Source organism: Burkholderia sp. BKH01 (genome assembly GCF_025685725.1).
Lineage (GTDB): Bacteria > Pseudomonadota > Gammaproteobacteria > Burkholderiales > Burkholderiaceae > Burkholderia > Burkholderia pyrrocinia_C.
In genome coordinates this window covers 54,872-111,733 of the sequence record NZ_JAOTQT010000005.1, presented here as the reverse complement: position 1 = coordinate 111,733, position 56,862 = coordinate 54,872, and the positions used below count along the sequence as shown (strand labels likewise).

The window sequence follows — 56,862 nt, the reverse complement described above, 5'->3', positions numbered from 1 at the left end:
AAGATGTAGTGGTAGCGCGCGCCGAGGACGACCAGTTTGTTGCCGTCCTCGGTAATCATGAATCCGGACACGTGTTCGCTGTATGCGTCGTCCTTGTACAGCTTCGGCGTGAAACAGCCCGACAGCGCGAGGCTGCTCGCGGCCATGCCGGCGGCCAGCAGGCGCCGGCGCGTGATCGATATGCTCATTCTTGTTGTCCCGTCTGGTGCGGTTCGGTTCAGTGGCTTTCGCCCTCGGAAGCTGGATTCTGGCGTATCCGCCGCGTGTTGTCGAACGGGAAATCTGCCATGGCAGCGTTGTCGATCGCACCGCATCCGGCGGCGCGCCGGGACGCCCGTGCCTGCCGAAAACGTTTGCGTCAGGCTTTCACCCGACTCCGCCATATCTTATTATTCGGCCAGAGCGGCGCGTGCCGGCCGCCATCGGTCATGCCGATGGCATGACGCGCCGGCAACGATTGCCGCTTTCCGACCGGCGCGTCGCACGACGCACGGTCGACATAATGGGAAACGCGAGGCCGCGTGTTTCCCGAAAAATGACACGAGGGCGCGATGGTACGACTGGTCTTGCTGCTGCTGGGCATCGAATACCTGCGAACCCGTTGGCGCGGGCTGACCGTGCTGGGCTGGCTGTGGGTCGTCGCGGGCGTCGTCATCTTCGTCGACGCGCTCGACGGCGCGCTGCATTTCCCGATCGAGCTGTTCGCGTGGCTGTTCCTGATCGAGGGGCTCGCGACGCTCGCGGTGGCCGGCAGCGGCGTCGGCGGGCAGCGCATCCTGCGCTACGTGAAGGGGATCGTGGTCGTGGTGGCCGCGGGGCTCGTATTCGCTGGCCATCACCATGGCCATTTCCTGCTGTCGATGATCTTCGGCACGCTGTTCCTCGTCGACGGGCTGCTGCAGTGCACGTCCGCATGGATGGTGCGCTACCGCCGCTGGAACGTCGCGTTCGCGTGGGGTATCGTCGAGATCCTGCTGGCGATCTTCTTCTTCCAGCCGTACCCGACGCATTACGTGGGCACCGTGCCGTACTGCCTCGGCCTGCTGCTGATATTCGGCGGGATGCACATGCTGAGCCTCGCCGCACGCGTGCGGCGGCTCACGCGCAATCCCGCGTTCGCGACGTCGCCCGCGCCGGCGCTCGCGCCCGACCTCGACGATGCGCGCAGCCAGCCGAGTTTCGCGCAGTCCGAATGGGACGGCCCGCCGGCCGACGGCGAGCGCGCGCTCACCGTGCACGTATGGACGCCTACCGGTACGTCGAAGGCCGAAGCGCAGCGCTATCCGGTGATCGACCGCTATATCGCGGCGGTGGACGTCAACGGCGTGATCTCGACCGGGCACGCGGCGCTGGAGTCGCCCGAGGGCATCTATATCAGCCTGTATCCGGGCGTCGAAATCGATCGTTCTCCGGACGAATTCACGCGCATCCTGCGCGCCACGCGCGAAAACGACGTGCCGGGCCTGTTCCAGCCCGACTATGCGACCGAGTCGAAGGCGTGGTGCCCGTCGACCGTGCGTGTGCGCATCCGCAACTACGATCCGGCGAAGCTCGACGCGTTCTGGTCGGCATACCGGCAGAACGTGACGTACAACCTCACGCACCGCAACTGCTCGAGCACCGTGTCGAACGCACTCGAAGCCGCGCTCGACGGCGCGGTGTGGCGGCTGAAGGGCACGCGGGCCGGGTGGGGCGCGTTCGTCCGATTGCTGCTCACGCCCGAGCTGTGGGTCGCCGCACAGATCCGCAAGCGCGCGGTGACGATGGCGTGGACGCCCGGCCTCACGCTCGACTATGCGCGCGCGCTCAGCATGCTTGCCGACCCGCGGCCGTTCGCGTGGTGGAAGGTCGCGCGCTCGGCGGTGAAGGCGATCGTGGCGTCGCGCCGCGCGTGGCGCGAGCAGGACAGCGCGGCGCTGTCGTCCGGCGGATCGGAGGCTGCGTCGATGAAGTGATCGCGTGGCGCCGGACGAGGGCCCGGCGCCGCAGGGCTGCCACCGTGCGGCCCGGCGATGTTGCCCGTCATAAGAACCCACGGATAAACAACAATGAACGAGACGAGCGTTTTCCGCGTCCTGATTCCCGCCGCGCTGGCGCTGGCAAGCGCCGGCCTCGCGCAAGCGAGCGCGGACGAAGTGCCGCGCATGAGCAACGACGTGTACCGAATTTCGGTGTCGTTCTGCTCGAAAGTCGCGGCCACCGAGAAGATCGCGTGCCAGGGCGACATGATCGCCTCAGGCAGCCGGATCGTCGCAGCGATGGGCGGGCTGCCGCCGGCGTCCGCCACGTCGATCGACGAAGGCGCCCGCAGCAAGCTGCCGGAGGAGGAGCGCAACGGGCTCGCGCCGGTCGAGCCGGGTGCGATCGACAAGGACGATGACGTGGCCGGCCTCGCCGGCATGGTGCGCCTGTGCGACGTGTACGAATCAGAGCCGGCGTCGCGCGCGCGGCATCACGCGGCGCTGAAGCTGCAGGCGCCGGATGCCGCGCCGCGCGTCGAGGCGTTGCTGGCGGATGCGTCGACGGCGGCGCGCCGGCGCGTCAGCATCGGCGTGTGGCAGATCCTCGTGCTCGAAGGCCCCGAATCGGTTGCGCGCGCATGCACGCAGCTGGGTGCAGGATCGTGAACGACGGCGTGCCGCCGGAGTGGCGGCACGCGTCGGCCGTGTGCGGGATCGGGCAGGGCACGGCACGAGCGGCTGCGCCCGCGCCTGCTTTTCGCGACGGTTCCGCGCGACATGACGGTGCGTGCCCGCGCCACCGCACATAATTCGTCCACCTTCACATTCGTGCCACGTTGCGGCCGCAACAATCGCGGGCAGACATTCGACAATCTTGCGGCGCATCCCGCGACCGCAAGCCTTTTCCGAGGAAACGCCATGCTCAAGACGCTCGCCCGCGCCGTTGCCGCACTCGCCGTCGCTTCCGCCTCGCTGCCCGCCACCGCGCAGACCAGCTACGACTACCTGTTGCTTGCAGCCTCGTGGGAGCCCGGCTTCTGCGCGTCGCACGACACGCCCGAATGCACGAACCTCGCCGGCTCGTATGCGGCGACGAGCCTGTCGCTGCATGGCCTGTGGCCGAACCGGTACGACGGCAACCAGCCGTTCTACTGCGGCGTGCCGCAGAACGACGTCGACCTCGACAACGCGCACCAGTGGTGCAGCATGGATGCCTACCCGATCAGCAGCGCGACCCGCAACACGTTGTCGACGTACATGCCGGGTGTTGCGTCGTGCCTCGACAAGCACGAGTGGTTCAAGCACGGCACCTGCTCGAACTCGGCGTCGCCCGATGCGTACTGGAACCAGGCGTCCGGCATGATCAGCCGGCTCGGTAACACGTCGTTCAACGCATTCCTGCAGGCGAACGCGGGCAGTACGGTCACGCGTAACCAGTTGCTGTCCGCGTTCGAAGGCGCGTTCGGCAGCAATACGCGCAGCGCGGTGTCGCTGAAATGCACGAAGACGAATGGCGTCAGCTATTTCACCGAAGCGTGGATCGCTGTGAAGACGAATGCGACCACGCAGTTTCCGAGCGCTGCGTCGCTCGTGACGGATGGCAATACGCAGGGCACGTGTCCGACGTCGGGGGTGTATATCGCGAAGTAAGGGGAAGGTAGTCGACGTGCGTGATATCGCGCACGTCGTCGCCGGTTGCGGCTTCGGCGGGATGCCGGACCACAGCAGCCGCGCCGGTTCCGTCGCGTCGAACGGGTGCTCGTGGTCGTCGGGCGTGTCGGGCTGCGCATGCTACGGCGCACGCTCCGTGCGGCATCCGCGATGCGATGCTGGTCGGTGGTCAGTACAGCCAGCAGCGCGCTCCACGCGACGAACAGCCGGGTCCGCTATCCGAGCAGCCGCAATGCATCCGCGAGCGACAACACCGTCGTGCGCGACTCGAAGGCGGTGGAGAACAAATGCTCGTGGACGATCGGGTCCGGGTCGTAGCAGCAGTCCTTGACCGTATACAGGCGGAAGTCCGCGTCACTCGCGTAGGCGATCGACGACAGCATCACGCCGGTCGACGCGATGCCGACCATGATCAGCGAATCGACGCCTTGCGCGACCAGCCGTGCCTGCAGATCGGTGCCGAAGAACACGCTCGCGCGATGCGCGACGATCAGCGGTTCGTCGGGCTGCCGCGCCAGCTCCGGGCACGTGCCGTCGTCGACGAACAGGCCAAGCTGCTTGATGCCTTGGCCGTTCTTGTTGCGCGGGCTGACTTCCGGATAACCGGGGCTGAACCGGAGATTGGCGAACCAGACGCCGATGCCGCCGGCCCGCGCCGCGTCGCAGAGCCGGCGCGTATTGGCGAGCAATTCGGGCGCGACCGACGGAAAGAGCCCGAGGATGTCGGTCTGGTAATGCATGACGAGCAGCGCGGTTTGCGACGGATTGATGGCGGGAACCGGTGCGGAAGCGCTGCCGCCGGGGTTCGCGTGGGCTGCCATTGCGACATTCGATACGTTGTCCGGATTCATGCGTGATGTTCTCCTCCAGTAACCGCTGCGGGGTTTCAGAAAATCGATCGTTCCGTATACGTCGTCAACCACTTCAGCGCCAGCGTGATTGGATTCCGGAATATAAACCCGTATGTGGTTTCTTTGGTACCGAGCGGGCGGGTGAGCGCTATGCTGCATTGGGTGTCGGGGATCGGCCAGGAAGAGACGCTCGTCTATCCCGGCGCGCGGCATTTGAAAGTCGGCGACACCACTGATAGCGGCCTGTCGTTGGAGGATGGGCATCTGACAGGTCATCTGGCTAAGGGGGGGCCAGACCCGCGAATTTTACGTCGTTCTCCAAGCCCCCCACCGAACCAGGCCGTCATCGAACAGACGCGGCGCGATCACTGAGCCAAGCGGTATGATTGGCGGCGTGATTACGACCATAGCTGCCCGGAGACTGGAATTGCTCAAAAACTACCTGAACAAGGACGGTGAGGACCTTTTCGCCTCATTCAAGTCGGATGCAGATCGGGAGTGGACCTGGCAGGTGATTGAGTGCATACGCGAACGTTACCCCGATGCCGATCAGTGGACGACAGGTGGGCCAAACTATAAGTACACCGACTTGCGATTCGGGCGACGCAAGCTCGGCCACTCAGCGTGGCGCGTCAGTTTTCGAATTCGGCTGAGGGCGGGGCGACCGGCTTGTGAGCTTGCCAAATGGCTCTGCAAGGGTTTGGCAGACCGCCCAAGGATGTCGCCCTTGACGCACCCTGACCCGACCGCCATGAATCTTTGGCTCGACGAATCGGCGCCGCGCGTCGCCCCCTACGCGAGCGACCTGATAGGGGAAGGCTACCGGCCGTCTGACTACGGCGCTTCAGCGTCTCCTGACGTCGACCCGGACGAGTCAGATCCAATCGAGCGGACGCCGCGCGGCATACATTCCGATGCCCGCCTGATGAACACCATTCTGTACGGCCCCCCGGGAACCGGCAAGACGTATGCCACCATTGACGAGACATTGCGCATCCTGGATCCTGAGTTGCTGGCGCAGTATCCGGAGCCTGTCGGCAAGGCTGCGGCCGACAGTCTGAATCGGCGTTCTGCGTTTAAGACAAGGTTCGACGAACTGGCTCAGGCCGGGCGCGTGCGCTTCGTCACCTTCCACCAAAGCTTCAGCTACGAGGACTTCGTGGAGGGAATACGTGCGGTTAGCCACAGCAATGGACAAATCAGCTATCAAGTCGTTGACGGGGTGTTCAAGGCGCTTTGCGATCGCGCACGGGGGGCCGCTGCAACCAACACGTCCGTCGAGACTGAGCCTCCCATTAAACTGTCCGGACGCCGCATATGGAAGATGTCTTTAGGCGCGGCTGAAGGCGATGACGCATACGTCTACGATGACTGCATCAGGCAAGGGATGGCGCTGCTGGGCTATGGTTACGCGCTCGACTACACTGGCTGCGCTTCACGAGCGGACGTCTCTGCGCGGATGCGCGAACACGGGTATCAACCCGACATTAACGACTACGCCGCAACAGCGGTCAACACCTTCATAAACGTAATAAAGACCGGCGACCTGCTCGTCGTGACGGATGGGAATCTGAAGTTCCGGGCACTCGGCGAGATCACAGGACCCTACCAACATATCGAACGCGAGGAAGGCGATGATTACAGGCAGTGCCGCGCTGTACGTTGGCTACGGTCCTTTGAGCCGTCCCTGGCCTTCGGCGAATTGATGAACAATCGCTTCAGCCAGATGACGCTCTATGAACTGCGCGACGGCTCAATCGACATGACGAAGCTCGACGCCTTGCTGGCACCGGCGCCGCCACCGACTGGAGCCGACGCGACGCCTTATGTATTGATCATTGACGAGATCAATCGGGGAAATGTTTCGCGCATCTTTGGCGAACTGATTACGCTCATCGAGCCCAGCAAGCGAGCCGGCAATCCAGAAGCGTTGACGGTTACTTTGCCGTATTCGCAGAAGCCATTCACCGTGCCGGACAATGTCCATCTGCTCGGCACGATGAACACAGCTGACCGTTCCCTAATGGGCCTGGATATCGCTTTGCGCCGACGCTTCACTTTCAGGGAAATGGCCCCCCGGCCAGATTTTTTGGATGACGTAGACGTTGCTGGCGTCAACATCGGCCGGATGCTTGCGGTGATGAATGAGCGCATTGAGCTATTACTTGATCGCGACCACATGCTGGGCCACGCGTACTTCATGCCGCTTGCAGCCGAAGGTGGCAACACACTGGAGACGCTGGCTCGAATCTTCAGGCATCAGGTATTTCCACTGCTCCAGGAATATTTCTTCGAGGACTGGGAGCGAATCATCTGGGTGTTGAACGATCATCGCAAGGCAGACGAATTGCGCTTCATCCGACAGCGCGGCGCGCCACTTGCTCAACTTTTTGGTGCGGAGCAGGTCGGCATGCTGCGCGAAAAACGTTGGGAAGTGAACACAAAAGCCTTCGACAACGTTGAAAGCTATACGGGCATCCTATCGACCGAAGCATGAGCGCACGCACGCTGATTGTCCGTGAATTCGCTCGTTTAACAACGGGCGCTGTGTCCACGTCGCTAGATCAGGCGCAAGTTACGAATGCCGACTTCGAATGGCTATGCGAGATTTCGGAGCGTATGCGCGGGCAAACGGGCGCACAAGTCCTGCATGTCGAAAGCCGGCGGTGGCTACGTCTGGACAATTATGTCGGCGTACTCGAATCGCCTGGCGGCCTGCGTCTCGAGGTCCTGCCCAAGTATGTAAGCCGCGCCGACACCGGGACTGTCGAGAAAGCCCGATCATTACTGCGCCGCATGCTTGAAGTGGCAATGGAAATTAAGCCGCGCGAAGGCGACGAGGCTGCCCTTCAATGCTTTGATCACCCCATCAACGAGTGGGTGATGCGACGGTTTCTACATGCTCTCGAACATGTGATCAAACGAGGCGTGAGACACGACTATCTTCGTATCGAAGAAGAACAGCGCTATTTGCGCGGCCAACTGAATATCGCAAAGCAAATGCGCGCGTCGCCTGCTCGCGCCGATCTGCTGAACACCCGGCATGACGTGTTTTCGCCAGACCGTGCCGAAAACCGGCTACTCAAGTCCGGGTTGCTACGCGTGAGTAAAAGCACCCGGGATGCCGACAACTGGCGACTCGCCAATGAACTGCTGCACATCCTTCACGAGATCCCTGCCAGTCGAAACGCGTCGGCGGATTTCCGGGCGTGGCGCACGGACCGCCTGATGGCGCATTATGTCCAGGCTAGGCCCTGGTGCCAGATCGTGTTGGGCGACCAGGTCCCGTTGGCGATAGCCGGTGAGACGCAAGGGATCAGTCTGCTGTTCCCCATGGAGAAGCTTTTCGAACGTTACGTAGGCCACGCGTTGCGTATGCGCTTGCCTGTGCGCTACCGACTGACGGAACAAGGTTCGCGGCACTGGCTCTGCAACCATGACAGCACTGGCATCTTCAAACTCGAACCGGATTTCTTGATCGAGGGCCCAGATGCCGCCAGGATCCTCGACGCCAAGTGGAAACTGATTGACGGAGCGGACCGTGCCAACAACTATGGGCTCAAACAGGCCGATTTCTATCAACTCTATGCCTACGGCCAAAAGTATCTCGGTGGCGTTGGCGAATTGACCTTAATCTATCCGCGCACGCGGCAGTTCGAGGCAGCGCTTAACCCGTTCTATTTCACACCCGAGTTGCGCTTGCAAGTATTGCCGTTTGACCTAGACACTGCAACACTACATGGTCTGGATTCGCTGGCGCCGGGCTCTGAATTTCCCCAAGTTCTTTAGCATAGTGAGCCTCACCGCCCGTGGAGTCTGCTTACCGGCGATTCGATACACTCGACGTCAGACGATCACCTTCTGGCGTTCCAATGCCCCCGAGTCGTCCGCCGTATGGAAAACGTCACTTGAGGGCGGAACACGCTAGTAGCAGCAGCGAGGTAGGCTTGGATGGGCGCTATGCGCTAGAGAACAGCCGTTCCTGGTGTGCTAACGTGAAGGACCGCTCCGGGTCGGTTGCCGCCGATCGCGATCAACGACAACCACCGAATCGATGCGGAGCCAGTATGGAGCACCGGGGTTAATAGCACGTGATTGCGGCGCTATCCGCGTTTGCGCAGCGGCTCGAGTAAGCCTCTTAGGCCGTTATGGTCCATTTCGTGCATCAGCGCGAGCTGCCGGCCGAGCTCGCCTCGGGGGAACCCTTCGCGGGCCAACCAATTGAGGTAATGCCCGGGTAGATCGGCGATGAGTCGGCCTTTGTATTTTCCGAAGGGCATGGTGACGGTGACAAGGCATTCAAGGTCTGGAACTCGCATGCGGTATTGTGCACGGCTTTCCGCTCTCGTACGCTTGCCACGGCCCGCCACGGCGCTCTCACCGTGTGCCGACCGATCCAAGACGACTGAAGCCGGCCGAGCCTAACGGTAGGAATGCCCCATCGTTGATTTCTAGTGGCGAGAGGCGATCGGCTTCTGGGCTCACGTGTGGCGGCCTGCGGCCAAAATCCAACGCTCGGCCGGATTGTCATAACGACCGGCCACGCCGGAATAGCAGCCAAAGCGATAAATAACCGTAAGCCGGCATTGATCGACGCTCGCCAGCGCCGAGGCGGGGAGAGCGCTGCGGATTGCCCGCCTTGAGCGCGGCATCGGCCGGTGACCTTCGTTGGCTGTCGACTTCCCGGTCTACGAATGAATGGTTTCGCCGCGATTCAGCATGTCGATGAACTCTTCGATCTTGCGCACCCGTGTCGCGGGCTTTTTGGCGTTCTGTATCCGAAACAGGATGGCGTAGCGGTTTCGGCCGTTCAGCGTCGAAAAGAACGCACTGGCCTTGGGATTGGCATCCAGTGCGGCCTGCAGGTCGTCCGGCACGACCGAGTTGCTGGCGGACGTATAGGCAGCCTCCCAGCGGCCATCCTGTTTGGCTTTCTCGATTTCCCGCATGCCCGAAGGCAGCATTCTGCCTGCGGCGATCAGCGCTTCGGCCCGGTCTTTGTTGAGCCTGGACCAGATGCTTTTTGCGGAGCGTCGAGTGAAGCGTTGCAACCAGTATGCTTCGCTTTCAGTTTGCTTTTGACCGTCGATCCAGCCGTGACAAAGGGCACTTTCCAGCGCCTGTTCGTAAGTCAAGGTGGGTTGCCCGGCGCCTTTTTTGGCAAGACGCAGCCATATCCCGGTCGAGGTATCGCCGTTTTGCGTCAACCAGCCTTCCCATTCGTTCTGGTCACGGAATGTCAGACGAGGCTCAGTCATGGTGCGATCCGGATGGTTGCGTTCAGGCAGCGACGCTTTTTCGTTCACTGAAACTTCGCAGGCTACCGATTTTCTCGGATTTGGAAATACCCGATTTATCGGTAATTCAGCGCGTATTCCGTCGGCGGGAAGATGGAGGTCTTGCCTGGCGGGGCATCCAGTTGACCGGTTCTTCCCCGCCTCAAAAAATCGACCGCCCCGTATAAGTCGTCAACCACTCCAACGCCAACGTGCTGGCACTCTGGGAATATAAACTCACATGTAGTTCCTTCGGCATCTACCGGACGGGCGCGCGCTGCGCCGCCTTTGACGTCCGGGGTCGGCCATATGCTGACATGAGACGTGCAGACTCCCTAGTGGTAATGACCCAGCGACAGCGGATGACGGGCCTCCAACTGGAGGGCCACTGTGAGCGCGTACCGCTCCGAGGTGGTCTGTTGCTAGGAAGCCGTTCTCCCACATCATCTGTTCAATATCTGTTGAAATTTTGTCGAAATATTTTTGTCAATCGGTCAGGAGCAGCAGAGGGAGCATCACTTGCTTGATCAAGTAGCCACGTCTCGATTGGCGATGCTGCTGCCTCGATGTCTGCCAGACGGAAGTAGCTCCACGGCTACTATCGGTAAAAATTGGGGAATTGGATGACTATTCGGTATTTGACACGATAAAATAGCTATCTGATCAACCCACATGTCTTAGATCCCTGCAGGTGACTATAGGAATATGACCATGCTCAAGAAAGAGATTGAAGCTTCACAGCGGAAGGTTCGCACCGATGCATATCAAATGTCGGTTGGCGAAATTGTCAGCATGTACAAAGAGGGGGATCTGATTATTGATCCGGAGTTTCAGCGTCTCTTTCGATGGGAGTTGGGGCAGAAATCAAAATTAATCGAGTCACTGCTTTTGGGAATTCCGCTGCCGCCGATTTTTGTTTTCGAAAAAGAAGATGCAAAATGGGAACTGATCGATGGATTGCAGCGGACGTCGACCATTCTTGAGTTTATGGGTCTTCTCAAGGACCCGGACGACGGCGGGCTACCGCCGTCATACCTTGAGGCGACAAAATATTTGCCGTCACTCAAGAACGTTGTTTGGGAGAAAAGTGATCGTATTCCTGATTTGGATATCAACGATCAGAGTGAGTTGGATAAATCAATGCAGCTCGCGATTCGCCGTGCACGAATCGGCGTCGAAATTCTCAAGCGTCCAAGCGACAACCATACAAAGTATGATCTTTTTCAAAGATTGAATTCTGCTGGAACGCCAGCAAATGCGCAGGAGTTGAGGAATTGCGTCATTATTATGGTGAATGCTGACTATTTTGCTCGCGTCAAAAAATTGGCGGAACGAGACTCTTTCCTCGAAGTCATAAATGCGACGGAAGAGCAAATGGAGCGACAGAGACATCTCGAGTATATCTCGCGATTTTTGACACATACTTTCGTTCAATACGACGGAGGTCTCGATGTTGAAGAATTTATTGACGAGGGTATGCAATTTTTGGCGGAGGAAAATACTCCAATTCAGCAGTCTAAAGTCTTCGCATGGACCTTTGATTTATTGCACGGAATCGCCGGCGGAGATGCATTGCGACGGATCGAGAATGGTAGGCCTACGGGTCGCATTGGGTTGGCTGCATTCGAGTGCATAGCAATTGGAGTGGGTCAAAATTATAAGGCGATCCGGGCATTGCCGAACGCGGCCGAATTTGTTAAAGAAAGAATTAAGCAATTTTGGGGGGCGCCTGAAATAGATCGCTTCTTCGCGCCTGGGCTGCGTGGAACAGTGAGAATTCAACGCACGATTCCTTTCGGAGAGGGGTGGTTTCAGCCATGAGTAAGGTATACACCGAAGAGGAGTTTTCCAATTTGCTCGATGGTAATTTGGTGGGGCGTATACGGGAATTATCTGATCTGAAATCAGCTGTATTCGGTTCGAATTATGCGACACGTGACGTTCTTCTCAAGGCGGTTGTCGCGTTATCATATGCGAACTGGGAGGGATTTGTTAAATTCAGTGCTCAGCGCTATTTTGATTTCATTGTTGCAAGGCGGTTACCTTTCAGTCGATTGAATCCGCAGTTCTACAAAAATTCATTTTTGGCGCGCTTGAATGGTCTGTCGACAAACAAAGTTAGTTTGACTGAGAGGTGTGCGCTGGTAGATGATATTTTGGGGTCGCGAGATAAGGGTTTTAGATTTGTAAACAAGGATCTCATAAATACAGGTTCAAATCTTAAATTCTCTGTTCTTCAGGATATTTGTGCTGTGTGTGGATTGAGTTGGGAGAAATTTTCTGAAGAGGAGGATTTTATAGATAGAATATTATTGAAGAGGAGAAATGCCATAGCTCATGGCGACGAGGCTGAGGTCGCAATTGGTGAGGTTGAGGACATTATCCAGCGAACTGTGGGCTTGATGCGTCATTTTAAAAATGAGTTGGAGAATGCGATCTATTCGAAATTCTATCTGGCTGCTTAATGTCATTAAAATCTGACGCGGACGCGTAGTGTTCAAGTGGCTCGTCATTTGATGGGGGTAGTCAACTGCCGTCAAAATGAGATTTATTTGTATCAACGTTCGCTTGTGCGAGGTGAATGCGCTTCGGCAGACTTATGGGAACCCTGTCGATGCGAAAAGATCGCTCCCAATGTCCGATTGCTGGGCGAAAGCAGTCACATAATCGATTTATGCCGAATGGCCATGACGGGACGATCTCCAACAAAGGATAAGTTTTCCGTCTAGTGTGCCAAATGGATTTGTCTCCATTGCAATGAATGGGTTGCGCTTAACTTCGACACTTCAAAAGATCGACCGCCCCGTATACGTAGTCAACCATTCCAAAGCCCTGGTCCCCGCCAGCGAATTCCCATTAGCATCGAGCCCCGGCGCCCACACGCACACGGCCATCTCCCCAGGCAGCACCGCGACGATCCCGCCGCCGACGCCGCTTTTCGCGGGCAGCCCGACGCGATACACGAAATCGCCGGCCGCGTCGTAGGTGCCGCAGGTCAGCATCAGCGCCGACAGCCGCTTCGCGGAACTCGAATCGACGATTCGCTCGCCGGTCACCGGCGCGACGCCGCCGTTCGCGAGGAACAGCGCGGCGCGCGCGAGCTCGACGCAGTTCATCGTGATCGCGCACTGGCGGCAATACGCATCGACCACCGTATCAGGAGGCATCTGCATGTTGCCGAAGCTCGCCATGAAATGCGCCATCGCGCGGTTGCGCTCCGCGTGCTGCAACTCCGACAGCGCGACGCGCGAATCGTAGTCGATATCCGTCGCGCCGATCAGCCGCCGCACGAATTCGACGAGCGCCGTCTCGGCCCTCACGAAACGGCGGCACAGCACGTCGGTGACAACCAGCGCGCCGGCGTTGATGAACGGATTGCGCGGCTTGCCGCGCTCGCTTTCGAGCTGCACCAGCGAATTGAACGCGGTGCCGGACGGCTCGCGGCCGACCCGCTCCCACAGCGCATCGCCCAGCAACTGGAACGCGAGCGTGCACGCGAACAGCTTCGAGATGCTCTGGATCGAGAAGCGCTCGTACGCGTCGCCGACCGTGTAAACGTTTCCGTCGAGCGTCACGACGGCCATCCCGAACTTGTCGGCGGGGATTTTCGCGAGTTCGGGAATGTAGTCGGCAACCCGTCCCTGGCCAATCCAGGGGGTGAGTTCGGTGTGGATGCGTTCGAGGATCGTCTGGTAATTCATCACGTCAGGCAGGGTGGATGCGTGGCCCGGATTCCGGCGAGCCCGTATGGAACCGTCCCGGCGCCGATTCGTCAAGCGCGCTCGGCATCGCGCCCTTATTTTTGAGACAGGCAAACGGGCGATCGGCGGGCGCAGTATCATGCGGTACGTTTCGGCCGATGGCCGGCGTCCGGCACCGGCCGGCGCCGCCGCGGCTACCCCGATGACCCGACCGTTGCCCATGTCTTTTCGCATCCTGCTCGTCGAAGACGACACCCGCCTGTCCACGCTGATCGCCGGCTACCTGCGCAAGAACGACTATGAAGTCGACACTGTGCTGCATGGTGACGCCGCGGTGCCGGCGATCCTGTCCATTCGCCCCGATCTCGTGATTCTCGACGTGAACCTGCCGGGCAAGGACGGCTTCGAAATCTGCCGCGAGGCGCGCAAGCAGTACGACGGCGTGATCATCATGGTGACGGCGCGCGACGAGCCGTTCGACGAGCTGCTCGGCCTGGAATTCGGCGCGGACGACTACGTGCACAAGCCGGTCGAACCGCGCATCCTGCTGGCGCGGATCAAGGCGCAGCTTCGCCGTGCGCCCGTGCGCACGCCCGAGAGCGCCGCGTCGCAGCCGGAGCGCTACGCATTCGGCAAGTTCTCGATCGACCGCACGGACCGCACCGTGGTGCTGCCGGACGGCAGCACGCCCGATCTGACGTCGGCGGAATTCGACCTGCTGTGGGCGCTCGTGTGCCATGCGGGCGAAGTCGTCAGCCGTGACGACCTGATGCTGCAGTTGCGCGGCGTCGAATTCGACGGCCTCGACCGCACGATCGACGGGCGCATTTCGAAGCTGCGTCGCAAGCTGCGCGACGACGCGAGCAACCCGCAGCGGATCAAGACGATCCGCAGCAAGGGTTACCAATTCAGCAAGCACGCGTGGGAATGACGCCGCCGTCAGGCGACGCCGTCACGTTCCGCGCGGGCATTCCGCCCGCCGGCCGGGAGCCGCGATGATCCGACGAACCCTTTCGCACCCCGATGCACCGCCGTTGTCGACGCTGCGCTATGTCAGATGGCGCTGGCTGCATTTCCGGCGTGCGTGGACCGATACGCGCGCCGACCGTATTCCGAGCTGGTCGCGCCTCTACGTGCGCACCTACCTGCATCTGCTCGGCCTCGTTCTGCTGACTGCGCTCGTGCCGGCGCTCGCACTGTGCGTCGAATTGTCGCCGCAGGTCGTGTGGCATGCGTTCGACTCGCTGCCGGGCGACATCTGGATCGTGCTCGCGTTCGTGTTCGCCGCGCCTGCGCTGGCCGCATACCGGTGGATGCGGCCGGTCTGGTCGGATCTCGTGATGGTGCGCGAGCGCGCGATCGACTTCACCGGCGGACGCTTCAACACGCGCGCACGCGAGTCGCACAGCGTGATCATCGGCCCGCTCGCGCGCACGCTGAACGCGCTCGCGATGCGCATGGAGCGGCTGATCGCCGCGCAGCGCGATCTCACGAACGGCATCTCGCACGAGCTGCGCACGCCGCTCGCGCGCGTGCGCTTCGCGCTGGAGATGCTGCGCGAGCCTGCTTCCGCGGCCGAATACCAGGGCGCGCTCGAGAGCATCGCGCAGGACGTGACCGAGCTCGAGGAACTGATCGACATGAGCCTCACGTTCGCGCGGCTCGAATACAGCTCGTTGCAGTCGAATCTCGAGATGACCGCGCCCGTCGCGTGGTTCGAGCACCAGGTCAACGACGCGCAGCTGCTGTATCCGGAACGCGCGATCGAGTCGCGCATCGCGATCGCATCGGACCTGCGCGTGAAGATGGACCGGCGGCTGATGTCGTACGCGATGCGCAACCTGCTGCGCAACGCGAGCAAGTATGCGCAGGCGCGGATCGTCGTCGGCATCGCGATCGAGCACGGCAACATCGCGATCTTCGTCGAGGACGACGGACCCGGCGTGCCGGAGCAGGAGCGCGAACGGATCTTCGATGCGTTCGTGCGCCTCGACCGCCGCACCGGCGGCTATGGGCTCGGCCTGTCGATCACGCGGCAGGTGCTCCACGCGCACAACGGCCGGATCGCGGTCGTCGATCCGGTGGAGCTTGGCGGTGCGCGCTTCGAGATCAGCTGGCCGATCGGCACGGCGCGCACCGCGGCCGGCCCCGCGCACTGACGCCGCGCGCGCCGGGGTGGCCCGCGCGGCGCCGGCGCGTCAGTACGTGCGGCCGAGCTGCAGGTAGAAGTTGCGGCGGCCGCCGGGCGCGAGCGCAACGCCGATGTAGACGGGCCCGAACGCGGTCGACAGGCTCGTGAAGAACGTATAGCTCTGCTTGAGCGCGCCGCCGCCGATCTGCTGGCCGCTCGACCAGACGTTGCCGACTTCCGCGCTGGCGCCGACCGACAGCGCCTTGACCGGCGACGCGTTGAACGTCATCAACTGATTCATGTAGGTGATCTGGCCGTACGCGAGCTCGTTGCCGTTCAATTGGTCGGCCGCATAGGCGGACAAATGCTGGAAGCCGCCGAGCGTGAAATTGAACGCGTTGATCAGGTTGGTGCCGCCGATGCTCTTGCCGCCTTCGATCGTCGCGCTGACGCTGTGCCGGCCGAACTGCTGCGCAATCATCGCCTTGCCGTAGATCTCGGTGTAAGGCGCGTCATTGATCCCGTCGTCGAACTCCTGTGCCGATCCTCCGTTGCGCGATACCAGCGAGCGTTCGACGCGCAGCTCGGTGAAATAGCCCTTGCGCGGGAACATCGGATCGTCGAGCTGGTCGATGACGAGCCGCGCCCGCGCGGTCAGCGCCCGCGACGTGAAGCTCGGCCACAGCAGCTCCCGGCCGCTGCCGTCGTCGAACGGCAGGTTGTAGGTCGGCGAGCCGTGCCCGGTCACGTAACCGAGACCTATCCGGAAGTCGCCGAGCCGCGCGATCGGCAGGCCGAGATCGATCCCGGCGCGCGCGGTCTGCATCAGGTACTGCGTGATCTTCACGTCGCCGGTGTCGTCGTACAGGTTCGCGTAGCGGCGCTGGTATTCGGCATAGGGCGAGATGTAGACGCCGTAAGCCATCGGCAGCGGCTGGCGCAATTCGACGCGCGCCGACTGCAGGTCGCTGCCGATCGTCGTATCCGCGCGGAACTCGAGGCCCGATTCGGTGAGCCAGGGCCGCCGGTAGCCGAGATGCAGGCGGAAGCCGCCCTCGTCGGTCGAACTGCTCGACATGCCCAGGCCGAACAGCAGGAAATTCGGCCCCCAGTATTTCTCGCGCGCATTGATCTCGAGCACGTTGTCGTCGCCGTGGCTCACGACCTGCTGGGTGACGCTCTCGAAGTTGCCGCCCGTCGTCAGCCCGAGCAGATCCTGGCTGACGGCCTGCGGATCGTAGAGGTCGCCGGGCTTCACGTGCAGCGCGTCGCTGACGACGCGCTTCGGCACGCCGCCGCTCGTCTTGATCTCGATGCGCGTGATCCGGACCGGCGGCGGCAGCGGCTGCGCGTGCGCGGAGCGGTAGGCGGCGTATTCGTCGGGGGTGAGCGCGTAGCGCTTCAGGCGCGGCAGCGCGGCGGTTGCCGCCGCTTCGCCGGCGGAGATGGCCTGGCGCGCGTTCTGGAAATCGGTGAAGCCGAGCGAACCGAGCTCGGGCGTGAGCAGCACGTCGTTCGCGGTGATCTGCCGGCGCTGGGCCGACACGTTCTGGCGAATCAGGATGCCGACCATCTGCTGCATCACGTCGGCGGGCGACGCGAGCGCGTCGAGCGGGCGCAGTTGCGAGCCGATGTCGACGGCGATCACGACGTTCGCGCCCATCTGCCGCGCGGTGTCGACCGGCAGGTTGCTGACGAGGCCGCCGTCCACCAGCGCGCGGCCGTTGATCTCGGCCGGCGCGAACAGGCCGGGCATCGCCATGCTCGCGCGGATCGCGAGCGGCAGCGAGCCGTGGTCGAGCACGATCATCTGGCCCGTCTGCAGGTCGGTCGCGACCGCGCGATACGGAATCGGCAGCCGGTCGAACGGCTGGTTGGTCGGCACGGAGGCGGTCCAGTCGGCAAGCAGCGCCTGCAGTCGGTTGCCCTGCACGAGGCCGACCGGCACCTTCACGCCGCTCTTGCCGAAGCCGAGCGTCAGGCCGTTGATGTACAGGCGTTCGTCTTCCCGGCTGGTTTGCGGCAGGTCCGCGCGGTCCGTCACGTCGAACGCGATATCCGCGAGGTTGACCTCCGACAGGCGCTTCTGCATGTCGGCGGCGGCCATCCCGCTCGCGTACAGGCCGCCGACCACCGCGCCCATGCTGGTGCCCGCGACGCAGTCGACCGGGATGCGGTTTTCCTCGAGCACCTTCAGCACGCCGAGGTGCGCGTAGCCGCGCGCGCCGCCGCCGGACAGCACGAGGCCGATCGACGGGCGGCCGGCCGGGCCGCCGTCGGCCGTGCAGTCGTGCGTGGCGGCGGGGGCAGCGGCCACTGGCGTGCCGGCCGCAGCGGGGGCGGGCGCGATGGCGGTGGCCGGCAGCGGCTGCGCGGCGATCGTGCAGCACCAGAAGGCGACGAGCGTCGTGCAGAGCGGGCGTACCCGCGCCCAGCGGAAGGAAACGGTCGCTGTCATGGAGGAAATACCTGGCGTGAGCGTGCGTCTGAGGCCTGCCGGGAGCAGGCAAGACCGAGAGATTACCGTGTTTTACAGGCGCGACGCGAGAGACCGTTTCGGAGTCCGACACCCTCGAAGCGCTGTTTTCGGCAATTTCGTCGCGTAATAATCATCAGGATTGGCTAAAGTATCGGCACGATTTGCCGCTAACTTCATGATGGGGCGGCAGGCGCGCCGCGGGGATGCGGCGGGGCCGTCCCGGCCCGATCGTTCACAAAAGGCTTGATATGTCGACACCGCTGTTCGGAAAGTTGTTTGCGCAACCCGTTGCGATCGACCCTGGAACGGCGAGTACGCAGATCTATACGCACGCGCGCGGCGTGGTGCTGAACCAGCCGTCGGTCGTTTGCTTCCGCAAGGCCGGCGCGAACGACGCGCGGCCGACGCTCGAGGCGGTCGGCGAGCGCGCGAAGGCGCTGCTTGGCCGCGAACCGGGGCATCTCGAAGCCGTGCGGCCGATGCGGCACGGCGTGATCGCGGACGCGCACGCGGCCGAACAGATGATCCGCAGCTTCATCGACATGTCGTGTACGCGTTCGCGCTTCAGCCGCCGCGTCGAGGTCACGCTGTGCGTGCCGTCCGATGCGACGGCCGTCGAGCGCCGCGCGATCCGCGAGGCCGCGTTCGCAGCTGGCGTGTCGGAGGTCGAACTGATCGAGGAATCGCTGGCAGCCGGGCTCGGCGCGGGCCTGCCGGTGACCGAACCGGTCGGCTCGATGGTCATCGACATCGGCGGCGGGACGACCGAAGTCGCGGTGATCGCGCTCGGCGGCATCGTCTATCGTGAGGCGATCCGCGTCGGCGGCAGCCAGTTCGACGCGGCGATCGTGAACCATGTCCGCAACCTGTACGGCGTGCTGCTCGGCGAGCAGACGGCCGAGCACGTGAAGAAGACCATCGGCTCGGCCACCAGCGCGGTGCCGCGCACGACGACGCGCGCGGTCGGGCGCAGCATCGGCGATGGCCTGCCGCGCTCGGTCGAGCTGTCCAACCACGACGTCGCGGACGCGCTGGCCGCGCCGCTCAAGCAGGTGATCGGCGCGGTGAAGTCGGTGCTGGAAAACGCGCCGGCCGAACTCGTGACCGACATCGCGAATCGCGGCGTGGTGCTGACGGGCGGCGGTGCGCTGCTCGCGGATCTCGAACGCCTGCTGTACGACGAGACGGGGGTGATCGCACGGATCGCCAACGAGCCGGCCACCTGCGCGGTGCGCGGCGCCGGCGAGGCGATGGGGCGGCTGGCGATGTGTCCGGCCGATTGACGCGGTTCGGGCCGGGCCGGCCGGGCATCACCGCGCGGCGCAGTCATTCTCATTCCTTCGATCTCCGTATGACCGGCCTGCCTTTCCGGGCACGCTTCGTCGATCATCCCGCCGACAGGCCGGTAACGGTCCCGCATCGATCCGCCGCGTGGACATGCGCGAGCGCGCCGTGCTAGCGTTACGCGCCCATGCCGGGCCGGGCCAGCCGATACGCCCGACGACCTGAGAGACCGAAAACCTTGAACCACCAATCCAAACGGGGCTTTGCGGCCCGGGCTGGCCGCCTGCTGGCCGTCGTCGCGTGCATCTGGGTTGCCGCGGCCGTCGCGCTCGTCGTGTACGGGATGCGGATCCCTAGCGAACCGGCCGACGTCGCCGTGATCTTCGGCAACGCGCTCGACGATACGGGCGCGCCGAAGCCCGTGCTCGCGGCCCGGCTCGACGTCGGCGTGCGCTGCTACCGCACGGGGCAGTGCCCGGCGTTTCTGGTCAGCGGCGCGATCGACGGCCCCGGGCTGAACGAGGCGACGGCCATGCGCGACTATCTCGTGGCGCGCGGCGTGCCGGCCGACCGGATCGCCGTCGACGACCAGGGCGACAACACGCTCGCGACCGCGCAGCACACGCTTGCGTACCTGCAGGCGCACCGCCTGTCGCGCGTGCTGATCGTCAGCCAGTACTACCACCTTGCAAGGGCGCGCCTTGCGTTCGAGCGCGTCGGCATCGCGCGGGCGAACATCTCCGCCGCGTATCCGCGCCGCTTCCAGTTGCGCGATGTCTATTCGAGTTGGCGCGAGGTGCCTGCCTACGCGGTGTATACGGTGCGTCTGTGGGCGAATCCCGACGCGCGGCCGGTCTCGTTCCGGCCGATGCTTTACCTGATGAGCCTGTTCTCGTAAGACGGCGCACGGGGCAAACGCGTCCGGCGCCTGATTTTCCCCTTCCTTCGGGCTTCCTGCCGTTTCACGCCGGATGCGGCGTTCTTTCCATTGTCTTCTCTCCGGCCGCGCGTATGTCATCGGTGCCGGACAAGCGATAACGATTTGCCTTTCAGGTTTGATGCAGGGCGGAAATCGTAACGATTTTACGATCGCCTGAAAGTCCGGTTTCTGTCCGGTTATTAAACGGATGCTGATTATCTGTATCGGTAATTCGCCGGCATGGAAATGCTGCGCTGCAAAATTCGTGCGCATTGAATCGAAGCCGTGTATCAGTGCTTTTACTGGTGCCGAGATTTCGGTGTTTTTTGCGAAAAATCAAAATAAAAAAGCGAAAAACATGCGAGCGCTGCTGCAGACATGCGGTGGCGGGTAAAAAATACATCCATCCTGGGCCCCGATCCGATGGGTAAACATCGACTGGAAAACGGCGAGAGTTTGATATAGCCTTGTCTGACAAAAAGCAGGGAAGTAATCAAATCAACCAAAAATTCGCTGCAGAGAAACAGGGGCCGCCATCATGTCATTCGACTAGTTTCACGTCCGCAACCCGGGGCTGATTAAAAAACTTATCCATCAATATACCGACGTCGCGTCGCGACCGCCGGTGTGCACACTTTTGTCCGCGATTTTCTGCTGCGTGCCGTCCGGTGCAGATGCAATACCAAAACCAATAATGAGGGAAAGCATGAATCTTGCGCGTTCGAAAAAATCCGGCGAGTCGTTTCCGAGACTTCTGTTGCCGACGGGCGTTTTCCTGGCGCTGTCCGGCGCCGGCATCGTTCCCGCCCATGCGACCTGCAGCACGGCGGGCACCACGGTAACCTGTTCCGGCGTTGCGAACCCGCTGGCTCCCAGTTACGGGAACAGCGCGAACAACCTGAACGTGACGGTCAACCCCGGCGCGAGCGTTGGCGTGCTGCTCGGCGTCGGCGGCACGGCGATGTCGCTGACCGGCAACAACAACACACTGACCAACAACGGCACGATCGATCCTTCCGCGCTCGGCTCGGGGCTCGGCGTGCTGTCGAGCGGGGCGGTGGTCGGCAATGCGTCGGCGAGCAACACGACCGTCGTCAATAACGGCACGATGAACGGTTCGACCGGCGTGGCGATCAGCGGCGTGACGGGCATGGCGCTGTCAGTGCAGAACGGCACGGGCGGTACGTCGAACATCACGAACACCGGCACCATCGGCTCTAGCCCGCTGGTCGGTGCGACCCTCGTCGGCGCGGACGCGCCCGTGGTCGCTGCATACGGCGGCGGTCAGGTCAATATGTCAAACAGCGGAACGATCACCGGCCGCGTATCGTTTGGCTCGAACGGCACGCCCGGTCAGGGCAATACGTTTACGAACTCGGGCACGATCAACGGCGGCGTATCGATGGGCGCGAACAGCACCAACACGTTCAATGCCGTGACGGGCTCGTCGGTCAACACGGCGGGCGGCACCGGCGGCGCGTTCAACATCACGGTCGGCCCGGTCACGCTCGGCGTCGCGGCGACGGGCGTCGTCGACGGCGGCGCGGGCGGCAACAACACGCTCAATCTGCAGCAGGGCGCCACCGCGAACGGCACGATCGCGGTCAACAACTACATCAATTTCAATCACCTCGACGTCAACAGCGGCAACTGGACGATCAACGGTGCGTCCACCGCGCAGGACGCGACGCTGAACGGCGGCGTCGCGATCATCGGCAACAACGCGTCGCTCGGCACCGGCACCATCACGGGCAATGGCGGCGCGCTGCAGGCGGGCGCGGCCGGGCTCGACGTCGCCAACAACGTGACGCTCGGCGGCGGCGGGCTGACGGTGCAGGGCGCGACCGGGCTCACGCTGTCGGGGACGGTAGCGGGCGCTGGCGCGCTGACGAAGAACGACGGCGGCACGCTGACGTTGTCCGGTGCGAGCACGTACTCGGGCGGCACGAACCTGAACGGCGGCGGTCTGGTCGTCGGCAACAATACGTCGCTCGGCACGGGCGCGCTGAACGTCAACACGAACGCGTCGCTCGACACGAGCGCAAACGTGACGCTCAACAACGTGGTCAATCTTGCCACCGGCACGACGCTGACGATCGGCGGCAGCAACGATCTCGCGCTGGCCGGCACGATCGGCGGAGCCGGCGGCCTCGTGAAGAACGGCGCGGCGACCACCACGCTGACCGGCGCGAATACGTATACCGGCGAAACGACGATCAACAGCGGGACGCTCGCGCTGGGCGCGGGCGGCAGTCTGGCGGCGACGGGCACGGTCAACCTGACCGGCGCGGGCGCGACGTTCGACGTGAGCAACGCATCGGGCGCGCAGACCATCGGCTCGCTGGCCGGCGTGGCCGGTACGAACGTGACCCTCGGCGGCAATTCGCTGACGCTCGACGGCAGCGGCAATGCGACCTATGCCGGCACGATCGGCGGCACGGGCGGCGTGACGCTGTCAGGCACCGGCACGCAAACGCTGACGGGCACGAACACGTATACGGGCGGCACGAACCTGAATGGCGGCAACCTCGCCGTCGGCAGCAATGCAGCGCTCGGCCTCGGCGCGGTGAACGTGAACGGTTCGTCGACGCTCGATGCGACCACCAACGTGTCGCTCGCGAACGGCGTCAATATCGCGACGGGCACGACGCTGACGCTCGTCGGCAACACCGGAATCGGCCTGGGCGGCGTGATCGCCGGTGGCGGCGGTCTCGTGAAGAACGGCGCGGCGGCGGTCACGCTGTCCGGCGCGAACACCTATACGGGCGGCACGACGCTGAACGCCGGCGGCCTGGTGCTCGGCAACGGCTCGGCGCTCGGCACCGGCGCGCTGACCGTCGGCGGCGCGGCGACGCTCGATACGACCACGAGCCTGACGGTCGGCAACGCAATCGATCTCGGAACGGCCACCACGCTGACGCTGGGCGGCAGCAACGCGCTCGGGTTGAGCGGTGCGATTTCCGGTGCGGGCAGCCTCGTGAAGGACGGCGCGGCGACCACCACGCTGACGGGCGCGAACACCTATACAGGCGGCACGACGATCAACGCGGGCACGCTGGCGCTCGGCGCGGGCGGCAGTCTCGCGGCAACGGGCACGGTGAATCTCGCCAATGCCGGTGCGGCGCTCGACATCGGCGCGGGCGGCGCGCAGGCGATCGGTGCGCTGTCGGGCGTGGCGGGCACGAACGTGAGCCTCGGCGGCAACGTGCTGACGCTCGGCGGCACGGCCAGCGGCACCTTCAGCGGCGCGATCTCCGGCACCGGCGGCCTGACGCTGGCCGGCACCGGCACGCAGACGCTGAACGGCGCGAGCACCTATACGGGCGGCACGAACCTGAACAGCGGCAGCGTCGTGCTCGGCAATGCCGCGGCGCTCGGCACCGGCGCGCTGAATGTCGGCGGCGCGGCGACGCTCGATACGACCACGAGCCTGACGGTCGGTAACGCGGTCAATCTCGCCGGCACCGGCTCGACACTGGCACTTGGCGGCAGCAACGCCCTCGCACTGAGCGGCGGGATTTCCGGCGCCGGCAGCCTCGTGAAGAACGGCGCGGCGACCACCACGCTGACCGGCGCGAACACGTACTCGGGCACCACGACGATCAACAGCGGCACGCTCGCGCTCGGCGCGGGCGGCAGCTTCGCGTCGACGGGCGCAATGAACCTCGCGGGCGCGGGCACGGTGCTCGACCTGAGCAGTGCAACGGGCGCGCAGTCGCTCGGCGCGCTGTCCGGTGTCGCGGGAACGAACGTCAACCTTGGGAGCAACGCACTGACGCTGGGCGGGACCGCCAGCGGCACCTTCAGCGGCCTGATCGGCGGCGCGGGCAGCCTGACGCTGGCCGGCACCGGCACGCAGACGCTGAACGGTGCGAATACCTATACCGGCGGCACGAACCTGAACAGCGGCAGCGTCGTGCTCGGCAACGCAGCGGCACTCGGCACCGGCGCGCTGAACGTCGGCGGTGCGGCGACGCTCGATACGAACGCGAGCCTGACGGTCGGTAACGCGGTCAATCTCGGCACGGGCGCGGCGCTCGCGCTGGGCGGCAGCAACGCGCTCGGGCTGAGCGGCGTGATTTCCGGCGCGGGCGCACTCGTGAAGAACGGCGCGACGACCACCACGCTGACCGCTGCGAACACCTACACCGGCGGCACGACGATCAATGCGGGCACGCTGGCACTCGGCGCGGGCGGCAGCCTCGCGTCGACGGGTGCGGTGAACCTCGCCGGCACGGGTGCGACGTTCGATGTGAGCGGTGCGACAGGCGCGCAGACGATCGGCACGCTGTCGGGCGCGGCCGGCACGAACGTGAGCCTCGGCGCGAATGCGCTGACGCTGAACGGCGCCGGCACCGCATTCGGCGGCACGATCGCCGGCACGGGCGGCGTCACGGTGGCGAGCGGCACGCAGGTGCTGACCGGCAGCAACACGTACACGGGCGGCACCACGATCGCGGCCGGCGGCACGCTGCAACTCGGCAACGGCGGCACGTCGGGCAGCATCGCCGGCAACGTCGTCGACAACGGCGCGCTGGTGTTCAATCAGTCCGGCAGCGTGTCGGTTGCAAGCGTGCTGTCCGGCACCGGTTCGCTGACGCAGGTCGGCAGCGGGCAACTGACGCTGACGGGCACGAACACGCTGAGCGGCCCGACCACGGTCAGCGCGGGCACGCTCGCCGTCAACGGTTCGCTCGGCCAGTCGGCCGTGACCGTGCAGAACGGCGCGACGCTGACGGGCACCGGCACGATCGGCGGCCTCGTGGTGCAGGGCGGTGCGACGGCGGCTGCATCGCAGCCCGGCGCAGCGCTGAACGTGGCCGGCAACGTCACGTTCCAGCCGGGTTCGACGTTCCAGGTCGCGGCCACGCCGCAGCAAAGCGGCAGCATCGCCGCGACGGGCACGGCGGCGCTGAACGGCGGCACCGTGCAGGTGCTCGCGAACCAGACCGGCTATCAGCCGGGCACCACCTACACGATCCTCACCGCCTCGTCGGGCGTGCAGGGCGCATTCAGCCAGGTGAAGGCGAACTACGCATTCCTGATGCCGACGCTCAGCTACGATCCGGATCACGTGTATCTGCAACTGGTCGGGAACGGCACCGCGCTGCCCGACGTCGCGACGACGCCGAACCAGCGCGCGGTCGCGACCGCGCTCGAAGGGCTCGGCGCCGGCAACCCGCTGTACGACGCGGTGCTGACGACCGACGCGGGCACCGCGCGCCGCGCGTACGGGCTGCTCGACGGCGAACTGCAGGCGAGCCTGAAGAGCACGCTGCTGCTCGACAGCCGTTATGTGCGCGACGCGGTGACCGATCGCGTCCGCCAGGGGCTCGCGCCCGGATCGGGCCCGCTCGCGGCGCTGTCGTCGGGCGGTGCCGCGCTGTGCGGCGACAACACGGCCGGCGCGGTCGACCCGACGCTGCCGCCGGAACGCCGGATCGGTTCGCGCGACGGCTGCTACGGCGGCACGCCTTACCAGCCGGTCGTATGGGGGCAGGCGTTCGGCGGCCGCAGCCGGCTGACCGGCGACGGCAACGCATCGACGATCAAGCGCAGCATGACGGGCTTCATCGCCGGTGCCGACATGGCGCTCAACGACAAGTGGCGCGCGGGCCTGGCGGCGGGCGTCACGCATAGCTCGCTCGACAACGACCAGAGTTCGTCGGCGTCGGTGAACAGCTACTACCTGTCGCTGTACGGCGGTGCGCAGTACGGCGCGCTCGGCGTGCGCGGCGGCGCGTCGTATACGTGGTACCGGATCAACAGCGACCGTTATCCGGGCTTCGCGGGCTTCTCCGATCACGATTCGGCCGGCTACAACGCGAATTCGGCGCAGGTGTTCGGCGAAGTCGGCTACGCGCTGCCGGTCGGCCCCGTCGCGATCGAACCGTTCGCGGGAATCGCGTACGTGAACCTGCATACCGACGGCTATACGGAAAACGGCGGCGCGGCAGCGCTGCGAACCGGCGGCGAGACGACCCACGTCGGCTTCTCGACGCTCGGCCTGCGCGCGGCGTCGCAGCTCGGCTCGATCGCGAGCGGCACGTTCACCGCGCGCGGGACGGTCGGCTGGCGCCACGCGTTCGGCAACGTGCGGCCGTCGTCGGCGTTCACGTTCGCGAACGGCGGCACGTCGTTCCAGGTGTCGGGCGTGCCGATTGCTCGCGACAGTGCAGTGCTCGAGGCCGGCATCGACGCGAACATCACGAAGCGCCTGACGCTCGGCCTCACGTACAGCGGCCAGTACGGCAGCGGCGTGCGCGACAACGCGGTGCTCGGCAACATCCTGTGGAAGTTCTGACCGGCGCGTAACGCGCCCACGTCGGCGCCGGCTTCGGCGCCAGCCCGCGACGCCATGCGGCGACGGAAACGTCGCATGGCGTCGCGGCCGTTTCGTCGCTGCGCACGTCCACCGTTCTGGCCTATCCTGTGCGAAACACGCGACGCGCGCCGCGCGTTGCGCCTCGACACAGGAGCATCGATGCCGAATCACGCCGAAGCCACGACGACGCAGGCGCCGCAAGTCGCGCCTGTTGCCCCGACCCCAGCGCCGGGCCCCGCATTCATCGCGCCCGAAGCCGATCCGCAGGCGCTCGCGCGCGGCAACCAGTACGTGCTGAAATCCGGCGACGCATTCGTGGTCAGCGATGCGCTCGGCGACGTCGGCGGTCACGACGACGGCCTGTTCGTCGACGACATGCGCGTGCTGTCGAAATGGCGCCTGACGTTCGGCGGTCGCGCGCCGTCGCTGTTGTCGGGCGCGACGAGCGCCGACAACGCATCGTTCACCGCGCACCTGACGAACCGCCCGCTGCCGCCGCTCGGCGGCCGCGAGACGCCCGAGGGCGTGATCCATATCGAACGGATGCGCGTGCTCGCGGGCGACGTGCTGTACGAAGCGCTGACGCTGACGAACTACGGCGCGAGCGAAGCCGAGGTGCCGCTGTCGCTGTCGTTCGCGGCCGATTTCAAGGACATGTTCGAGGTGCGCGGCACGCAGCGCCCGAAGCGCGGCACGGTGGCTGCTCCGCGTGTCGACGCGGGCGCGGTGCGGCTGCGCTACGACGGCCTCGACGGCGTCGAGCGCAACGTGACCGTGCATTTCTCGCCGGCGCCCGACGCGCTGTCGGTCGATCGCGCCGACTACACGCTGACGATCGCCGCGCAGGCGTGCGTGTCGATCTACCTGACCGTCGACGCGACGCTCGGCCCGGCGCACATCGAAGGGCCCGGGTGCGGCCGCGTCGCGCTGCGCACCGCGCTGGTCGGCGTGCACCGCGAGATGCGTGCGCGGCGCGAGTCGATGGCGCGCGTGAACACCGGCAATCCGCTGTTCGACGCATGGCTCGACCGCTCGCTCGCGGATCTCGGGCTGCTCACGACGCAGCTCGACACGGGGCCGTACCCGTATGCGGGCATTCCGTGGTTCTCGACGCCGTTCGGCCGCGACGCGGTGATCACGTCGCTGCAGATGCTGTGGCTGCAGCCGTCGCTCGCGCGCGGCGTGCTGCGTTTTTTGGCCGAGCATCAGGCGCGCGAAACGTCCGCGTTCCGCGACGCGGAGCCCGGCAAGATCATGCACGAGTTCCGCCGCAGCGAGATGGCCGCGACGGGCGAGGTGCCGTTCGCGCTGTACTACGGCGGCGTCGACACGACTCCGCTGTTCATCGTGCTGGCCGGCGCGTATGTCGAACGCACCGGCGACGATGCGCTGATCGACGAGCTGTGGCCCGCGCTCGAGCGCGCCGCGCAATGGGTGATCGACAAGTGCGACCGCAATCCTTACGGACTGCTCGATTATCAGCGCACGTCGGAGCGCGGCCTCGCGAACCAGGGCTGGAAGGACAGCCACGATTCGGTGTTCCATGCGGACGGCCGCTTCCCGGACGGGCCGATCGCGCTCGTCGAAGTGCAGGCCTATGCATGCGCGGCGCTCGATGCGATGTCGGCATGCTCGCACCGGCGCGGCCACGCGGCCGACGCCACGCGCTACGCGCTGCGCGCGAAGACGCTGCGTGAGCAGGTCGATGCGTTGTTCTGGATGCCGGAAGGCGATTTCTACGGGATCGCGCTCGACGGTCATGGCGACCTGTGCCGCGTGTTCGCATCGAACGCGGGCCACCTGCTCGCGTTCGGGCTGCCCGACGCCGAGCGCGGCGCGGCGGTCGCCGGCGTGCTCGGCTCGACGTTGTTCCAGACGGGCTGGGGCATCCGCACGCTGGCGGCCGGCCAGCCGCGCTTCAACCCGATGGCGTATCACAACGGTTCGGTGTGGCCGCACGACAATGCGCTCATCGCACGCGGCCTCGCGCGCTACGGCGACAAGACGGCCGCGGTGAACCTGCTGCGCGCGCTGTTCGAGGCGGCGGTGAGCTTCGAGATGCGCTTGCCGGAGCTGTTCTGCGGGTTCCCGCGCCGGCGCGGCGAACCGCCGACCGCGTATCCGGTCGCGTGCCTGCCGCAGGCGTGGGCAGCCGGTGCGCCGTTCATGATGCTGCAGGCGTGCCTCGGCGTGAGCATCGATGCATCGCGCCACGAGGTGCGCGTCGAGCGCCCGACGCTGCCGGAAGGTGTCGACTGGCTGCGGATCGATGCGCTGCGCATCGGCGACGAAACCGTGTCGCTGACGTTCCGTCGCGTCGATGGCCAGGTCGTCGCGTCGGCCGAGCAGCCGGGCCGCGTGAAGGTGGTCGCGGTGCTGTAGTGCGGCGATGTGCAAACGTTGCGCGATGTCGCGCCACGTTTGCACGCAGCGGCATAGAATCGTGACATGACCCTTGAACGATGGCGGAGGTAGACGATGACGACCGACAACCGGCCCGACGACGGCGAACAGAAGCTCGAGAATCTGGAGGCGGCGGTCGACCACCTGCACAAGTCGATCGAATCGCAGAGCATTGCGGTCGGCGCGGCGAAGGGCATCCTGTTCAGCCTGATCGAAACGCTCGGCGCACTGATCGGCGATCCCGACCTGCCCGAGCATGCGCGCTCGGGTTACGAGGCGCTGCGCGACAAGGCGAGCGAATTGCGCGGCGGGCTCGACCGGCATTGACGCACGGATTGCGCCGGCGCCCGCCGCACGGGCGGCGCCGGCGCTGCCCGATTCTGCAGACGAAGCACAAATCCCCTTGCGCTCAATGAGTTAGGCGGCTGATGCGCAGGATATCCACAAGCTTGCCAACATAATCTGTGGAGAACCGGCCGGCCTCCGGGCGGGCCCGCGGCGCGTACCCGGTGCGCGGTTCGAATGACCTTGCGCTGCCGCATCATTGACCCGTCAAGGTCCGTAAATCGAATCCCCTTGTGTATCAATGTGTTACGCGTCCGGTCTGGCGGATATCCACAGGCTTGCCAACAAAATCTGTGGACAACTCGCAATCGATTGCGTCGCAATGGTTGAGGATCCGGCCTGAACGCGATCGGCCTGCGAGGCCCGTGCGCACGGGCTGCCCGATGTCTGCGTCGACGCGGTAATTCGTGCGCGATCAAGGGCTTAGGTCCTGGGTACCCAGGATATCCACATCCTTGCCAACACTTTCTGTGGACAAGCGCGGCCGCGTTACGCGGCCGGCGCCGAGTCGGCCGCTTCGGCCGCTTCGGCCGCTTCGGCCGCGATCCAGTCGCGAAAGAGCGTCATCGCGGGCGTGAGCGGTTTCGACTTCAGCGACGTGAGCCAGTAGCCGCCCGCGCGCACGTCGATGTCGAGCGGCCGTGCGAGCAGGCCGAGCTGCAATTCGCGCGCGAACATGCAGGCCGGCGCAAGCGCGACGCCCGCGCCCTGCATCGCGGCCTCGACCATCAGCCGCGACGAATCGAACACCGGCCCGTTGACCGCCCACGGTTCGAGTTGCGCGGCGTCGAACCAGCCGAGCCATTCGTCGGTGCGGTACGAGCGCAGCAGCGTTTCATTCGCGAGATCGGCCGGCTGCGCGAGGCGCCGCGCGATTTCCGGCGCGCATAGTGCGGTGAGCGGCGCATCGAGCAGGCGCTCGTTGCGCGTCGCCGGCCAGTTGCCTTCACCAAAACGGATCGCGAAATCGAGCCCCTCGGCGGCGAGGTCGACGACGTTGTTGTTGGTCCGCAGCCGCAGCTCGACGAACGGGTGCGTGTCGCCGAACTGCTTCAGCCGTGGCATTAGCCAGCCTATGGCAAAGGTGCCGACGACACCGAGCGTCAGCACCTCGCGGAAACGCCCGCCGTCGAACTGCTTGAGCACCGTCTCGATGCGGCTGAACGCATCGCTCAGCACGGGCAGCAGCGCGCGCCCCTCGTCGGTGAGCCCGAGCCCGCGCGGCAGCCGCGTGAACAGCGTGCAGCCGAGCCGTTCCTCGAGCGAGCGCACCTGCTGGCTGACCGCGGCCTGGGTCACGCTCAGCTCGAGACCGGCGCGCGTGAAGTTCAGGTGGCGCGCGGACGATTCGAACGCGCGCAGCGCATTGAGCGGAAGATGAGGGCGGAGCTTAGTCATAAGAATTTCTTTTGTCAGCGCTCAATTATCGTTGCTTGTCAGGCAACCGTAAAGTCCCGATAGTGCTGTCTCGGCGGCAGGCCGTTTTCAACACCATTTCGCGTCCATTCCATCACGAGACAACCGACATGACCTACTCATCGAAACGTCGAACCCTGTTGCTGGCCGCCGCGACGGCGCCGCTCGTCCTGACCGTTACCGCGTGCGCGTCGTCGCAGACCGCCGCGCCGGACGAGGCTGCGATGCCGGACGTGGCAGTCGCGGCGGCCGCGGCGACGCTTGCCCAGCTCGAACGCACCGCGGGCGGCCGTCTCGGCGTGTGTGCGATCGACACCGCGAGCGGCCGGCGCGTGGCGCATCGCGCCGACGAGCGCTTCCCGTTCTGCAGCACCTTCAAGGCGATGCTGAGTGCGGCGGTGCTCGCGCAGAGCGTCGCGCGTCCGGGATTGCTGCAACAGCGCGTGACGTACGGAAAGGCCGATCTCGTCAACTACTCGCCGGTGACGGAGAAGCATGTCGGCGCGGGCATGACGGTCGCCGAACTGTGCGAGGCCACGATCCAGTACAGCGACAACTCGGCCGCGAACCTGCTGATGAAGTTGCTCGGCGGCCCGTCGGCGGTGACCGCATATGCGCGCTCGATCGGCGACGACACGTTCCGGCTCGATCGATGGGAGACCGAACTGAATACCGCGCTGCCGGGCGACTTGCGCGACACGACGACGCCGGCCGCGATGGCCGCGAGCATGCGCGTGCTGACGCTCGGCGATGCGTTGCCGGCTGCGCAGCGTGCGCAGCTCGTTACCTGGCTGCGCGGCAACAAGGTCGGTGACAAGCGAATCCGCGCGGGCGTGCCGGCCGGGTGGACGGTCGGCGACAAGACGGGCACCGGCGACTACGGGACGACGAACGACCTGGGTGTCGTGTGGTCGCCGTCGCGTGCGCCGATCGTGCTGGCCGTGTACTACACGCAGGCGCATGCCGATGCGCGGGCGAAGGACGATGTGATCGCCGACGTCGCGCGCGTCGTGGTCGCGGCGCTTGGTTGAGCAGGGCGGTGCGGCGTGCGCGACGGGATGCGCATGCACGCCGTGCCGCTGTCGTGACCTGCGCGGCCAAACGTTGTGCGATCAACGACTTAGGTCGCGCATGCTCAGGATATCCACATGCTTGCCAACAAAAATTGTGGACAAGCTCGCGAGTGGCCGCGTTCGTCGTGACACACGCCGCTGTGCCGCGTTTGAAGCGGCGCGGACAAAGTCTTACGGATCAAGTGCTTGGCCGCGGTATGCGCAGGCTATCCACACGCTTGCCAACAAAATCTGTGGACAAGCCGGTCCGCACGCGCGGCAGGCTGCCCGTCACGCGTCGAGGCGATGCACGAGGGGTGTTTTGCCAGCCGCGTGCCGCATTCGAAGCGGCGCGGACAAAGTCTTACGGATCAAGCGCTTGGTTGCGGTATGCGCAGGCTATCCACATGCTTGCCAACAAAATCTGTGGACAAGCCCGAGCGTCCGCTGTCACGGCATTCAGCGCTGCTGATCGTCGACGGCGGGCCAGCGCGCGAACGCGAATACCCACAACATGATGAAGTTCAGGATCGGGACGAACATCGTCAGGATCCACCAGCCCGAATGCCCGGTGCGCCGGACGATGCGGACATACGGATAGACGACGACGGCGACAAGCACGAGCGAGACGAGCAACGGCCACGCGGTGAAGTGTTCCATGGCCTTCCTCGGAGTGATGTGTCGTGGTGCGGCGCCGGCGGAACGGCCGGCACGTTGCGCCGACGCGCGAAGCCGGCGATGCGCGGCCACGTGCGGCTCGCGAGATAGTGACGCGTGGCGGGCGCGAGCGTCAAGGCGCGGGTGGTGCGCCGCTGTCGCGCCGGATCATTTCGTATTCGCGCATGCTCGCGCCGCATGTTGCCGAAACGCTGACGCGGCGCATGAATTTAAGGCGGATCAACGGGTTAGCGCACGCGTGCGCAGGATATCCACAAGCTTGCCAACAAAATCTGTGGGTAAGTGGCGTGGCATGCGCACGGCGACTGCGTTATGCGTCGCCGTGGCGTCGTGATGCGAAGTGCGGCGAAGCGGTGCGCGCGAAGGTCATCGCACGCGCCTCGTCTGCATCACGCGTGCCAAAGTCCATCGGATCAAGGGTTTAGCGTTGCGGTGCGCAGGATATCCACAAGCTTGCCAACATTTTCTGTGGAGAACTGCGCATTCGCGGTCGGCGGGCACGACACCGGCAAATGCCACACGCTGCCGCGATTCGCATGTGGGCTCACGGGGTGCAAATTCCGGCCACGCCGACTTTCTGGAACAGGTGCGGGCTGGCGACGGCGGACGACGGATAGGCCGACAGTTTCGCGACGAACTCGGGATGCGTGAAGGCCGCACGAAACGCGTGCGTCGATTCCCAGATCGCGTAGTTCAGGTAAGTCGGGCTGTCGCCGAGCGCGCGATGAAGCTGCGTCGAGATGAATCCCGGCTGCCGTTTCATGAACTCGGCATCGTCCTTCCACACGGCCAGGAATTCCGCTTCGTCCGCGGGATCCAGCGTGAACACGTTGACGAGGACGACGGGCTGCGCGTCGATGGCGATCTGTTGCTGGATCGGAAAGGCCGGATCCATCGGCTTGAACTGGGGCATGGGAACTCCGGTGGGTCGTGGGGTAATCGTGCGGTTACGCGTGGCCATCCTGGCCATGCGCGACGGACATCGCCGACAGAACGCGAATCGCCGCATCCAGGTCGGCCGAACTGAAGTCGCCGGCGATGTCGCGAACGTGCTGTTGCCATTGCCCGACCACGGCCTGATAGGCCGTTTCGCCGCGCGGTGTCAGCGAATACAGCGGCGAGCGCTTGTGCGCCGGGTTCGGCAGCGACCGGACCAGCCCTTCGTCGACGAGCACGTTGATCTGTTTCAGCACGGCCTGCCGGGTGATGCCCATCGCGTCGGCGATCTGCGGGATGTTCGGCGCTTCCGGCGCCATCGAGATCGCGCCCAGCACTTGCCAGCGTGCACTGGTCAAGCCGTGCGGCTCGGCAAAGGCGTTGCCCCATTCGATCAGCAGGCCGTTCAACCGGAATACGGACAACGCGATGGCGGTCAACTTCTCGGATTTCGTCATATTTGATACGCATCATGAATTGACAACTACTTTACGTAAACGACAACTGGTTGTCAAATATGTGCGTGTGTCGCCGGACGGCCAGCTCTATTCATGGCGAACACGTCGGTGCGTATCCGTTGGGCGGTACCGTTATCGTTCATGAAGAGGACTGAACCCGACCCAGGCCGGACGACTATCCGAAGGGCCTTCTGTATTGCTCCGTGGAGAAGCATGCGAGCATCCTCGAAACCTCGACCGGCCTGCGGGGCGAACGGATCGTCTACGACAATTGAGTCGAGTGCGTGGTTGACCAAGGGCGGTGCATGACGCGCGGTTGAGGTCGCGTCGGCGGCGAACATGCACGTATTCGCGACCGCTTGGCGCATTTGCCGCGCACGCGTGACAAACCCTTACCGATCAACGGCTTGGTGCCGTTAATGGAAGGTTGTCCACAAGCTTGCCAACATAATCTGTGGACAAGCTGCCTGTCACGCGCGCATCAGACCGGTGCAGGAAAGCGCACTGTGACGGTCAGCCCGCGCCCGCCGCGCGTGGTGCCGAGTGCGACCGTCGCGCGATGCTGTTCGGCGATTCGCTTGACGATCGACAGCCCGAGCCCGCTGCCCGACGACGTGGCCGCCTGCGCGCCTTCGCCGCGATAGAAGCGCTCCCACACATCGGTGCGCTCGGCCTCCGGGATTCCGGGGCCGTCGTCGGCGACTTCGAGCACCGGCGTTGTACCGTCGATGCGCGCGGACACGTCGACGCGCGCGCCGTCACCCGCATAGCGGATCGCGTTGTCGACGAGATTGTTCAGCAGCACGCGCAGCGTGTCGATATTGCCCGCGGCCATCACGGGCGCTGCGACGATCGCGCCGAGATCGATCCGGTGCGCGTCGGCGACGCGCGCGCGGTCCGAGACCACCGACCGGCACAGCGCGGCGAGATCGACGGGCGCCGACGCGGACGTGGCCGCTTGCGCATCGGGTTCGAGGCGCGCGAGCGTCAGCAACTGTTCGGCGAGGTGGCCGAGGCGCGTCGTGCCCGCATGGATTTGCGCGAGGATGCGCTCGCGCTCTTCGGCGGTCGTCGCGCGCCGCAGCAGATTCGACTGGATCGACAGCCCCATGATCGGCGTGCGCAACTCGTGCGCGGCATCGGCGATGAAGTGCCGCTGCAGCGTGAACGAGCGGTCGAGTCGCGCGAGCAGGTCGTTGATCGCTTCGGCGAGCGGCCGGACCTCGTTCGGCATCGAGGCGACGTCGACCGGTTCGAGATTGTTCGCATTCCTGCGCTTCAGGCCCGACGCGATCGTACGCAGCGGCCGCAGCCCCGCGCCGATGCCGAACCACAGACCGATCGCCAGCACCGGCAGCATCGAGAACACCGGCCACAGCAGGTGCACGGCGATGCCCGCAATCGCTTCCCATCGCGCATGACGTGCCTGCGCGAGCCGGATCGTCGTGCCGCCGCGCTCGGTCACATAGGTGCGCCACGGCTGGCCGTCGACGTCGACGCTCGCGATGCCCGTCTGCGCGGGCGGTGGCAGCTTCGAATCGCGGTCGGTCGAATACATGAGCGTGCCGTTGCGCCAGACCTGCAGCAGCACGGCATCGGGATCGCTGGCTTCGAAGCCGTGCTTGCCTTTGGCCTGGTTGCTGAACGACAGCTCGCCGTTCGGGCCGACGACGATCTGCTTCGACATGCTGCGCATCTGATCGTCGAGCAGGTCGTCGAGTTCGCGCAGCGCGCCCCAGTAGGTGCCCGCGCTCGCGACCAGCCCGATCACGCACGCGGCCGGCAGCAGCCACATCAGCAGGCGCCGCCGCAGCGACGCGTTGCGCCAGCGCGCGATCGCGCGTTGCATGCCCGTCATGTGCCGTCACCGATCCGGTAGCCGACGCCGCGCACCGTGCGAATCATGTCGTGGCCGAGCTTCTTGCGCAGGTTGTGGATGTGCACCTGCACCGCGTTGCTTTCGATTTCCTCGCCCCAGCTATACAGCCGCTCCTCGAACTGCTCGCGCGAAATCACCGCGCCCGGTTCGCGCATCAGCTCGTGCAGCAGTACGAACTCCTTCGGCGACAGCGGCACTTCTTCGTCGTCGAGCCAGACGAGGTGCTTGACGGGATCGAGCCGCAGCGGGCCGATCGCAAGCGTCGTCTGCGCGCGGCCCGCATGGCGGCGATTGACCGCGCGGATGCGGGCGAGCAGCTCGTCGAGCTCGAACGGCTTGACGAGATAGTCGTCCGCGCCGCTGTCGAGGCCGGCGATGCGGTCCGGCACGCCGTCGCGCGCGGTGATGATGATCGCGGGCAGGGTTTCGTCGCGGCGGCGCAGCGCGGCGAGCACCGACAGGCCGTCGCGGTTCGGCAGCCCGAGATCGAGCAGCAGCAGGCCGTAGCCGGTCGAGCGCAGCGCGAGCGACGCGGCGTCGCCGTCCTTCACCCAGTCGACCGCGAAGCCTTCCTGTTTGAGGCCCTGTTCGAGCCCGCTGCCGATCAGCGGATCGTCCTCGACGAGCAGTACGCGCATGGATTCGTGTCTCTTCAACGGGGCGCCGCGGCGCCCGGGGTTCTCATGATAAGCGTGCGTGCCTTAGCGGGAGCTTAAACACGGACGCCTCCGTGCGTTGGCGCACCGTATCGACACGACCGCGTGCCGCGTTGCACGGCCTTCAGGTTTGCTTAATCTTACGCTCCGTAATCTCGGGCCGTCGCGTTCAACGGGGCGCGGCATCACATCGAAGAAGAGGATCGACATCATGAAACATCTGGCCAGAATCCTGACGGTCGCGCTCGCCACGCTGCCTGCCGCCGTCTACGCGCAATACACGGGGCCGTCCGCGCTGACCACGACGACCGTGAAGGAACTGCTCGCGAACGGCAAGGACGACCAGCACGTGCAGTTGCAGGGGCGCATCGTCAAGCATGCCGGCGGCGAGGACTACGAGTTCGCCGACGCGACCGGCACGATCCGCGTCGAGATCGACAAGAAGCTGTGGGCGGCCGGCCAGCCCGTCAGCGACAAGAGCGAAGTGAAGCTGACCGGCGAATTCGAGCGCAAATGGTCGGGCAAGGTGAAGGTCGACGCCGACCACGTCGAAGTGCTGCACTGACCGGTGCGTGCGGGGCCGGTGATACCATGAACGACCGGTTCCCGTTCCCACCAAGATGGCCGCCAATTTCGACGAACTCGCGTCCCGGATCCGGGCGCAATTTTCCGAGCTGAGCCCGCAATTCCAGGCGGGCGCCGCCTTCCTGCTCGATCATCCCGACGAAGTCGCCACCTCGTCGATGCGCAAGGTCGCGCAGCGCGCGCAGGTGCAGCCTGCGTCGCTCGTGCGGCTCGCGCAGCAATTCGGTTTCCCCGGCTGGAACGAGCTGCGCGACCTGTGCGTCGCGCGCGTGCGCACGCGCCCCGAGCCGCTCACGCAGCGAGCGCGCTCGCTCGTGCGGCCCGACGCGAAGGCGTCGCTCGCGCACGACCTGCTCGCCGCGCAGCAGCACAACCTGTCGGCCACCGCCGCGCAGAACGAGCACGCGCTCGCGGATGCGGCCAGGCTGATCCGCAAGGCGTCGCATGTGCACGTCGCGGGGTTCCGCTCGTGTTATCCGGTCGCGTTCGGGTTCGTGTACGGCTACCGGCTGTTCCGTCCGACCGTATCGCTGCTCAACGGCGTCGCCGGTTCGCTCGAAATGGAGCTGCGGACGATCGCGAAGCAGAGCGTGACCGTGGTCATCAGCTTCGCGCCGTATTCGGCGGAGGCGACGCGCGTCGCGCAGGCCGCGAAAGCGCAGGGCAGCCGGATCGTTGCGATCACCGACAGCGCGGTGTCGCCGATCGCGCTGCACGCGGACGCGCAACTGATCTTCACGCACGACAGCCCGTCGTTCTTTCCGTCGCTGGTGGCCGCGCATGCGATGGCCGAGGCGCTGGTCGCGCAGTTGCTCGCGCTCGAAGGCAGCGATGCGATCGCGGCGCTGGAGCGCACCGAAGCGGAGCTGCACGCGAAGGGCGCTTACGTCGTCTGACGCGGCACGCGCGGCTTCGGCCGTCCGTCATTCAAGATTCAACCCGACACAATCGATGACGTTCACATACGAGGTGACCGACGCGGGCGATGCGAACGTGCGCAAACAGATCGTCGCGCCGCTCGTCCGGTTCAACGAACGCCAGGCCGGCCCGGCCGACTTCCGGCCGCTGGCCGTGCTCGTGACTGACGCCGAAGGCGCGGTGGTCGGCGGCCTGTGGGGCGGCACGGCGTTCGGCTGGCTGCACGTCGACCTGCTCGTGGTGCCCGAGGAGGCGCGCGGCCTGGGGACCGGCACGCACATCATGGATCTTGCCGAAGAGGAGGCCGTTGCGCGCGGATGTCACAGCGCATGGCTCGATACGTTCGACTTCCAGGCACAGCCTTTCTACGAGAAGCGCGGCTATGTCCGCTTCGGCGAGCTGCCGGATTATCCGGTCGGGCACACGCGCGTTTTCCTGACAAAGAAGCTCGCGGGCTGAGCGACGGTCGCGCGATGCAGTTCTCCGAGGCCGTCGCCGACGTGTTGCTCGGCATTGACTGCGGGCGGTCCGCATCGACGTGAACGAAAGCGGTCTGACAGTGGGCAGGCAGGCGGCGCCTGCCCGCTCGCTGCCCGCCGCCGGCGCACCGTCGACATTTTCCCGTCGCGCGGCGACATTTCGGCCATCGCTGAAACGTCGCGCGCACGACCGGCGTAAGCTCACCCGTCAACACTTTCCGGGAGTCCGCGATGAACCGTTCCGACCGTCAGGCCCGCCAAGCCGAAGCTTTCCGCTCGCTGCATACGCGCCCCGGCGCGTTCATCATCCCGAACCCGTGGGACGCCGGCACCGCCCGCCTGCTCGCGATGGCCGGTTTCGAGGCGCTCGCCACCACGAGCGCCGGCTACGCGTTTTCGAAAGGGCAGCCCGACAACGCGATCGACCGCGATGCGATGCTCGATCACATCGCCGATCTCGTCGCCGCGGGCGGCCTGCCGGTGAGTGCCGATCTCGAGAACGGTTTCGGCGACGCGCCCGCAACGGTGGCCGAAACGATCCGGCTGGCGGCCGAGGCCGGCGCGGTCGGCGGCTCGATCGAGGATGCGACGGGCCGCGCCGATGCGCCGATCTACGCGCGCGACGCGGCGGTCGAGCGCATCGCGGCGGCCGCTGACGCGGCGCGCGCGCTGCCGTTTCCGTTTACGCTGACCGCGCGTTGCGAAAACTACCTGCACGGCCGTCGCGACCTCGCCGACTCGATCGCGCGGCTCGTCGCCTATCGCGACGCGGGCGCCGACGTGCTGTATGCGCCGGGCATCACCGACGCCGCCGAGATCGCGGCGGTGACGCAGGCGGTCGGTGCGCCCGTCAACGTGGTGATGGGGCTGCAGGGCGGGTTGCTGAGCGTCGACGAGCTGGCGGCGCTCGGCGTGAAGCGCGTGAGCGTCGGCGGTGCGCTGGCGCGGGCCGCGCTCGGCGCGTTCCTGCGCGCCGCGACGGAGATGGCGCGCGACGGCACGTTCACGTTCACGCAGGCGGCCGTGCCGGGGCGCGATATCAATCGCTGGTTTGCGGCGCCGGATAATTCACCGGTTTCGTTCGGAGAATGAGCACAAATAAACGTGGGATCGTTCCCAGTCGGCGATTTGATTGACAATAATCAACCGATTTCGCATCCGGTTTAATCGCCGGTGACGATGTGAAAACCATCGTTTATTCTCCGCATTCCGCCGGCTCGGCCGGAATCGGCGCACAATCCGCGCCTGATCCGGCGAGGTTTGCAGGCCGCGCGCACCGGTGCCGCGCATTGTTACATTTTTCCGATCGACGAATTTTCGTGCGCGGGAGTTGCCGGTTATTTTTTTGATTGATAATCTGCGTCATATTCAAATGACCGGTTTTGCGGGCCGCCGGGAATATCAATATATAAAAATCGAGAGAGCGATGACGATCCGAGAAAATCAGCGTGTCGGGTTTCGCGTCGGGGATGTCGTGACGCTGAAAACCGGCGGGCCGCGCATGACCGTCACCTATGCCGGGCCGGTCGTGTTCGACGACGGCGACTGGCTGATCTGCCAGTGGTTCGACGAGCACGGCGAGTTCCGACAGGAAATGTTCCATCACGACACGGTGGTGCCGGAGCCGCGCGCGATTTCGGCCGGGCGCGTCCGGATGCGCATGCAGTCGCACCGCTACCGGTCGGCGGCCTGAAGCCAGCCCGGCGTTGCGATGCGGCGATGCGTGCAATGCACGCGCTACGCAGCGCCGGCGCGACGACATTTCACGCGAACCCGAAACATGCGGCAGCGCGCTGCGCCGATACTGTTCGCATGAACTCGAACCCGATCGATCCTATCGCCGCGGTGACGCACCGCGATCCCTATCCCTACTATGCCGCGCTCGTCGACGGGCCGCCGCTCGCGTTCGACGCCACGCTCGGCCTGTGGGTCGCGAGCCGCGCGGCGGCCGTGACGGCCGTGCTCGGCCATCCTGCCTGCCGTGTGCGTCCGCTGGACGCGCCCGTGCCGCCCGCGTTGCGCGGCACGACGGCCGGTGCGCTGTTCGGCGAGCTGGTGCGCATGAACGACGGCGCGTTGCGGCACGACGTGCCGAAGCAGGCGCTGCGCACGGCGTTCGCGCCGGTCGACACGGGCAAGCTGCGCGACCGTGCCGCGCAGCTTGCCGCGCGGCGGCTGCCGGCGCCGGGCGATGCCGACGCGCTGAATGGGTGGTGCATGACGGTGCCCGTCTGCGCGGTTGCCGATCTGCTCGGCTTCGACGAGACGCAGCTCGACGACATCGCGGCGCGGGTCGTCGACTTCGTCGCCGCGCTGTCGCCGCTGTCGGACGCGGCCGCGCTGGCCCGCGCGAGCGACGGCGCGCGGCAACTGCTCGACCGGATGACCGAGCGCGTCGCGCAGACGCACGCGCACGACGGCACGCTCGTCGCCGCGGTGCAGCAGGCTGCCCGCGCGTCGGGCTGGCAGGCGAGCGGCGCGCTGGTCGCGAATCTCGTCGGGTTGCTGTCGCAGACCTGCGAGGCGACGGCCGCGTGGCTCGGCAACTCGCTGGCGGCATGGAGCGGGGAAGCGGAAACCGCGCGCGCCGCGCCGGACGCCGCCGGGCTCGACGCTTTCGTTTCTGAAGTCGGGCGCTTCGATGCGCCGGTGCAGAACACGCGCCGCTTCGTCGCGTCGCGCACGACGATCGAAGGCGTGACCGTTGACGCCGGCGACGCGATTCTCGTCGTGCTCGCCGCGGCGAACCGCGACCCGGCCGTGCATCGCGACCCGCACCGGCTGATGCCCGGCCGCGCCGCGGGGCCGAATTTCGGCTTCGGCACGGGGCCGCATGGGTGTCCGGGCGAGCGGATCGCACGGGCGGTGACGGCGGGGGCGTTCGCGGCGTGGTTGCACGCGGGCGGCTGGCCGCCGCTAGACGGGCTGAAGTGGAATTACCGCGCGTCGACCAATGTCAGGATGCCGAAGTTCGACGCGGCACGGTGAAGGGGAAAGAGGGACTTAACGGCAGCCTTGCTTCTCCGCCCATTGCTCCTGGGCGGCGACGCGGCGCTGCACGCGTTCGACGAGGCCGGTCGAGAAGGTCCGCATGCTGATGCCGCGGCGTTTCGCGAGGATCGTCTGCGCGACATCGGTGCGCGGGTTCGGCTGGCACGCCCAGTACAGCGTCATCAGCCAGCCGATGCCGGTCCACCCGAACAGCGCGTTGAACATCGCGATCGTCAGCTTGTCGTGCCGGCCGCGCCGGTCGGCAACGACGGCCGGCAGGAAATAGAGCGCGATCGCGACGACCGAACCGGCCACTTGAATCAGGACTGCATCGTTCATGGTGCTGCTCCGTCCGAACTGCAATGGGGCTGATTGTCGCGCTTTTTCCGTTTGTGTGCCGACAATTGATTGTTGCGTTTTTAATAACGATCAGCGGGCTTCGGCGTCCGCCGGCTGCAGTTCGTTGCTCAACGCGAAACCTTCGTCGAGCCAGCCCGTCACGCCGCCGATCATCAGCTTGACGGGGCGGCCGAGGCGCGCGAGTTCGATCGCCGCGCGCGCGGCGCCGTTGCAGTGCGGGCCCGCGCAGTAGACGACGAACAGCGTGCCGGCCGGATAGCCGGCGAGCTTGCCCACGACGATCTTGCGACGCGGCAGGTTGCGTGCGCCGGGCACGTGGCCGGCGGCGAACTGGTCGGGGCCGCGCACGTCGAGCAGCACGAAATCCGGTTCGCCGGACGCGAGCGCGTCGTGCACGTCCCAGCAATCGGTCTCGAATCGCAGCGATGCCTCGAAATGCGCGAGGGCGGCGGGGCTGTCGGCGGCGGGCACGTCGGTGACGAAGGACATGGGCAGGCTCTCCTGGATGAACGGGCGCGGAATGCGCCGGGATGGAGTGCAGTATCGCGGTTCGGCGCGTTTCGCGGCAGTGGCGCGATCGACAAGTTCCGGTAACATCGCGCCATGCACAATCATCTCGTCGTCGCGCTCGCCTACGATCGCCTCTGCACGTTCGAATTCGGCTGCGTGGTCGAACTGTTCGCGCTCGAACGCCCCGAACTCGGCGTCGACTGGTATCGCTTCGCGGTGTGCGCGAGCGAGCCGGGGCCGGTGCGCGCGGCGGGCGGCATCACAGTCGCCGCGCCGTACCGGCTCGCGACGCTCGATCGCGCGGATACCATCGTGATTCCCGGCTGGCGCGATCCGGACGAACTGCCGCCGGAGCCGCTGCTGAAGAAGCTGCGGGCCGCGCATCGGCGCGGCGCGCGGCTTTGTTCGATCTGTTCCGGCGTGTTCGTGCTGGCGGCGGCCGGCGTGCTCGACGGGCTCACCGTGACGACGCACTGGCGTTACGCGGAGCGCCTGCAGGCGCGTTACCCGGCGCTGCGCGTGAATCCCGATGCGCTGTACGTCGACGAAGGGCAGATCGTCACGTCGGCCGGTTCGGCGGCGGGGCTCGACATGCTGCTGCATCTGGTGCGCCGCGATCACGGCGGAGCGATCGCGAACCGTGTCGCGCAACGCCTCGTGCTGCCGCCGCATCGCGACGGCGGCCAGGCGCAGTTCGTGCCGCGTCCGGTCGCGCCGGGCGGCAGCGACCGGCTCGCGAAGCTGATCGACTGGATGCGAGCGCACGCGGCCGAGCCGCACACGCTCGCGTCGCTCGCCGCGCAGGCCGCGATGAGCACGCGCACGCTGCAGCGCCAGTTCGCGGACGCGACGGGGATGTCGCCGCTCGCGTGGCTGATCCGCGAACGCGTGAACGTCGCGAAGGACATGCTCGAAGCGCAACCTGCGCTGCCGCTTGCGCAGGTCGCGGCGCGCGCGGGGTTCGGCTCCGAGGAATCGTTGCGCCGGCATTTCCGGCGCGTCGCGGCGACGAGCCCGGCCGCGTACCGGCGCGGGATGGATCGCGGCGAAAGATAGCGGGCGGCGAACGAAGCCGTTCGTGTGCGACGACGAAAACAACCAAAAGGAAAACCATCATGGGCTTGCTGGGAAAGCTGTTCGGAAAGAAACCGCGCGACGAGGCGTCGACGGCGGTGCAGGTGCCTTCGACCGGCGAGCAGGAGGCGCCGGAACAGCAAAACGGCCCCGACATCGCGCCCGAACTCGCGCCTGCGCTGGCGGCCTACCAGGCCGGCCGGCACGAGGCCGCGATCGCGGGTGCCGCGCCGTACGCCGAGCGTCTCGCCGATGCGGCGCGGCTTTGCGCGCTCGCGTATTCGGCGATGGATCGCTACCCGGAGGCGTTCCAGTACTGGCTGGCGCTGTTCGACAAGGAGCCGAGCGCGCACAACGCGGTGCAGCTCGCGACGACGTCGGTGATGTGCGGCGAGGTGGAGCGCGGCGAAGCGTGGATGCAAAAGGCCGCCCAGGTCAATCATGAAACGCGCGAGCAGTCGGACGTCGCCGCGCGCGTGAACTTCATCTCCGCGCTGATGCAAAGCGGCCATCTTCACGAGGCACTGCCGCATATCGCGTGGATGCGCGAGGTGTATGGCCAGGTGCGCATCACCGATTCGACGTTCCTGTACATGCGCGGCATTCCATTCTTTCCGTCGTTCCTGGAGAAGAGCCTGGAGATTCTGAAGGCCACGCAGCCGGCCGACGCGATCGCGCCATGGTACGGTGCGCTCACGGGCAAGCTCGACGAAGAGGGCGAAGCGCAGCTTGCCGCGTGGGTCGGCCAGTTGCCGGGGCAACCGGCCGGCTGAGCGGCCGCCGACACCTGCGATGGCCCCTCATTCCGAAAATCCCGAAAAAGAACGCCGATGACGATGCTGCCTTCCCGTTTGCCGCTGATCCAGGCCCCGATGGTCGGTTCGCTGTGCCCGCTCGCGATCGCGGTGTGCGAAGCCGGCGGGCTCGGTTCGCTCGCGTGCGCGGCGCTCGGCCCGCAGCAACTGCGCGACGAGATCGCGGCGATCCGGGCGCGCACGCCCGCGCCGTTCAACGTGAACTTCTTCTGCCATACGGCACCGGCGCCCGACGTGGAGGTCGACGCGCGCTGGCGCGCATCGCTCGCCGGCTACTACGCGGAAGCCGGGCTCGATCCGGCCGACGTGAAGAGCGGCCCAGGCCGCGCGCCGTTCGACGATGCGATGTGCGCGGTCGTCGAGGAGTTGCGGCCGGCCGTCGTGAGCTTCCATTTCGGGCTGCCGGACGACATGCTGCTCGACCGCGTGCGGCGCACCGGGGCGCTGGTCGTTTCGTCCGCAACGACCGTCGAGGAAGCGCGCTGGCTCGATGCGCGCGGCGTCGACGCGATCGTCGCGCAGGGCGCGGAGGCTGGCGGCCATCGCGGGATGTTCCTGACCGACGACATCCACGCGCAACCGGGCCTGTTCGCGTTGCTGCCGCAGATCGTCGATGCGGTGCGCGCACCGGTGATCGCGGCCGGTGCGATCGCCGACGGGCGGGGCATCGCGGCCGCGTTCGCGCTCGGCGCGCGTGCGGTGCAGATCGGCACCGGCTTCCTGCTGACACCGCAGGCCGGCCGCTCGGCGCAGCATCGCGCGGCGATACGTGCCGCGCGCGACGACGGTACGCGCGTGACCAACCTGTACACGGGCCGCCCCGCGCGCGGGCTGCTGACGCGCTTCATGCGCGAGCAGGGGCCGATGAGCGCGCTCGCACCCGCGTTCCCGCTCGCGACGGCCGCGGTCGATCCGCTGCGCGGTGCGTTCGAGCGGCAGGGCCGCGACGATTTCTCGCTGCTGTGGTCGGGCGAGGCCGCGGCGCTCGCGCGCGAAGAGGATGCCGGCGAACTGACGCGGCGCCTGTGGGACGACGCGCTCGCGTGCGCGGCAGGGCTGCGCGACGCGTTCCCGCAGGCTGTCTGAACGCGCGCGGAAGGGGCGCGGACGGTGGATCAACGGCGTATGATCTGGTTTTTCGTCAGCCCGATCCAGGCCCCCCACCATGACCTCCGTCGACACTACCCCCGTCCTCGACCATGACAAGCTCGTTACCTTCATCGAGCGCAAGTGGAACGATGAAATCCTCCACGCACTGACCGACTACATCGCGATCCCCGCGAAGAGCCCTGCGTTCGATCCCGACTGGGAGAAGCGCGGTTATCTCGAGCGCGTCGTCACCGATGCCGCGCAGTGGGCCGAACGCCAGCCCGTGAAGGGCCTGAAGCTCGAGATCGTGCGCCTGCCCGGCCGCACGCCGGTGATCTTCTTCGAGACGCCCGCCACGCGCTCGGGCAGCACCGACACGATCCTGCTGTACGGCCACCTCGACAAGCAGCCCGAATTCGACGGCTGGCGCGCGGACCTCGGCCCGTGGACGCCGAAGTTCGAGAACGGCAAGCTGTATGGCCGCGGCGGCGCGGACGACGGTTATGCGATCTACGCGAGCCTCGCGGCGCTCGGCGCGCTTGACGAGCAGGGCATCGAACGGCCGCGCTGCGTCGGCCTGATCGAGACTTGCGAGGAATCGGGCAGCTACGACCTGTTGCCGTACGTCGATGCGCTGCGCGACCGGCTCGGCCAGGTGTCGCTCGTCGTGTGTCTCGATTCGGGCGCCGGCAATTACGACCAGATGTGGCTCACCACGTCGCTGCGCGGGCTCGTGTCCGGCGACCTGCAGGTCGAGGTGCTGGAAGAAGGCATCCACTCGGGCGTCTACGGCGGCATCGCGCCGTCGAGCTTCCGCGTGATGCGCCAGTTGTTCGAGCGTCTCGAGGACGCGAAGAACGGCAACCTGCTGCCGGGCGTGTTCCATTGCGAGATCCCGTCGAGCCGCGTGCGCGAAGCCGACGTGGCCGCCGCGATCCTCGGCGATGCTGTATGGAAGGGGCTGCCGTGGGCGTGCGGCGCGGACGGCAAGCCGGTGCTTCCGACCACGACCGATCCGCGCGAGGCGCTGCTGAATTCGACGTGGCGTCCGTCGCTGTCGGTGACGGGCGCGGCCGGCATGCCGGCGCTCGCCGATGCGGGCAACGTGCTGCGTCCGCGCACCGCGTTCAAGCTGTCGCTGCGCCTGCCGCCGCTCGTCGACGCCGCACAGGCCGTGCAGCAGCTGAAGGAACTGCTCGAACTCGATCCGCCGTACAACGCGAAGGTCACATTCAAGCCGGACGCGGGCGCCGCGACGGGCTGGAGCGCGCCGGATCTCGCGCCGTGGCTCGCGTCGTCGCTCGACGCCGCGTCGCGCCGCCATTTCGGCGCGGACTGTGCGTACATGGGCCTCGGCGGCACGATCCCGCTGATGAATGTGCTGCAGGAAGGCTTCCCGTCCGCGCAGTTCATGGTGTGCGGCGTGCTCGGGCCGAAGTCGAACGCGCACGGGCCGAACGAGTTCCTGCACGTGCCGTACGCGAAGAAGCTGACCGCGGCGGTCGCCGACGTGATCGCGACCGCGCGCTGATCGTCGCGGCCGTTCGATGTCCCAATTGCCCAACCCGATCCGACCTGACGGAACCCTGCCGATGACCGCACTGCCGACGCCCGACACCGAACCGCTGCGCATGCGCGCCGAACCGCTGCACGCATTCGTCGCGGCACTCTGGGAACGGGCCGGCAGCGGCGAGCGCGAAGCGCGGCTCGTCGCCGATCACCTGGTCGGCGCGAATCTTGCGGGCCACGATTCGCACGGGATCGGGATGATCCCGAACTACGTCGCGTCGTGGCGGGAAGGGCAGTTGCAGCTGAACGGGCACGCGTCGATCGTCCGCGACGGCGGCGCGGTGCTGACGATCGACGGCGGGCGCGGTTTCGGCCAGGTGATCGCGTTCGAGGCGATGGTCGAGGGGATCGAGCGCGCGCGGCGCATGGGCATCTGCGCGATCGGGCTGCGCGACGTGCATCACCTCGGCCGCATCGGGCACTGGGCCGAGCAGTGCGCGCGCTCGGGGCTCGTGTCGTTCCATTTCGTCAACGTGCCGGGCGACTTGCTGGTCGCGCCGCTGCACGGCACCGATCCGCGCTTCGGCACGAATCCGTTTTGCGCCGCGTATCCGCGTGCGGGCCGGCCGCCGCTGCTGCTCGATTTCGCGACGAGCGCGATCGCATACGGCAAGACGCGCGTCGCGCATAACCAGGGCAAGCGCGTGCCGGCCGGGTCGCTGATCGACCATCGCGGCCAGCCGACCGACGATCCGGCCGTGATGCACGAGCAGCCGTTCGGTGCGCTGCTGCCGTTCGGGCTGCACAAGGGATATGCGTTGGCGGCGATGTGCGAGATCTTCGGCGGCGCGCTCGTCGGCGGGCATACGACGTACGGCGACACGCTGCAGAAGACGAGTGCGATCGTGAATGGGATGCTGTCGGTGCTGATCGATCCGAAAGCGTTCGACGCGGCCGATGCCGAGCGCGAAGCCGATGCGTTCGTCGCATGGGCGAAGGCGTCGCCGCAGACGGGCGATGTGCCGGTGCAGGTGCCCGGCGAGCCGGAGGAAGCGAGCCGCGCCGCGCGCGGCGCCGGCGGCATTCCGGTCGACCGCGCGACGTGGCGGCAGATTCGCGACAGCGCGGCGGCAGTCGGTTTCGACGATGCGGCGCTCGATGCATGGACGCAGCGCTGTATCGGCGCCGCTTGATGGACAAGGGCGGCCGATGAGCTGGCAGGCGGACAAGGCGCACGGCGAGGAGATCGCGTACCAGATCGCGAGCCTCGGCCATATCGAAGTCACGCGGTTTTTCAGCGGCGCGGCGCTGCGGCTCGACGGCGTGATGTTCGGCTTCCTGGCGCGCGGGTCGCTGTTCCTGCGCGTCGACGACGTGAACCGTCCGGTATTCGTCGCGGCGGGGATGGGGCCGTTCTCGTATTCGGGACGCACGCGCACCATCGCGCTCGAGGGCTACTACGAGACGCCGGCCGACGTGCTGGAGGATGCGGGCGCGCTGTTCGACTGGTGTCGCGGTGCGTATCGCGCGGCGCTGCTGGCGGGGCCGCCGAAGCGCAAGGCGAGGGCGGCGCCGAAGACGGTATCGAAATCCGCGCCGAAACCGACGACGGCGCGGAAATCGAAGCCGGCATCGCAACGGACTGCAACGCCGTCACCGGAGACGGCACCCAAACCGGCTTCGAAATCGTCACCGACACGTAAGAAATCCTAGTGTCGATCGCGTGAAGCACCGGCTTCGCGATTTCTGCATGCTTCACAACGGCGGCCCCGGCGTTTATGATCGGCGCGGATCGCGCCCGTGCCCGGTGCGACCCGCGCCGGCCTCGCCGCCGGCTCCGCGAACGGCGCATCGTATGCCGTGCGCGACGCTTCCCCACTCATCATTCCAGACGGAGACAGCCGATGCTCGTCCTGATTCTCGGTTTAGCGATCTTCCTCGGTGTGCACTCGATCCGGATCGTCGCCGACGGCTGGCGCTCCGCGATGATCGCGCGAATCGGCGAGAAAGGCTGGAAGGCCGGTTATGCGATCGCGTCGATCGTCGGCTTCGTGCTGATCGTCCGCGGCTACGGGATCGCGCGCGAGAGTGCGACGCTACTGTGGGTGTCGCCCGTCGGCGTGCGCCACCTCACCGGCATGCTGACCGCCTTCGCGTTCGTGCTGATCGCCGCATCGTATGTGCCGCGCAACCGGATCAAGACGCTCGTCGGGCATCCGATGCTGGCCGGCGTGATGGTCTGGGCGGTCGCGCACCTGCTGATGAACGGCACGGTGCACGCGGTTGTGCTGTTCGGCGCGTTCCTCGTGTGGTCGCTCGTCGATTTCGTCGTGTCGCGTACGCGCGATCGCCGCGACGGCGTTCGTTATCCGGCCGGCGGGCTGCCGGGCGACGCGGTGGCGATCGCGGCCGGGCTCGTCGTGTGGGCCGTGTTCGCGCTGTTCCTGCACGGCCCGCTGATCGGCGTGCGGCCGTTCGGCTGAACGCGCACGCCGGCCCGGACCGGCAGTCACGGCAGGAAATCGTGGAGGAGCGCGCCGAGCGGCATCGCTTTGTGCCTGGCAGCAGGCGGTGAATCGGAATGACTGCCGCAGCGGCGGCAACGGTGTGCGTGCGTCAGATCGGCTTGACGAACAACCCGACGGTGAGCAACGCGCCGATGCAGACGATCCCGATCCGCAGCACGCGTTCGTTCACGCGATGCAGCGCCCATGTGCCGAGCAGCCCGCCGACGATCGCGCCGCCGCCGAGCGCGAGTGCCGCGCCCCAGTGCAGATGCGGCGACGTCAGGAACAGCACGACGGCCGATGCGTTCATCACGCCCGCGAGCGCGTTCTTCGTCGACATCGCGTGACGCGGCGACAGGCCGGCCATCGTCAGCGTGGCCATCATCAGGAAGCCGAGCCCGCCGCCGAAGTAACCGCCGTAGATCGCGATCATGAACTGCGAGATCGCGGCCGGAATCGTGCCGAGGTGCGCGGCGCCTTCGCTCGGCTTGCGGAAAAAGCTGCCCCACGCGAACACGATCGTCGCGAACAGCACGAGCCACGGCACGAGGCGCGAGAAGATCGACGAAGGCGTCTTCAGCAACAGCAGCCCGCCGAGCGCGCCGCCGACCACGCTGATCGCGAACAGTGCGCGAAACGACAGCTTGCCGGCGCCGCGCACCATGCTTCGGCTCGCCCAGCCCGTCGTGACCTGCGCGGGAAACAGCGCGACCGTCGACGTGATGTTTGCCGCGAGCGGCGACATGCCCGACACGATCAGCGCGGGCAGCGTGATGAACGAGCCACCGCCCGCGAGGGTGTTCTGCAGGCCGGCCCAGAGGCCGGCGAGGATGACGAGGGTGAGCATCGGTGCGGGAACGGGGAGGTGGCTGGGCTCGCTTGCCGGAAGCGGGCAGGCGCGGCGGACGCACGATGGTAATGCAGGATCGCGGGCGCGGGAAGGCGGAACGCCGGGATCATCCGGGGAGCCGATGCGGAACGTCCGTCGCGCCGTGGCGCGGTCGAACGTGCCGGCCGGATTCGGCTCGGCGGCTGTTCCGGCCAGGAGAACGCCCGATTTAATGTTTTATCACGATGGGCCTATTTGAAAGATGCTAAATTCGCCCGTCGATATCTCAGAAATTGGAAAGGGCAGACAGATGCTGAAGAAATTGGCCGGAATGGCAGTGGTGGTCGGTATGACGGCGGTGGCGTCGCTGCCTGCCGTGGCAAGCGACACGAACAACGCACTGGGCGGCGCGCTGGGTGGCGTCGCAGGCGCGGCGGTCGGCAACGCAGTCGGCGGGAGCACGGGTGCCATCATCGGCGGCGCCGTGGGCGGTGGCGCGGGCGGTGCGGTGACGTCGAACAAACGCGAACGCACGGGCGCCGTCGTCGGTGGCGCACTGGGCGGTGGCGCGGGTGCCGCCGCGGGCAACGCGATGGGCGGCACGGCCGGCAGCCTCGTCGGCGCCGCCGTGGGCGGCGGCGCGGGTGCGGCGCTGGGCGGCCACGTGTCGCGCAACAACTCGCGTTCCAACGATTACTACCGCGGCAACAAGCACAAGAACAAGAAGCGCTACAAGCACGACGACTGATCGGCGGGGCCCCATCGAGCCGCAGTGGAGCGGGCGGCGAAGCGCACATCGTCGCGATGTCGTCCCGCAGTTCCCCGGCGAGTGCCGATCTTGCCGGGTAGCCGCGCATGCCTCCGTGATCGCCGTGCATGAATGGCGACCGAGGCGACCGAGGCGGTCAAGCAGTCATTCCGCCGTTCCGTCTTCGGTTATCAGCGCCTTGAGCACCATGCTCGAGATGGTGCGGTAAGCCGCGTCGAAATCGTCGCTTCCCAGCGTGCGCTTGCCGAGCACCAGCAGCATCTGGGGAGCGAAATCCGCATACGCCTGCGTGGCTGCCCAGATCAGGAAGAACAGGTGCTCCGCATCGACCTGCCTGACCTTGCCTGCCTCGATCCAGCGTTCGAGCACGCGGATGTCGTCGCGCAACACCGGAATCAGTTGCTTGCGGATTTCCTTTCCGTAGGTCTTCGCTCCGCCGATGATCTCCCGCGCAAAAACCCGCGATCCATGCGGGCGATTTCTGGAGAATTCCAGTTTGGCCCGGATATAGGCCGACATCGCTTCCGCGGGCTCGCGATCGGGCGCCGCAAACTCCCGCATCCTGCCGAGCCAGTCGCGCAATACGTCGTCCAGCACGCGTTTGTAGAGCGCCAGCTTCGTCGGGAAGTAGTACATCAGGTTCTGCTTCGACAGGCCGGCGGCCGCCGCGATCGTCGCCACGGAACTCCCCTCGAATCCGTACGTGGAAAACGATTCTTCGGCAGCGGCGAGAATGGCCGCCTCGAGCGTGTCGCGCAGCGCTTCTCGCCGGCCGTGGGGCCGGGCGGGCGTTCCTGCGGTCGGCCCGGACGGGTTCATCGTTTTTCTTCCACAAGCATGTCGGACCAGCGTCGGCGCCCGCTCAATGCGTGCCCGCTTCAGGATAGGTGATGCGTTCAGGCGTGCGCTGCATGATGACCTTCCCGGCGCGAAGCGACAACTGCACCTTTGCCTGTTTGCGGATCACTTCATAGTCGCAATCCGCGTCGAGGATCAGCAGATTGGCCGGCCGCCCGACGGCGATGCCGTAGCGATCGCCCAGCGACATCGCATGTGCGCTGTGCTCCGTGACGAAGTCGAGGCAGCGCTGCAGGTCGTCATAACCGAGCATGTGACACACGTGCAGGCCGACGTCGAGGATGCGCAGAATGTTTCCGTTGCCGACGGGATACCACGGATCCTTGATCGAATCCTGTCCGAAGCACACGTTGATGCCGGCGCGATCGAGTTCCGCCACCCGCGTAATGCCGCGTCGTTTCGGGTAGGTGTCGAAACGCCCCTGCAGGTGGATGCTTTCGGTCGGACACGAAACAAAATGGATTCCCGACCGCTTCAGCAAGCGGAACAGCTTCGAGCAATAAGCGTTGTCGTAGGAACCCATGGCAGTCGTGTGGCTGGCGGTGACGCGCGCGCCCATCCCGCGAACCCGCGCTTCCTCGGCGAGCACCTCCAGGAAGCGCGAATGCGGATCGTCGGTTTCGTCGCAATGGACATCGACGAGGCAGCCCTTTCGTTCCGCGAGCTCCATCAGGAACCTGATGGAGCTCACGCCCTGGTCGCGAGTGTTCTCGAAATGCGGAATGCCGCCGACGACGTCGGCGCCCATGTCGATCGCGCGCTCCATCAGCTCACGTCCGTTCTCGAACGACTCGATGCCTTCCTGAGGGAAGGCGACGATCTGCAGGTCGATGAGATCGCGCGCCTCGTCCCTGACCTCGAGCATCGCCTTCAATGCCGCAAGCGTGTGATCGGTGACGTCCACATGCGTGCGCACGTGCTGGATGCCGTTGTCGCGCAACATCCCGATCGTGGTGTGGGCGCGGGCTTTCGTATCGTCATGCGTAATGGTGGCCTTGCGCTGGCCCCACCGCTCGATGCCTTCGAACAGCGTGCCGCTCATGTTCCACTCGGGGTCGCCCGCGGTCAGCGTTGCATCCAGATGGATATGCGGTTCGACCAGCGGCGGGATGACGAGATTGCCGCCTGCATCGATGACGGCGTTTCCTTGAAGCGCCAGCGGCGACGTCTGGGGCGCGATGTCGCGAATCGTGTCCGCATCGATGTCTATCGTGAAGAGGCCGCTATGGCCGCGCAATCTGGCGTTGACGATTTTCATGAGGATTCCTTTTGTTCGATGGAACGGAAGGGGGCGCAGCGGAATCATTCACCCTGGACGGACGGTTCGCGCGAGAAGGCGCGGGCAAGCTGCAGCAGAACGATGTAGGCGGCGGCAGACGCCGCGATGCCGACGATCGGCGCGATCCACGGCGACGTATAGGCGAGTATGGCGCCGATCGCATACGCGGCCAGGCCGACCGGATTGAAGCGCGGCAGGCGGGCGGTGGCAAGTGACGGGTATTTTCCGCGATGGCGGTACCAGTAGTCCGCCATGATCACGCCGCCGACGGGCGGAATGATCGAGCCGAGCAGCACCAGGAACGGAATCAGCAACTCGTACATCCCGCCGACCGCGAGCACGATGCCGATCGCCGCGCCCACGAGGACGAGCGTGCGGCGCCGCTCGGTGCGCAGCAGATGGCATCCGGCGGCCGCCACGTTGTACATCGTCGGCCCCTGGATGGTCCAGAGATTGAGGCACAGCATCACGACCGCTGCGATCGACAGGCCCTGCAGCATCATCACCTCGACGATGTCGGATTGCTGATAGACGATTGCGCAGTATGCGCCCGCGACGATCATCAGGCCGTTGCCCGCGAAGAACCCGATCATGCTTGCCGATACGGCGCTGCGCGCGCTGCGTGCGAGGCGCGTCCAGTTGGTTGCCTGGGTGGCGCCGCTGGCAAAGGTGCCGATGACCATGGTCACGGCAGCCGAGAACTGCATCGGATGAGACGGCACGACGTGCGTGAGGCCGGCCCAGCCGCCGATATCGCGGGTGGCGATCCAAATCGACGTCATCAGGAGCACGAACATCAACGGCACGGAGACGCGCGACAGCACATCCATGCCGCGATATCCGATGATGGCCGTGATCGAAAATCCGAAGCCGAAGACGATCATCAGCGGCGTGGTGACGGAAGCCGGCCACCCCAGCAGCTTGACCAATACGATGGCCACCGTTGCGGTTCCCCATGCGTACCAGCCGAGTTCGGCGAAGCCGAGCAGGAAATCGGACAGCTTGCTGCCGATTTCCCCAAAGCAGAATCGCCCCATCAGCACGGCATTCAGGCCGCTGCGGGCGGCAATCAGCGCCAGCGACGCCGCATAGGCGGCGAGCAACAGGTTTCCGATCACGGCGATCTGGATCATGCTGACGACGTCGAAGGCGACACCGATCTTGCCGCCGGCAAACATCGTTCCCGTGAAGAACGTGAAACTCAACAACACCATCGTGATGGACAGGAACCCGGTGCGTTTCTCGAGCGGGACTTCGCTTAGCGAGAATTCTCCGTGATCCGATCCGTCCGTCGGGCGTGAATCCTGGTTCGTGGGCATCTTGTCTCCCGGTCAGCGAATGATTGGGTCTGAAAGGGTTTGCGGGGCCGTGCCTGGATGGATGACGTGCTGGTTCGGCTCGTTATTCTCTCTGTCCAAAATTTTGACAAGGGTAAAAATTTGGGCCGGTCGGATGACAGGGAAAATCACCGCACCCGTGCAGTTCACGCGCGAGGCGTCACGTGTGTCAGCCGATCGATCGATACGGTTCATCGGGGTCCGGACTGGCGAAAACGGCGGAAACACGTCCATCCCGAAACGACGAGGAATTGTCGGCGGCCGGGAACGAGCGGGCAGAAGCGGCTGATGTCTTGTCTGGTTCGCAGCTGGTAGCGGATCGAGGAATCTCGACAGATTTCCCGCCAGCCCGTCGATATACCGCTTCCCGCGTGCGCTTGCCTCTGTGAAATTGTCGTGCTAATTTTTCATGAAATTTCTCGATGAGAATTTCACGGGAGTCCGCATGTTCGTGCAGTCCGACCGTCACGTCGCAAGCTACTACGCCGGCACCTACCCGGTGCCGATCCCGCGTCGTCCGGAACTGGACGAGCGCATCGACGCCGACGTGCTGGTTGTCGGCGCGGGATTCAGCGGGCTGCATACGGCGTTGCGCCTCGCGCTCGCCGGCAAGCGCGTCGTCGTGCTGGAGGCGAGTCGCGTCGCGTGGGCCGCGTCGGGCCGCAACGGCGGGCAGGCGCTGCTCGGCTGGTCGTGCGACATGCAGCCGCTCGAGGATTCGCTCGGCCGCGACGGCGCGCGCCTGCTATGGGACAGCATGCGCTGGGCTGCCGCCGAGGTGCGCGAACTGCCGGAGCGGCACGGTTTCGACATCGACTACCGGCCCGGCAGCCTGTGGGCCGCAGTGCGGCCGCGTCGTGTCGCGATGCTCGCGCAGGCCCGCGACGAGGCGGCCGAGCGCTGGGGCTACGACCGGCTGCGCGTGATCGGGCGTGACGAGATGCCCGAATGGATCGGCGGCACACGCTATCTCGCGGCGCTCCACGATCCGGAAGCCGGCCACCTGAATCCGCTGAAACTCGCGCTCGGCCTCGCGCAGGCGATCGAGCGCGCGGGCGGCCGCATCTTCGAGCAGAGCCGCGTGCTCGACTGTCGCGAGACGGCCGGCGGCCACATCGCCCGCACGGTGCGCGGCGAAGTGCGCGCGGACGTGCTCGTGCTTGCCTGTAATGCATACGTCGACCGGCTCGATCGCGATCTGGCGCGCCGACTGCTGCCGGTCGGCACCTACCAGGTCGCGACCGCGCCGCTCGCGCCCGACGTCGCGCGTTCGCTGCTGCCGCAGAACAGTTGCGTGATCGACAACCAGTTCGTGCCCGACTACTTCCGCCTGAGCCCCGACAACCGGCTGCTGTTCGGCGGCGGCTGCACGTATCTCGGCGGCATCCCGGCCGATATCGCGGCGGCGACGCGCCCGCACCTGGAACGTGTGTTCCCTCAACTGGCCGGCGTGCCGCTCGATTACGCGTGGGGCGGCCATATCGACATCAGCATGCGCCGTACGCCGGACATCGGCCGCCACGGGCAGCGTTTCTGGCTGCAGGGCTTCTCGGGGCACGGCGTGCTGCCGACGCTCGCCGGTGCGCGCGCGGTCGCCGACGCCGTGCTCGGCGACGAGCGCCTGCTCGCGCAATATCGGCGCATCCGCAACCCGCACTTCCCCGGCGGCGACCGGCTCGCCGCGCCGCTGGAAGCGCTCGGCAAGGCCTGGTACCGTTTGCGCGACACCGTCTGACCGTATCGGAACCCATCATGAACGAACAGGAAGAGATAGAAAGTCTGGCGATCCTGATCCGCGACCTGCGCAAGCATCGCAAGGTCACGCTGAACGACCTCGCCGAGCGGATCGGCCGCTCGGTCGGCTTTCTGTCGCAGGTCGAGCGCGGGCTGTCGCGCCCGACGGTCGCGGATCTGACCGCGATCGGCGAGGCGCTCGGCGTGCCGACCACGTATTTCTACAGCCTGAGCAAGCCGCGCAGCGTGCCGTGGGTCACGCGGCCCGACGAGCGGCGCACCGTGTATTACGCGGCCGGCATTACCGACATCCTCGTGTCGCCGAACATGCGCTCGCGCTTCTCGATCCTCGAAAGCCATCTCGCGCCGGGCGCGAGCAGCGGCGAGCGGCCCGTCGACGACAGCGACGAGCAGGGCGGTTTCGTGCTCGAAGGAGAACTGACGATCTGGATCGACGGCGACGAAACGCCCGTCACGCTCGGCCCGAACGATGCGTTCCAGCTTCCCGCGCACAAGCGGTTCCGTTATGCCAACCTGACCGACGCGCCGACGCGCGTGATCTGGGTGTTCACCTGAGTTGTCGGCGAGGCGGGCGGTGTTGCAGGCCACCGCGCCTCGCAGCATGTTTGCAGTACTGATTTAAATGCGGCATGCGTTGCCATGTGTGTCGCATGAATCCGGTTCGCCGCGCTGCGGCACCGCCATACAAGACATGGAAAGGATGAGACATGGATGACGTCGTTCCCGCGCTGGTCGGTGAAGTCCGCGCATTCCGGCAGGCGCACCCCGAGATTCGTT

50 protein-coding genes (2 of these 50 only partly in view) are annotated in these 56,862 nt (G+C 65.9%); 32 read left to right on the top strand and 18 right to left on the bottom strand.

Annotated elements, in window-relative coordinates:
- Positions 1-188: the beginning of a hypothetical protein gene (locus tag OEJ37_RS10395; RefSeq protein WP_175918410.1), read on the bottom strand. 451 nt of this gene lie to the left of the window's left edge; 188 of the gene's 639 nt are visible here — the first part of the coding sequence; the start codon lies at positions 186-188; its stop codon lies beyond the left edge, outside the window.
- A 363-nt stretch (positions 189-551) separates the two neighbouring features.
- On the opposite strand from OEJ37_RS10395, the gene OEJ37_RS10390 reads away from it, so the two are divergent.
- From OEJ37_RS10390 to OEJ37_RS10380, 3 genes are all read left to right on the top strand, one after another.
- The gene (locus tag OEJ37_RS10390) at positions 552-1,955 is read left to right on the top strand and encodes an HdeD family acid-resistance protein (RefSeq protein ID WP_263344210.1); all 1,404 of its coding nucleotides are present in this window, start codon (positions 552-554) and stop codon (positions 1,953-1,955) included.
- Positions 1,956-2,048: 93 nt separating this feature from the next.
- Positions 2,049-2,627 carry a hypothetical protein gene (locus OEJ37_RS10385; RefSeq protein ID WP_263344209.1) on the top strand — a complete coding sequence of 193 codons (579 nt, stop codon included), beginning with the start codon at positions 2,049-2,051 and terminating at the stop codon, positions 2,625-2,627.
- Positions 2,628-2,879: 252 nt separating this feature from the next.
- Positions 2,880-3,611: a ribonuclease T2 gene (locus tag OEJ37_RS10380; protein ID WP_175918407.1), complete on the top strand. Its 732-nt coding sequence runs from the start codon at positions 2,880-2,882 to the stop codon at positions 3,609-3,611.
- A gap of 236 nt (positions 3,612-3,847) precedes the next feature.
- On the opposite strand, the gene OEJ37_RS10375 is transcribed toward OEJ37_RS10380, so the two are convergent.
- Entirely contained in the window at positions 3,848-4,483 is a 636-nt protein-coding gene (locus OEJ37_RS10375) for an isochorismatase family cysteine hydrolase (RefSeq protein WP_174417472.1), read from the bottom strand.
- Positions 4,484-4,910: 427 nt separating this feature from the next.
- Here OEJ37_RS10375 and OEJ37_RS10370 point away from each other — a divergent pair, with 427 nt between their 5' ends.
- Together OEJ37_RS10370 and OEJ37_RS10365 are read left to right on the top strand one after the other, a co-directional pair.
- The gene (locus OEJ37_RS10370; protein WP_244130696.1) at positions 4,911-6,980 is read left to right on the top strand and encodes an AAA family ATPase; all 2,070 of its coding nucleotides are present in this window, start codon (positions 4,911-4,913) and stop codon (positions 6,978-6,980) included.
- The gene (locus OEJ37_RS10365; RefSeq protein WP_175918406.1) at positions 6,977-8,272 is read left to right on the top strand and encodes an McrC family protein; all 1,296 of its coding nucleotides are present in this window, start codon (positions 6,977-6,979) and stop codon (positions 8,270-8,272) included. Before OEJ37_RS10370 ends, OEJ37_RS10365 begins: the two co-directional genes overlap by 4 nt.
- Positions 8,273-8,586: 314 nt before the next feature.
- Here the strand turns inward: OEJ37_RS10365 and OEJ37_RS10360 are convergent, their stop codons facing one another.
- Both OEJ37_RS10360 and OEJ37_RS10355 read right to left on the bottom strand, forming a co-directional pair.
- A complete protein-coding gene (locus tag OEJ37_RS10360; protein WP_174417466.1) occupies positions 8,587-8,802 on the bottom strand; it encodes a DUF3820 family protein in 216 nt (71 codons plus the stop codon).
- Between the two features lie 369 nt (positions 8,803-9,171).
- Complete coding sequence (locus OEJ37_RS10355) at positions 9,172-9,741, bottom strand: YdeI/OmpD-associated family protein (RefSeq protein WP_175944312.1); 570 nt, start codon at positions 9,739-9,741, stop codon at positions 9,172-9,174.
- A gap of 729 nt (positions 9,742-10,470) precedes the next feature.
- Here OEJ37_RS10355 and OEJ37_RS10350 point away from each other — a divergent pair.
- Complete coding sequence (locus OEJ37_RS10350; RefSeq protein ID WP_175918405.1) at positions 10,471-11,580, top strand: DUF262 domain-containing protein; 1,110 nt, start codon at positions 10,471-10,473, stop codon at positions 11,578-11,580.
- The gene (locus tag OEJ37_RS10345; RefSeq protein WP_175918404.1) at positions 11,577-12,224 is read left to right on the top strand and encodes an MAE_28990/MAE_18760 family HEPN-like nuclease; all 648 of its coding nucleotides are present in this window, start codon (positions 11,577-11,579) and stop codon (positions 12,222-12,224) included. The genes OEJ37_RS10350 and OEJ37_RS10345 overlap by 4 nt, the downstream gene beginning before the upstream one ends.
- 321 nt (positions 12,225-12,545) lie before the next feature.
- Here OEJ37_RS10345 and OEJ37_RS10340 read toward each other — a convergent pair whose 3' ends face one another.
- A complete protein-coding gene (locus OEJ37_RS10340; RefSeq protein WP_263344208.1) occupies positions 12,546-13,460 on the bottom strand; it encodes a glutaminase in 915 nt (304 codons plus the stop codon).
- Positions 13,461-13,680: 220 nt separating this feature from the next.
- Here OEJ37_RS10340 and OEJ37_RS10335 point away from each other — a divergent pair, with 220 nt between their 5' ends.
- A complete protein-coding gene (locus OEJ37_RS10335; protein ID WP_174420868.1) occupies positions 13,681-14,391 on the top strand; it encodes a response regulator in 711 nt (236 codons plus the stop codon).
- A 64-nt stretch (positions 14,392-14,455) separates the two neighbouring features.
- Positions 14,456-15,619, top strand: coding sequence for an ATP-binding protein (locus tag OEJ37_RS10330; protein WP_175918403.1), 1,164 nt, complete (start codon positions 14,456-14,458; stop codon positions 15,617-15,619).
- Positions 15,620-15,658: 39 nt separating this feature from the next.
- Here OEJ37_RS10330 and OEJ37_RS10325 read toward each other — a convergent pair whose 3' ends face one another.
- Positions 15,659-18,049, bottom strand: a complete 2,391-nt coding sequence (locus tag OEJ37_RS10325) for a patatin-like phospholipase family protein (RefSeq protein ID WP_175918402.1) — start codon at positions 18,047-18,049, stop codon at positions 15,659-15,661.
- A 269-nt stretch (positions 18,050-18,318) separates the two neighbouring features.
- Here OEJ37_RS10325 and OEJ37_RS10320 point away from each other — a divergent pair, with 269 nt between their 5' ends.
- From OEJ37_RS10320 to OEJ37_RS10300, 5 genes are all read left to right on the top strand, one after another.
- Positions 18,319-19,353: a rod shape-determining protein gene (locus OEJ37_RS10320; RefSeq protein ID WP_175918401.1), complete on the top strand. Its 1,035-nt coding sequence runs from the start codon at positions 18,319-18,321 to the stop codon at positions 19,351-19,353.
- Positions 19,354-19,541: 188 nt separating this feature from the next.
- Complete coding sequence (locus tag OEJ37_RS10315) at positions 19,542-20,252, top strand: YdcF family protein (RefSeq protein WP_411859253.1); 711 nt, start codon at positions 19,542-19,544, stop codon at positions 20,250-20,252.
- 727 nt (positions 20,253-20,979) lie between these two features.
- Entirely contained in the window at positions 20,980-26,577 is a 5,598-nt protein-coding gene (locus tag OEJ37_RS10310; protein WP_263344207.1) for an autotransporter domain-containing protein, read from the top strand.
- Positions 26,578-26,757: 180 nt separating this feature from the next.
- Positions 26,758-28,980, top strand: a complete 2,223-nt coding sequence (locus OEJ37_RS10305) for an amylo-alpha-1,6-glucosidase (RefSeq protein ID WP_263344206.1) — start codon at positions 26,758-26,760, stop codon at positions 28,978-28,980.
- Between the two features lie 96 nt (positions 28,981-29,076).
- Entirely contained in the window at positions 29,077-29,328 is a 252-nt protein-coding gene (locus OEJ37_RS10300; RefSeq protein WP_034180596.1) for a hypothetical protein, read from the top strand.
- A 507-nt stretch (positions 29,329-29,835) separates the two neighbouring features.
- On the opposite strand, the gene penR is transcribed toward OEJ37_RS10300, so the two are convergent.
- A complete protein-coding gene (penR, locus tag OEJ37_RS10295) occupies positions 29,836-30,744 on the bottom strand; it encodes a beta-lactamase transcriptional regulator PenR (protein ID WP_263344205.1) in 909 nt (302 codons plus the stop codon).
- A gap of 128 nt (positions 30,745-30,872) precedes the next feature.
- Here penR and blaPEN-bcc point away from each other — a divergent pair, with 128 nt between their 5' ends.
- Positions 30,873-31,793, top strand: coding sequence for a PEN family class A beta-lactamase, Bcc-type (gene blaPEN-bcc, locus OEJ37_RS10290; protein WP_263344204.1), 921 nt, complete (start codon positions 30,873-30,875; stop codon positions 31,791-31,793).
- Between the two features lie 480 nt (positions 31,794-32,273).
- Here blaPEN-bcc and OEJ37_RS10285 read toward each other — a convergent pair whose 3' ends face one another.
- The 5 genes from OEJ37_RS10285 to OEJ37_RS10265 all read right to left on the bottom strand — a co-directional run bounded on the left by OEJ37_RS10285 (position 32,274) and on the right by OEJ37_RS10265 (position 36,403).
- The gene (locus OEJ37_RS10285; RefSeq protein ID WP_263344203.1) at positions 32,274-32,474 is read right to left on the bottom strand and encodes a DUF805 domain-containing protein; all 201 of its coding nucleotides are present in this window, start codon (positions 32,472-32,474) and stop codon (positions 32,274-32,276) included.
- 562 nt (positions 32,475-33,036) lie between these two features.
- On the bottom strand, positions 33,037-33,405 hold the full coding sequence (locus OEJ37_RS10280) for an antibiotic biosynthesis monooxygenase family protein (protein ID WP_174420859.1): 369 nt from the start codon (positions 33,403-33,405) through the stop codon (positions 33,037-33,039).
- A gap of 34 nt (positions 33,406-33,439) precedes the next feature.
- Positions 33,440-33,886 (bottom strand): MarR family winged helix-turn-helix transcriptional regulator, encoded by a 447-nt coding sequence (locus OEJ37_RS10275; RefSeq protein WP_174420858.1) that lies wholly within the window; start codon positions 33,884-33,886, stop codon positions 33,440-33,442.
- 481 nt (positions 33,887-34,367) lie between these two features.
- Positions 34,368-35,744 (bottom strand): ATP-binding protein, encoded by a 1,377-nt coding sequence (locus tag OEJ37_RS10270; RefSeq protein ID WP_263344201.1) that lies wholly within the window; start codon positions 35,742-35,744, stop codon positions 34,368-34,370.
- A complete protein-coding gene (locus OEJ37_RS10265; RefSeq protein WP_152856840.1) occupies positions 35,741-36,403 on the bottom strand; it encodes a response regulator in 663 nt (220 codons plus the stop codon). The genes OEJ37_RS10270 and OEJ37_RS10265 overlap by 4 nt, the downstream gene beginning before the upstream one ends.
- Positions 36,404-36,632: 229 nt before the next feature.
- On the opposite strand from OEJ37_RS10265, the gene OEJ37_RS10260 reads away from it, so the two are divergent.
- From OEJ37_RS10260 to OEJ37_RS10235, 6 genes are all read left to right on the top strand, one after another.
- The gene (locus OEJ37_RS10260) at positions 36,633-36,986 is read left to right on the top strand and encodes a NirD/YgiW/YdeI family stress tolerance protein (protein ID WP_175918393.1); all 354 of its coding nucleotides are present in this window, start codon (positions 36,633-36,635) and stop codon (positions 36,984-36,986) included.
- A 55-nt stretch (positions 36,987-37,041) separates the two neighbouring features.
- Complete coding sequence (locus OEJ37_RS10255; RefSeq protein WP_152856842.1) at positions 37,042-37,902, top strand: MurR/RpiR family transcriptional regulator; 861 nt, start codon at positions 37,042-37,044, stop codon at positions 37,900-37,902.
- 55 nt (positions 37,903-37,957) lie between these two features.
- Positions 37,958-38,383, top strand: a complete 426-nt coding sequence (locus tag OEJ37_RS10250) for a GNAT family N-acetyltransferase (RefSeq protein ID WP_263344200.1) — start codon at positions 37,958-37,960, stop codon at positions 38,381-38,383.
- A gap of 251 nt (positions 38,384-38,634) precedes the next feature.
- A complete protein-coding gene (locus OEJ37_RS10245; RefSeq protein ID WP_263344199.1) occupies positions 38,635-39,495 on the top strand; it encodes an oxaloacetate decarboxylase in 861 nt (286 codons plus the stop codon).
- 334 nt (positions 39,496-39,829) lie between these two features.
- Complete coding sequence (locus OEJ37_RS10240) at positions 39,830-40,096, top strand: YodC family protein (RefSeq protein ID WP_174420885.1); 267 nt, start codon at positions 39,830-39,832, stop codon at positions 40,094-40,096.
- A 119-nt stretch (positions 40,097-40,215) separates the two neighbouring features.
- Positions 40,216-41,391: a cytochrome P450 gene (locus OEJ37_RS10235; protein WP_263344198.1), complete on the top strand. Its 1,176-nt coding sequence runs from the start codon at positions 40,216-40,218 to the stop codon at positions 41,389-41,391.
- A 15-nt stretch (positions 41,392-41,406) separates the two neighbouring features.
- Here the strand turns inward: OEJ37_RS10235 and OEJ37_RS10230 are convergent, their stop codons facing one another.
- Together OEJ37_RS10230 and OEJ37_RS10225 are read right to left on the bottom strand one after the other, a co-directional pair.
- Entirely contained in the window at positions 41,407-41,733 is a 327-nt protein-coding gene (locus OEJ37_RS10230; RefSeq protein ID WP_152856845.1) for a superinfection immunity protein, read from the bottom strand.
- Positions 41,734-41,823: 90 nt separating this feature from the next.
- A complete protein-coding gene (locus OEJ37_RS10225) occupies positions 41,824-42,243 on the bottom strand; it encodes a rhodanese-like domain-containing protein (protein WP_263344197.1) in 420 nt (139 codons plus the stop codon).
- A gap of 114 nt (positions 42,244-42,357) precedes the next feature.
- Between OEJ37_RS10225 and ftrA the strand changes: the two genes are divergently transcribed.
- The 7 genes from ftrA to OEJ37_RS10190 all read left to right on the top strand — a co-directional run bounded on the left by ftrA (position 42,358) and on the right by OEJ37_RS10190 (position 49,234).
- Positions 42,358-43,320 carry a transcriptional regulator FtrA gene (ftrA, locus tag OEJ37_RS10220; RefSeq protein ID WP_263344196.1) on the top strand — a complete coding sequence of 321 codons (963 nt, stop codon included), beginning with the start codon at positions 42,358-42,360 and terminating at the stop codon, positions 43,318-43,320.
- Positions 43,321-43,379: 59 nt separating this feature from the next.
- The gene (locus OEJ37_RS10215; protein WP_263344195.1) at positions 43,380-44,111 is read left to right on the top strand and encodes a hypothetical protein; all 732 of its coding nucleotides are present in this window, start codon (positions 43,380-43,382) and stop codon (positions 44,109-44,111) included.
- A 57-nt stretch (positions 44,112-44,168) separates the two neighbouring features.
- Entirely contained in the window at positions 44,169-45,239 is a 1,071-nt protein-coding gene (locus tag OEJ37_RS10210; protein WP_263344194.1) for an NAD(P)H-dependent flavin oxidoreductase, read from the top strand.
- Positions 45,240-45,318: 79 nt separating this feature from the next.
- Entirely contained in the window at positions 45,319-46,773 is a 1,455-nt protein-coding gene (locus OEJ37_RS10205; protein WP_152856850.1) for a M20 family metallopeptidase, read from the top strand.
- 61 nt (positions 46,774-46,834) lie between these two features.
- Positions 46,835-47,944, top strand: a complete 1,110-nt coding sequence (locus tag OEJ37_RS10200) for a malate/lactate/ureidoglycolate dehydrogenase (protein WP_263344193.1) — start codon at positions 46,835-46,837, stop codon at positions 47,942-47,944.
- A gap of 16 nt (positions 47,945-47,960) precedes the next feature.
- Positions 47,961-48,464, top strand: coding sequence for a TfoX/Sxy family protein (locus OEJ37_RS10195; RefSeq protein WP_174420849.1), 504 nt, complete (start codon positions 47,961-47,963; stop codon positions 48,462-48,464).
- A 191-nt stretch (positions 48,465-48,655) separates the two neighbouring features.
- The gene (locus tag OEJ37_RS10190) at positions 48,656-49,234 is read left to right on the top strand and encodes an NnrU family protein (protein WP_174420848.1); all 579 of its coding nucleotides are present in this window, start codon (positions 48,656-48,658) and stop codon (positions 49,232-49,234) included.
- A 133-nt stretch (positions 49,235-49,367) separates the two neighbouring features.
- Here the strand turns inward: OEJ37_RS10190 and OEJ37_RS10185 are convergent, their stop codons facing one another.
- Positions 49,368-50,105, bottom strand: a complete 738-nt coding sequence (locus OEJ37_RS10185) for a sulfite exporter TauE/SafE family protein (protein WP_174420847.1) — start codon at positions 50,103-50,105, stop codon at positions 49,368-49,370.
- A 244-nt stretch (positions 50,106-50,349) separates the two neighbouring features.
- On the opposite strand from OEJ37_RS10185, the gene OEJ37_RS10180 reads away from it, so the two are divergent.
- Complete coding sequence (locus OEJ37_RS10180; protein WP_411859252.1) at positions 50,350-50,835, top strand: hypothetical protein; 486 nt, start codon at positions 50,350-50,352, stop codon at positions 50,833-50,835.
- A 165-nt stretch (positions 50,836-51,000) separates the two neighbouring features.
- Here OEJ37_RS10180 and OEJ37_RS10175 read toward each other — a convergent pair whose 3' ends face one another.
- From OEJ37_RS10175 to codB, 3 genes are read right to left on the bottom strand one after another with little or no spacing between them, the layout of a single operon-like run.
- Entirely contained in the window at positions 51,001-51,675 is a 675-nt protein-coding gene (locus OEJ37_RS10175; RefSeq protein WP_263344192.1) for a TetR/AcrR family transcriptional regulator, read from the bottom strand.
- Positions 51,676-51,718: 43 nt separating this feature from the next.
- Positions 51,719-52,972 (bottom strand): cytosine deaminase, encoded by a 1,254-nt coding sequence (gene codA / locus OEJ37_RS10170; protein WP_263344191.1) that lies wholly within the window; start codon positions 52,970-52,972, stop codon positions 51,719-51,721.
- Positions 52,973-53,016: 44 nt separating this feature from the next.
- Entirely contained in the window at positions 53,017-54,312 is a 1,296-nt protein-coding gene (gene codB, locus OEJ37_RS10165) for a cytosine permease (RefSeq protein WP_263344190.1), read from the bottom strand.
- A gap of 463 nt (positions 54,313-54,775) precedes the next feature.
- Here codB and OEJ37_RS10160 point away from each other — a divergent pair, with 463 nt between their 5' ends.
- The 3 genes from OEJ37_RS10160 to OEJ37_RS10150 form a co-directional block, all read left to right on the top strand.
- Complete coding sequence (locus OEJ37_RS10160; protein WP_263344189.1) at positions 54,776-56,065, top strand: NAD(P)/FAD-dependent oxidoreductase; 1,290 nt, start codon at positions 54,776-54,778, stop codon at positions 56,063-56,065.
- 17 nt (positions 56,066-56,082) lie between these two features.
- Positions 56,083-56,640: a helix-turn-helix domain-containing protein gene (locus OEJ37_RS10155; protein WP_105391158.1), complete on the top strand. Its 558-nt coding sequence runs from the start codon at positions 56,083-56,085 to the stop codon at positions 56,638-56,640.
- Positions 56,641-56,792: 152 nt separating this feature from the next.
- A protein-coding gene (locus OEJ37_RS10150; RefSeq protein WP_263344188.1) for a glutamine synthetase family protein crosses the window boundary here: on the top strand, positions 56,793-56,862 show its 5' portion. The gene runs 1,277 nt beyond the window's last position; the window shows 70 of its 1,347 coding nt (coding positions 1-70); the start codon lies at positions 56,793-56,795; its stop codon lies beyond the right edge, outside the window.

Excerpts from the sequence above, each read along its gene's own strand:
- OEJ37_RS10390 (WP_263344210.1), top strand. The coding sequence starts at position 552 with ATGGTACGACTGGTCTTGCTGCTGCTGGGCATCGAATACCTGCGAACC.
- OEJ37_RS10385 (WP_263344209.1), top strand. The coding sequence starts at position 2,049 with ATGAACGAGACGAGCGTTTTCCGCGTCCTGATTCCCGCCGCGCTGGCG.
- OEJ37_RS10380 (WP_175918407.1), top strand. The coding sequence starts at position 2,880 with ATGCTCAAGACGCTCGCCCGCGCCGTTGCCGCACTCGCCGTCGCTTCC.
- OEJ37_RS10375 (WP_174417472.1), bottom strand. The coding sequence starts at position 4,483 with ATGAATCCGGACAACGTATCGAATGTCGCAATGGCAGCCCACGCGAAC.
- OEJ37_RS10365 (WP_175918406.1), top strand. The coding sequence starts at position 6,977 with ATGAGCGCACGCACGCTGATTGTCCGTGAATTCGCTCGTTTAACAACG.
- OEJ37_RS10360 (WP_174417466.1), bottom strand. The coding sequence starts at position 8,802 with ATGCGAGTTCCAGACCTTGAATGCCTTGTCACCGTCACCATGCCCTTC.
- OEJ37_RS10355 (WP_175944312.1), bottom strand. The coding sequence starts at position 9,741 with ATGACTGAGCCTCGTCTGACATTCCGTGACCAGAACGAATGGGAAGGC.
- OEJ37_RS10350 (WP_175918405.1), top strand. The coding sequence starts at position 10,471 with ATGCTCAAGAAAGAGATTGAAGCTTCACAGCGGAAGGTTCGCACCGAT.
- OEJ37_RS10345 (WP_175918404.1), top strand. The coding sequence starts at position 11,577 with ATGAGTAAGGTATACACCGAAGAGGAGTTTTCCAATTTGCTCGATGGT.
- OEJ37_RS10340 (WP_263344208.1), bottom strand. The coding sequence starts at position 13,460 with ATGAATTACCAGACGATCCTCGAACGCATCCACACCGAACTCACCCCC.
- OEJ37_RS10335 (WP_174420868.1), top strand. The coding sequence starts at position 13,681 with ATGTCTTTTCGCATCCTGCTCGTCGAAGACGACACCCGCCTGTCCACG.
- OEJ37_RS10330 (WP_175918403.1), top strand. The coding sequence starts at position 14,456 with ATGATCCGACGAACCCTTTCGCACCCCGATGCACCGCCGTTGTCGACG.
- OEJ37_RS10325 (WP_175918402.1), bottom strand. The coding sequence starts at position 18,049 with ATGACAGCGACCGTTTCCTTCCGCTGGGCGCGGGTACGCCCGCTCTGC.
- OEJ37_RS10320 (WP_175918401.1), top strand. The coding sequence starts at position 18,319 with ATGTCGACACCGCTGTTCGGAAAGTTGTTTGCGCAACCCGTTGCGATC.
- OEJ37_RS10315 (WP_411859253.1), top strand. The coding sequence starts at position 19,542 with ATGCCGGGCCGGGCCAGCCGATACGCCCGACGACCTGAGAGACCGAAA.
- OEJ37_RS10310 (WP_263344207.1), top strand. The coding sequence starts at position 20,980 with ATGAATCTTGCGCGTTCGAAAAAATCCGGCGAGTCGTTTCCGAGACTT.
- OEJ37_RS10305 (WP_263344206.1), top strand. The coding sequence starts at position 26,758 with ATGCCGAATCACGCCGAAGCCACGACGACGCAGGCGCCGCAAGTCGCG.
- OEJ37_RS10300 (WP_034180596.1), top strand. The coding sequence starts at position 29,077 with ATGACGACCGACAACCGGCCCGACGACGGCGAACAGAAGCTCGAGAAT.
- penR (WP_263344205.1), bottom strand. The coding sequence starts at position 30,744 with ATGACTAAGCTCCGCCCTCATCTTCCGCTCAATGCGCTGCGCGCGTTC.
- blaPEN-bcc (WP_263344204.1), top strand. The coding sequence starts at position 30,873 with ATGACCTACTCATCGAAACGTCGAACCCTGTTGCTGGCCGCCGCGACG.
- OEJ37_RS10285 (WP_263344203.1), bottom strand. The coding sequence starts at position 32,474 with ATGGAACACTTCACCGCGTGGCCGTTGCTCGTCTCGCTCGTGCTTGTC.
- OEJ37_RS10280 (WP_174420859.1), bottom strand. The coding sequence starts at position 33,405 with ATGCCCCAGTTCAAGCCGATGGATCCGGCCTTTCCGATCCAGCAACAG.
- OEJ37_RS10275 (WP_174420858.1), bottom strand. The coding sequence starts at position 33,886 with ATGACGAAATCCGAGAAGTTGACCGCCATCGCGTTGTCCGTATTCCGG.
- OEJ37_RS10270 (WP_263344201.1), bottom strand. The coding sequence starts at position 35,744 with ATGACGGGCATGCAACGCGCGATCGCGCGCTGGCGCAACGCGTCGCTG.
- OEJ37_RS10265 (WP_152856840.1), bottom strand. The coding sequence starts at position 36,403 with ATGCGCGTACTGCTCGTCGAGGACGATCCGCTGATCGGCAGCGGGCTC.
- OEJ37_RS10260 (WP_175918393.1), top strand. The coding sequence starts at position 36,633 with ATGAAACATCTGGCCAGAATCCTGACGGTCGCGCTCGCCACGCTGCCT.
- OEJ37_RS10255 (WP_152856842.1), top strand. The coding sequence starts at position 37,042 with ATGGCCGCCAATTTCGACGAACTCGCGTCCCGGATCCGGGCGCAATTT.
- OEJ37_RS10250 (WP_263344200.1), top strand. The coding sequence starts at position 37,958 with ATGACGTTCACATACGAGGTGACCGACGCGGGCGATGCGAACGTGCGC.
- OEJ37_RS10245 (WP_263344199.1), top strand. The coding sequence starts at position 38,635 with ATGAACCGTTCCGACCGTCAGGCCCGCCAAGCCGAAGCTTTCCGCTCG.
- OEJ37_RS10240 (WP_174420885.1), top strand. The coding sequence starts at position 39,830 with ATGACGATCCGAGAAAATCAGCGTGTCGGGTTTCGCGTCGGGGATGTC.
- OEJ37_RS10235 (WP_263344198.1), top strand. The coding sequence starts at position 40,216 with ATGAACTCGAACCCGATCGATCCTATCGCCGCGGTGACGCACCGCGAT.
- OEJ37_RS10230 (WP_152856845.1), bottom strand. The coding sequence starts at position 41,733 with ATGAACGATGCAGTCCTGATTCAAGTGGCCGGTTCGGTCGTCGCGATC.
- OEJ37_RS10225 (WP_263344197.1), bottom strand. The coding sequence starts at position 42,243 with ATGTCCTTCGTCACCGACGTGCCCGCCGCCGACAGCCCCGCCGCCCTC.
- ftrA (WP_263344196.1), top strand. The coding sequence starts at position 42,358 with ATGCACAATCATCTCGTCGTCGCGCTCGCCTACGATCGCCTCTGCACG.
- OEJ37_RS10215 (WP_263344195.1), top strand. The coding sequence starts at position 43,380 with ATGGGCTTGCTGGGAAAGCTGTTCGGAAAGAAACCGCGCGACGAGGCG.
- OEJ37_RS10210 (WP_263344194.1), top strand. The coding sequence starts at position 44,169 with ATGACGATGCTGCCTTCCCGTTTGCCGCTGATCCAGGCCCCGATGGTC.
- OEJ37_RS10205 (WP_152856850.1), top strand. The coding sequence starts at position 45,319 with ATGACCTCCGTCGACACTACCCCCGTCCTCGACCATGACAAGCTCGTT.
- OEJ37_RS10200 (WP_263344193.1), top strand. The coding sequence starts at position 46,835 with ATGACCGCACTGCCGACGCCCGACACCGAACCGCTGCGCATGCGCGCC.
- OEJ37_RS10195 (WP_174420849.1), top strand. The coding sequence starts at position 47,961 with ATGAGCTGGCAGGCGGACAAGGCGCACGGCGAGGAGATCGCGTACCAG.
- OEJ37_RS10190 (WP_174420848.1), top strand. The coding sequence starts at position 48,656 with ATGCTCGTCCTGATTCTCGGTTTAGCGATCTTCCTCGGTGTGCACTCG.
- OEJ37_RS10185 (WP_174420847.1), bottom strand. The coding sequence starts at position 50,105 with ATGCTCACCCTCGTCATCCTCGCCGGCCTCTGGGCCGGCCTGCAGAAC.
- OEJ37_RS10180 (WP_411859252.1), top strand. The coding sequence starts at position 50,350 with ATGCTAAATTCGCCCGTCGATATCTCAGAAATTGGAAAGGGCAGACAG.
- OEJ37_RS10175 (WP_263344192.1), bottom strand. The coding sequence starts at position 51,675 with ATGAACCCGTCCGGGCCGACCGCAGGAACGCCCGCCCGGCCCCACGGC.
- codA (WP_263344191.1), bottom strand. The coding sequence starts at position 52,972 with ATGAAAATCGTCAACGCCAGATTGCGCGGCCATAGCGGCCTCTTCACG.
- codB (WP_263344190.1), bottom strand. The coding sequence starts at position 54,312 with ATGCCCACGAACCAGGATTCACGCCCGACGGACGGATCGGATCACGGA.
- OEJ37_RS10160 (WP_263344189.1), top strand. The coding sequence starts at position 54,776 with ATGTTCGTGCAGTCCGACCGTCACGTCGCAAGCTACTACGCCGGCACC.
- OEJ37_RS10155 (WP_105391158.1), top strand. The coding sequence starts at position 56,083 with ATGAACGAACAGGAAGAGATAGAAAGTCTGGCGATCCTGATCCGCGAC.